49 protein-coding genes (2 of these 49 only partly in view) are annotated in these 57,671 nt (G+C 63.5%); 22 read left to right on the top strand and 27 right to left on the bottom strand.

The genetic code is table 11. The features are described 5' to 3' along the window. From JQ558_RS22300 to JQ558_RS22340, 9 genes are all read right to left on the bottom strand, one after another. Positions 1-174: the 5' portion of a GNAT family N-acetyltransferase gene (locus JQ558_RS22300; RefSeq protein ID WP_212210704.1), read on the bottom strand. 111 nt of this gene lie to the left of the window's left edge; the window shows 174 of its 285 coding nt (coding positions 1-174); the start codon lies at positions 172-174; its stop codon lies off the left edge, out of view. A 147-nt stretch (positions 175-321) separates the two neighbouring features. Continuing rightward, positions 322-939, bottom strand: coding sequence for a flavin reductase family protein (locus JQ558_RS22305; protein ID WP_212032306.1), 618 nt, complete (start codon positions 937-939; stop codon positions 322-324). A gap of 116 nt (positions 940-1,055) precedes the next feature. Next, entirely contained in the window at positions 1,056-2,333 is a 1,278-nt protein-coding gene (locus tag JQ558_RS22310; RefSeq protein ID WP_212295193.1) for an acyl-CoA dehydrogenase family protein, read from the bottom strand. A 125-nt stretch (positions 2,334-2,458) separates the two neighbouring features. Further along, a complete protein-coding gene (locus JQ558_RS22315; protein ID WP_212295099.1) occupies positions 2,459-2,992 on the bottom strand; it encodes a Spy/CpxP family protein refolding chaperone in 534 nt (177 codons plus the stop codon). Positions 2,993-3,062: 70 nt separating this feature from the next. Next, the gene (locus JQ558_RS22320; protein WP_212273648.1) at positions 3,063-3,686 is read right to left on the bottom strand and encodes a trans-aconitate 2-methyltransferase; all 624 of its coding nucleotides are present in this window, start codon (positions 3,684-3,686) and stop codon (positions 3,063-3,065) included. A gap of 30 nt (positions 3,687-3,716) precedes the next feature. After that, positions 3,717-6,881, bottom strand: a complete 3,165-nt coding sequence (locus tag JQ558_RS22325; RefSeq protein WP_212295101.1) for an efflux RND transporter permease subunit — start codon at positions 6,879-6,881, stop codon at positions 3,717-3,719. Then, positions 6,878-8,290 (bottom strand): efflux RND transporter periplasmic adaptor subunit, encoded by a 1,413-nt coding sequence (locus JQ558_RS22330; protein WP_212295103.1) that lies wholly within the window; start codon positions 8,288-8,290, stop codon positions 6,878-6,880. Before JQ558_RS22330 ends, JQ558_RS22325 begins: the two co-directional genes overlap by 4 nt. Further along, the gene (locus JQ558_RS22335; RefSeq protein ID WP_212210717.1) at positions 8,287-8,694 is read right to left on the bottom strand and encodes a FixH family protein; all 408 of its coding nucleotides are present in this window, start codon (positions 8,692-8,694) and stop codon (positions 8,287-8,289) included. The genes JQ558_RS22330 and JQ558_RS22335 overlap by 4 nt, the downstream gene beginning before the upstream one ends. 83 nt (positions 8,695-8,777) lie before the next feature. Next, entirely contained in the window at positions 8,778-9,149 is a 372-nt protein-coding gene (locus JQ558_RS22340; protein ID WP_212210719.1) for a hypothetical protein, read from the bottom strand. 239 nt (positions 9,150-9,388) lie between these two features. Here JQ558_RS22340 and htpX point away from each other — a divergent pair, with 239 nt between their 5' ends. After that, entirely contained in the window at positions 9,389-10,327 is a 939-nt protein-coding gene (htpX, locus tag JQ558_RS22345; RefSeq protein WP_212210721.1) for a zinc metalloprotease HtpX, read from the top strand. An 812-nt stretch (positions 10,328-11,139) separates the two neighbouring features. Here the strand turns inward: htpX and JQ558_RS22350 are convergent. Then, a complete protein-coding gene (locus JQ558_RS22350) occupies positions 11,140-11,919 on the bottom strand; it encodes an SDR family NAD(P)-dependent oxidoreductase (protein WP_212273643.1) in 780 nt (259 codons plus the stop codon). A 150-nt stretch (positions 11,920-12,069) separates the two neighbouring features. On the opposite strand from JQ558_RS22350, the gene JQ558_RS22355 reads away from it, so the two are divergent. Genes JQ558_RS22355 through JQ558_RS22365 form a run of 3 tightly spaced genes read left to right on the top strand, consistent with a single transcriptional unit; the run spans position 12,070 to position 14,220 of the window. After that, a complete protein-coding gene (locus JQ558_RS22355) occupies positions 12,070-12,861 on the top strand; it encodes an enoyl-CoA hydratase/isomerase (RefSeq protein WP_212000646.1) in 792 nt (263 codons plus the stop codon). Next, positions 12,858-13,844 carry a phosphotransferase family protein gene (locus JQ558_RS22360; RefSeq protein ID WP_212295105.1) on the top strand — a complete coding sequence of 329 codons (987 nt, stop codon included), beginning with the start codon at positions 12,858-12,860 and terminating at the stop codon, positions 13,842-13,844. The genes JQ558_RS22355 and JQ558_RS22360 overlap by 4 nt, the downstream gene beginning before the upstream one ends. A 1-nt stretch (position 13,845) precedes the next feature. Next, positions 13,846-14,220: a DUF6285 domain-containing protein gene (locus JQ558_RS22365; protein WP_212273641.1), complete on the top strand. Its 375-nt coding sequence runs from the start codon at positions 13,846-13,848 to the stop codon at positions 14,218-14,220. Positions 14,221-14,352: 132 nt separating this feature from the next. Here JQ558_RS22365 and JQ558_RS22370 read toward each other — a convergent pair whose 3' ends face one another. Then, positions 14,353-15,132, bottom strand: coding sequence for an enoyl-CoA hydratase-related protein (locus tag JQ558_RS22370; protein ID WP_212295107.1), 780 nt, complete (start codon positions 15,130-15,132; stop codon positions 14,353-14,355). 205 nt (positions 15,133-15,337) lie between these two features. Between JQ558_RS22370 and JQ558_RS22375 the strand changes: the two genes are divergently transcribed. Beyond that, positions 15,338-16,612, top strand: coding sequence for an acyl-CoA dehydrogenase family protein (locus tag JQ558_RS22375; RefSeq protein WP_212273640.1), 1,275 nt, complete (start codon positions 15,338-15,340; stop codon positions 16,610-16,612). A 95-nt stretch (positions 16,613-16,707) separates the two neighbouring features. Here the strand turns inward: JQ558_RS22375 and JQ558_RS22380 are convergent, their stop codons facing one another. Both JQ558_RS22380 and JQ558_RS22385 read right to left on the bottom strand, forming a co-directional pair. Further along, the gene (locus JQ558_RS22380) at positions 16,708-18,288 is read right to left on the bottom strand and encodes a fatty acid--CoA ligase (protein WP_212295109.1); all 1,581 of its coding nucleotides are present in this window, start codon (positions 18,286-18,288) and stop codon (positions 16,708-16,710) included. Between the two features lie 194 nt (positions 18,289-18,482). Further along, on the bottom strand, positions 18,483-19,358 hold the full coding sequence (locus tag JQ558_RS22385; protein ID WP_212205071.1) for an SDR family oxidoreductase: 876 nt from the start codon (positions 19,356-19,358) through the stop codon (positions 18,483-18,485). A gap of 98 nt (positions 19,359-19,456) precedes the next feature. Between JQ558_RS22385 and JQ558_RS22390 the strand changes: the two genes are divergently transcribed. The 3 genes from JQ558_RS22390 (at position 19,457) to ppc (ending at position 24,962) form a co-directional block, all read left to right on the top strand. Continuing rightward, positions 19,457-20,272, top strand: coding sequence for a crotonase/enoyl-CoA hydratase family protein (locus tag JQ558_RS22390; RefSeq protein ID WP_212205073.1), 816 nt, complete (start codon positions 19,457-19,459; stop codon positions 20,270-20,272). A gap of 143 nt (positions 20,273-20,415) precedes the next feature. Continuing rightward, positions 20,416-21,960: an acyl-CoA synthetase gene (locus JQ558_RS22395; protein ID WP_212295110.1), complete on the top strand. Its 1,545-nt coding sequence runs from the start codon at positions 20,416-20,418 to the stop codon at positions 21,958-21,960. 218 nt (positions 21,961-22,178) lie between these two features. Then, positions 22,179-24,962 (top strand): phosphoenolpyruvate carboxylase, encoded by a 2,784-nt coding sequence (ppc, locus tag JQ558_RS22400; RefSeq protein ID WP_212295112.1) that lies wholly within the window; start codon positions 22,179-22,181, stop codon positions 24,960-24,962. 102 nt (positions 24,963-25,064) lie between these two features. On the opposite strand, the gene JQ558_RS22405 is transcribed toward ppc, so the two are convergent. From JQ558_RS22405 to JQ558_RS22420, 4 genes are all read right to left on the bottom strand, one after another. Further along, positions 25,065-26,000 (bottom strand): SMP-30/gluconolactonase/LRE family protein, encoded by a 936-nt coding sequence (locus JQ558_RS22405; protein ID WP_212205079.1) that lies wholly within the window; start codon positions 25,998-26,000, stop codon positions 25,065-25,067. Between the two features lie 409 nt (positions 26,001-26,409). Then, a complete protein-coding gene (locus JQ558_RS22410) occupies positions 26,410-27,324 on the bottom strand; it encodes an SDR family oxidoreductase (RefSeq protein ID WP_212273638.1) in 915 nt (304 codons plus the stop codon). A 176-nt stretch (positions 27,325-27,500) separates the two neighbouring features. Continuing rightward, positions 27,501-28,640, bottom strand: a complete 1,140-nt coding sequence (locus JQ558_RS22415; RefSeq protein ID WP_212295114.1) for a thiolase C-terminal domain-containing protein — start codon at positions 28,638-28,640, stop codon at positions 27,501-27,503. Between the two features lie 5 nt (positions 28,641-28,645). Continuing rightward, a complete protein-coding gene (locus JQ558_RS22420) occupies positions 28,646-29,059 on the bottom strand; it encodes a Zn-ribbon domain-containing OB-fold protein (RefSeq protein ID WP_212295116.1) in 414 nt (137 codons plus the stop codon). Between the two features lie 204 nt (positions 29,060-29,263). On the opposite strand from JQ558_RS22420, the gene JQ558_RS22425 reads away from it, so the two are divergent. The 7 genes from JQ558_RS22425 to JQ558_RS22455 all read left to right on the top strand — a co-directional run bounded on the left by JQ558_RS22425 (position 29,264) and on the right by JQ558_RS22455 (position 36,074). Beyond that, the gene (locus tag JQ558_RS22425; RefSeq protein ID WP_212295118.1) at positions 29,264-30,604 is read left to right on the top strand and encodes an acyclic terpene utilization AtuA family protein; all 1,341 of its coding nucleotides are present in this window, start codon (positions 29,264-29,266) and stop codon (positions 30,602-30,604) included. Position 30,605: 1 nt separating this feature from the next. Then, a complete protein-coding gene (locus tag JQ558_RS22430; RefSeq protein ID WP_212273635.1) occupies positions 30,606-30,926 on the top strand; it encodes a hypothetical protein in 321 nt (106 codons plus the stop codon). Between the two features lie 30 nt (positions 30,927-30,956). Further along, entirely contained in the window at positions 30,957-32,315 is a 1,359-nt protein-coding gene (locus JQ558_RS22435; RefSeq protein ID WP_212295119.1) for an amidase, read from the top strand. Beyond that, the gene (locus tag JQ558_RS22440; RefSeq protein ID WP_212295195.1) at positions 32,308-32,997 is read left to right on the top strand and encodes a DUF2848 domain-containing protein; all 690 of its coding nucleotides are present in this window, start codon (positions 32,308-32,310) and stop codon (positions 32,995-32,997) included. Before JQ558_RS22435 ends, JQ558_RS22440 begins: the two co-directional genes overlap by 8 nt. 193 nt (positions 32,998-33,190) lie before the next feature. Then, a complete protein-coding gene (locus JQ558_RS22445; RefSeq protein ID WP_212295121.1) occupies positions 33,191-33,937 on the top strand; it encodes a 2OG-Fe(II) oxygenase in 747 nt (248 codons plus the stop codon). Positions 33,938-33,964: 27 nt separating this feature from the next. Next, entirely contained in the window at positions 33,965-34,618 is a 654-nt protein-coding gene (alkB, locus tag JQ558_RS22450; RefSeq protein WP_212295123.1) for a DNA oxidative demethylase AlkB, read from the top strand. A gap of 217 nt (positions 34,619-34,835) precedes the next feature. Then, the gene (locus JQ558_RS22455; protein WP_212295124.1) at positions 34,836-36,074 is read left to right on the top strand and encodes an MFS transporter; all 1,239 of its coding nucleotides are present in this window, start codon (positions 34,836-34,838) and stop codon (positions 36,072-36,074) included. On the opposite strand, the gene JQ558_RS22460 is transcribed toward JQ558_RS22455, so the two are convergent. The 6 genes from JQ558_RS22460 to hpaH form a co-directional block, all read right to left on the bottom strand. After that, positions 36,075-37,703, bottom strand: a complete 1,629-nt coding sequence (locus JQ558_RS22460) for a thiamine pyrophosphate-dependent enzyme (RefSeq protein WP_212295126.1) — start codon at positions 37,701-37,703, stop codon at positions 36,075-36,077. 26 nt (positions 37,704-37,729) lie between these two features. Then, entirely contained in the window at positions 37,730-38,599 is an 870-nt protein-coding gene (locus tag JQ558_RS22465) for a fumarylacetoacetate hydrolase family protein (protein WP_212295128.1), read from the bottom strand. 8 nt (positions 38,600-38,607) lie between these two features. After that, positions 38,608-39,591 carry a 3,4-dihydroxyphenylacetate 2,3-dioxygenase gene (gene hpaD, locus JQ558_RS22470; protein WP_212295130.1) on the bottom strand — a complete coding sequence of 328 codons (984 nt, stop codon included), beginning with the start codon at positions 39,589-39,591 and terminating at the stop codon, positions 38,608-38,610. Positions 39,592-39,707: 116 nt separating this feature from the next. Next, positions 39,708-41,252: a 5-carboxymethyl-2-hydroxymuconate semialdehyde dehydrogenase gene (gene hpaE, locus JQ558_RS22475; protein ID WP_212295131.1), complete on the bottom strand. Its 1,545-nt coding sequence runs from the start codon at positions 41,250-41,252 to the stop codon at positions 39,708-39,710. Next, positions 41,245-41,643 (bottom strand): 5-carboxymethyl-2-hydroxymuconate Delta-isomerase, encoded by a 399-nt coding sequence (locus JQ558_RS22480; RefSeq protein ID WP_212295133.1) that lies wholly within the window; start codon positions 41,641-41,643, stop codon positions 41,245-41,247. Before JQ558_RS22480 ends, hpaE begins: the two co-directional genes overlap by 8 nt. Before the next feature lie 31 nt (positions 41,644-41,674). After that, a complete protein-coding gene (gene hpaH, locus JQ558_RS22485) occupies positions 41,675-42,481 on the bottom strand; it encodes a 2-oxo-hept-4-ene-1,7-dioate hydratase (protein ID WP_212295135.1) in 807 nt (268 codons plus the stop codon). A gap of 133 nt (positions 42,482-42,614) precedes the next feature. Between hpaH and hpaR the strand changes: the two genes are divergently transcribed. From hpaR to JQ558_RS22520, 7 genes are all read left to right on the top strand, one after another. Further along, positions 42,615-43,145 carry a homoprotocatechuate degradation operon regulator HpaR gene (gene hpaR, locus JQ558_RS22490; protein WP_212295137.1) on the top strand — a complete coding sequence of 177 codons (531 nt, stop codon included), beginning with the start codon at positions 42,615-42,617 and terminating at the stop codon, positions 43,143-43,145. Positions 43,146-43,357: 212 nt separating this feature from the next. After that, positions 43,358-44,443, top strand: coding sequence for a malate/lactate/ureidoglycolate dehydrogenase (locus JQ558_RS22495; RefSeq protein WP_212295139.1), 1,086 nt, complete (start codon positions 43,358-43,360; stop codon positions 44,441-44,443). A gap of 52 nt (positions 44,444-44,495) precedes the next feature. Continuing rightward, entirely contained in the window at positions 44,496-45,275 is a 780-nt protein-coding gene (locus JQ558_RS22500; protein WP_212273623.1) for an HpcH/HpaI aldolase/citrate lyase family protein, read from the top strand. 115 nt (positions 45,276-45,390) lie between these two features. Continuing rightward, entirely contained in the window at positions 45,391-46,914 is a 1,524-nt protein-coding gene (locus JQ558_RS22505) for a UxaA family hydrolase (protein WP_212205130.1), read from the top strand. A 245-nt stretch (positions 46,915-47,159) separates the two neighbouring features. Then, complete coding sequence (locus tag JQ558_RS22510) at positions 47,160-50,426, top strand: DUF2126 domain-containing protein (protein ID WP_212295141.1); 3,267 nt, start codon at positions 47,160-47,162, stop codon at positions 50,424-50,426. 23 nt (positions 50,427-50,449) lie between these two features. Beyond that, the gene (locus JQ558_RS22515) at positions 50,450-52,972 is read left to right on the top strand and encodes a circularly permuted type 2 ATP-grasp protein (RefSeq protein ID WP_212295143.1); all 2,523 of its coding nucleotides are present in this window, start codon (positions 50,450-50,452) and stop codon (positions 52,970-52,972) included. Continuing rightward, entirely contained in the window at positions 52,969-53,847 is an 879-nt protein-coding gene (locus JQ558_RS22520; protein ID WP_212273620.1) for a transglutaminase family protein, read from the top strand. Before JQ558_RS22515 ends, JQ558_RS22520 begins: the two co-directional genes overlap by 4 nt. Before the next feature lie 138 nt (positions 53,848-53,985). Here the strand turns inward: JQ558_RS22520 and JQ558_RS22525 are convergent, their stop codons facing one another. The 4 genes from JQ558_RS22525 to JQ558_RS22540 all read right to left on the bottom strand — a co-directional run. Further along, positions 53,986-54,420: a DUF2721 domain-containing protein gene (locus tag JQ558_RS22525; RefSeq protein WP_212295145.1), complete on the bottom strand. Its 435-nt coding sequence runs from the start codon at positions 54,418-54,420 to the stop codon at positions 53,986-53,988. Between the two features lie 10 nt (positions 54,421-54,430). Continuing rightward, positions 54,431-55,420 (bottom strand): transporter, encoded by a 990-nt coding sequence (locus tag JQ558_RS22530; RefSeq protein WP_312015013.1) that lies wholly within the window; start codon positions 55,418-55,420, stop codon positions 54,431-54,433. A 215-nt stretch (positions 55,421-55,635) separates the two neighbouring features. Then, positions 55,636-57,066 (bottom strand): DUF1254 domain-containing protein, encoded by a 1,431-nt coding sequence (locus JQ558_RS22535; protein ID WP_212295197.1) that lies wholly within the window; start codon positions 57,064-57,066, stop codon positions 55,636-55,638. A 117-nt stretch (positions 57,067-57,183) separates the two neighbouring features. Next, positions 57,184-57,671: the 3' portion of a hypothetical protein gene (locus JQ558_RS22540; protein WP_409363375.1), read on the bottom strand. It continues 178 nt past the right edge of the window; the window shows 488 of its 666 coding nt (coding positions 179-666); its start codon lies beyond the right edge, outside the window — the gene reads right to left on this strand; its stop codon occupies positions 57,184-57,186.

Genomic DNA, 57,671 nt, shown 5'->3' on the forward strand with positions numbered 1-57,671 from the left:
GGTCGCCCGCGCGAGTTTTGAGCCGACGCCTTTGCCGCCGAGCTCCGGCGGCACCACGGTGTGTTCCAGCGTGATCGTATCAGGCGATTTGCGGTAGGTAACGAAGGCGATGGCGCCGTCGACGTCGAGCTCAAAGCGGCTGCTGGTTTCGTTGTCGCGGAAATGGTCGGTCATGCGAACTCCAGTATCGGTGCGTAGGGTGGGTTAGGCGAAGCCGTAACCCACCATCTTCGTTCCGCATCGGCGGTGGGTTACGCGGAGTTTATCATCGGGCGCGCATTCGCGCGACCCGGTGGCTAACCCACCCTACGAAATTACGCGCTACTTCGCCGGAAGTTCCGGCGCCGGCGGGAACACGACGCGGTCGTCGGTGCGGCAATAGCGGTCGGCGAACATGCGGCCGATCGGGTGGTAGCGCTCCATGTGCACGCGCATGGTCTGCGTATCCCACAATTCGTCGCGGATGTAGAAATTGATGCCTTCGCCCATGATCAGCGTGCGATCGCCATTGACGTCGATGGTCTTCCAGATCTTGCACTCCATCGCCCAGGGCGCATCGGCCAGCCGCGGCGCCGCGACCCGGGTCGAGGGCGCAAGTTTCAGGCCGAGATAGCCGGGCTCGCCGACATCGGGCGGAAAGTCGCCGCTGGAATCGTGCATCGCGCGCGCCAGCGGCTCGTCGGTGAGGTTGACGACGAACTCGCCGGTGCGCTGGATGTTGACCAGCGTGTCCTTGACGCGCCCGTCGGGCCGCAGATTGACCGCGAACATGCACAGCGGCGGATCCTCGCAGAACACATTGAAGAAGCTGAACGGCGCGGCGTTGACCACGCCGGTCGGGCCCACTGAAGTTACCCAGGCGATCGGCCGCGGCAGCACGAATCCGGCGAGCAGCTTGTAGCGCTCGCGCGGCTGCAGGTTTTCGGGGGCGTATTCCATGGGGCTTTCCGATCGACAGGCCGTAGGGTGGATTAGCCGAAGGCGTAATCCACCGTTTGCGTTCGACAAAAGAGGTGGGTTACGGCTTCGCCTAACCCACCCTACGAAGCAAGATCCTACGGCATGCTCAGTTCATGCCGGCCCACCACCATCCAGTGCACCTCATCCGGACCGTCGGCGAAGCGCAGGTGGCGGACGTCCTGGTACATTTCGCCGAGCGGGCTCCAGTGCGAAATACCGGTGGCGCCGTGCATCTGGATTGCCTGGTCGATGATCTTGCAGGTGCGCTCGGGCACCATGGCTTTCACCATGCTGACCCAGATCCGCGCTTCCTTGTTGCCGAGCACGTCCATCGCCTTGGCCGCCTTGAGCACCATCAGCCGCATCGCCTCGATCTCGCAGCGCGCCTGCGCGATGATCTGCATGTTGCCGCCGAGATGGGCGATCTTCTTGCCGAAGGCTTCGCGGGTCAGGCCGCGCTGGACCATCAGGTCGAGCGCCTTCTCGGCCTTGCCGATGGTGCGCATGCAGTGATGGATACGGCCCGGCCCGAGGCGGACCTGCGAGATTTCAAAGCCGCGGCCTTCGCCGAGCAGCATGTTTTCCTTCGGCACCCGGCAATTGTTGAAGCGCAGATGCATGTGGCCGCGCGGCGCGTGGTCGTGGCCGAACACGTGCATCGGGCCCAGGATTTCCACGCCGGGGGTGTCGATCGGCACCAGGATCTGCGACTGCTGCTTGCTCGGCGGTGCGTCCGGATTGGTCTTCACCATGACGATCATGATCTTGCAGCGCGGATCGCCGGCGCCGGAGATGTAGTACTTCTCGCCGTTGATCACCCATTCGTCGCCGACGAGCTTTGCCGAGGTCGAGATGTTCTTGGCATCGGAGGAGGCGACATTCGGCTCGGTCATCGCATAGGCCGAACGGATTTCACCTGATAGCAGCGGCTTCAGCCACTTTTCCTTCTGCGCCTTGGTGCCGACGCGTTCCAGCACTTCCATGTTGCCGGTGTCGGGCGCCGAGCAGTTCATGGTCTCCGACGCCATCGGGTTTTTCGCCAGCTCGACCGCGATATAGGCGTAGTCGAGGTTTTTCAGACCCTGGCCGGTCTCGTCATCGGGCAGGAAGAAGTTCCACAGGCCTTCTTCCTTGGCCTTGTCCTTGGCCTTCTGCAGGCAGGCCAGCTGTTCCGGCGTAAAACTCCAGCGGTCGGTCTTCTTCTCGCCAAGCTTTGCGAATTCGACCGACATCGGGTCGACGGTCTCGCGGATGAATTTCTTGACGTGCTCGTAGAGCGGACGGACCTCATCCGACATCCGGAGATCATTAAGCTCTTCGCCCGGATTGAGGTTGTAGGTCGTCGTTCGCGGGATGTAGGCGTGCTTCATCAGGGTCCTCCCATGCGGCGTTTTCCATTCTGCGGATAATCTTTGGAACGCGCCTGTTGGGCCGCAATCTAGACGCCAGCGCGGTCCCTGCACAAGCGGGACGAGGCTCCGCGCGCAGCGCCCTGCCGCTAATGCATGCGGTGATGCCGCGCCGGGGAATCGGATGCGTATCCCCGCAACTGGGCATATTGTTTCATCTGATCGGGAGACAGGATTTGCGCCGTTTCGAGGTGATATTTCAGATGCGCGTTGCGCAGTTCCGCCTGCGTCTGGCCGATCTTCGTCGTCGCTTCCCTCAGCGCGTCTGATGTGATCGAATGGTTGGCGAATTGCCGGTCGAGCGCGCTTTCCTGTTCGATCAGGCTGAGACCGATCGGTGTCGCTTCCGCTTTCATTGTTTCAAACAGTGTTTGAATCCGTTGCTTCTGCGCCGCCGACAGCGCCAGCTTGTCGGACAATTCCAGCACGTGCATCGGACCGGGGTAACCGTTCAGTTCGGCCGCCAGCGCCAGGCCCATGCCCCTGCCGGCCCTGAGATCATCGATCTGCTGCGCGGACAGTGCCTTGATCGAGCGGCCCTGCATCCCCGCATAGGGCGACTGCGCCATTGCGGCGGTCGAAGCGAGGGCGAGGATGGTGATGGCGTTGGCAATGGCTTTCATGAAGATCTCCTGCTGTGCGTCGTAATCTTAATAGTGCCGCCGGTGGGCGTTCATCAAAGTCCCGTCAGAATTACTCGACGCGCTGAAAGACGCTGAACTGGAAAAGCTGGTGCGATCCCCAGGGCGTGGCATGGTCGTCGCGCTGGCTTTGCAGCAGCTTGAACCCCGATCCCAGCGTCTGCCGGAGCCGCGCCGCATCGTAACGCATCACCGGCAGGCCGCTGCATTTCTCGGGTCCGTCCAGCGCGAAGGTCGCGATGATGGCGTGGCCGCCGATCTTCAAACCCTGCTTGAACCGTGCGATGTAGCTCGCGCGGTCACTCTCCTCGGTCAAAAAGTGAAACGCCGCCCGGTCATGCCAGATGTCATACGCCCGCGACGGCTGCCATGTGGTGGCGTCCGCCACAAGCCAATGCGCGCGTGAGGCGCGTTCGCCGAGACGGGCTTTGGTGGCCTCCAATGCCGCCGCGGATAGATCGAGCACGGTGACGTCACAAAATCCCTGATCGATGAGGTGATCGACCAGCCGTGACGCGCCGCCGCCGATGTCGATGATCGCCGAATGAGGCGTCGCCCCGATCTCGGCGATCAGCGCCAGCGACGGGGCAGGGCTTTCCTGAAACCAGCTGACCTCGTTCTCGCCTTTGCTGGCGTAGACGTTCTCCCAGTGCGCCTGGCGGCTTTCGCTTTCCATCGCGTCCTCCTTCGCCCTGCGGGGCCAACATCATATTCCGGCCTCGCCCGGCTTGCCATTGAGATTCATCGCCGGGCTGCGGACCCGCTCCAGCCGCGCGCCTTTGACCAGCGCATAGATCGCGGGAATCACGATCAAGGTCAGTAGCGTCGATGAAATCATGCCGCCGATCATCGGCACCGCGATGCGCTGCATGATTTCGGAGCCCGTGCCGGTGCTCCACATGATTGGCAATAGCCCCGCCATGATGGCGACGACCGTCATCATTTTCGGCCGCACCCGCTCGACGGCGCCCTCCATGATCGCATCGTAAAAGTCCTGCTTCGTCAGGGCACGGCCCTCGGCCGCCCGGCGCGCCCTGATCTCGTCGAGCGCCTGGTTGAGATAGATCAGCATCACGACGCCGGTCTCGGCGGCGACGCCGGCAAGCGCGATGAAGCCGACGACGACGGCGACCGACAGGTTGAAGCCCAGCCACCACATCAGCCAGAGCCCGCCGACCAGTGCGAACGGCAGCGACAGCATCACGATCATGGTTTCGGTCAGCGAGCGGAAGTTGAGGTAGAGCAGCAGGAAGATGATCATCAGCGTCACCGGCACCACGATCTTCAGCCGCGCGGTGGCGCGTTCGAGGTATTCGTAACTCCCGCTCCACATCACGTAAGCGCCCGGCGGAAATTCGATACTGGCTTTCACCGCGGCCTGCGCGTCGGCGACGTAGCTGCCGATGTCGCGGTCGCGGATATCGACATAGATGTAGACCGCGAGCTGTCCGTTCTCGGTGCGGATCGAGGTCGGCCCGCGCGACGGTGCGACCTTGGCGACTTCGCCGAGCGGCACCGCGCCGCCGCCCGGCATCGGCACCAGCACGTCACGGATGATGGATTGCGTGTCGCCGCGCAGATCGCGGGGATAGCGCATGTTGACGCCGAAGCGCTGGCGCCCTTCGACGGTCGTGGTGACGGTCTGGCCGCCAAGCGCGGTCGCGATCACGTCGTTGACGTCCTGCACCATGATGCTGTAGCGCGCCAGTGCCGCACGGTCGGGGACGATGTCGAGGTAATAGCCGCCGATGCCGCGTTCGGCATAGGCCGATGACGTGCCGGGCACCGCCTTGAGCACCTGTTCGATCTGTTTTGCGAGCCGGTCGATCTCGTTGAGGTCGGTGCCGATCACCTTGACGCCAACAGGCGTCCGGATGCCGGTCGACAGCATGTCGATGCGCGCCTTGATCGGCTGGGTCCAGGCGTTGGAAACGCCGGGAAACTGCAGCGCCCGGTCCATCTCGGCGGTCAGGCTCTCCACGGTGACGCCGGCCCGCCATTCCGCCTTTGGTTTGAGATTGATCACGGTCTCGAACATTTCGGAGGGGGCGGGATCGGTCGCCGTCAGGGCGCGTCCGGCCTTGCCGTACACGGAAGCGACCTCCGGAAAACTTCGGATGATCCGGTCCTGGGTCTGCAGCAATTCACCGGCCTTGGTGACGGATATGCCGGGCAGTGTCGTCGGCATGTAGAGCAAAGTGCCTTCGTTGAGGTTAGGCATGAACTCGGTGCCGAGCTGCCGCGCCGGCCAGATCGTCACGGCGAGCACCGCCGACGCCAGAAGGATGACCAGCACCTTGGCGCGCATCACGGCCTTGATGACGGGACGGTAGACCCAGATCAGGAAGCGGTTGATCGGGTTCCTGTGCTCGGGAATGATCTTGCCGCGCACGAAGATCACCATCAGTGCCGGCACCAGCGTCACCGACAACAAGGCCGCCGCCGCCATCGCAAAGGTCTTGGTGAAGGCGAGCGGGCTGAACAGCCGGCCTTCCTGCGATTCCAGCGTAAATATCGGCATGAACGACACGGTGATGATCATCAGGCTGAAGAACAGCGCGGGTCCCACCTGTGACGCCGCCTCGATCAGCACATCGATGCGCGATCGCCCAGGCTCGGCGCGCTCCAGATGCTTGTGCGCGTTTTCGATCATCACGATGGCCGCATCGACCATGGCGCCGATCGCGATCGCGATGCCGCCGAGGCTCATGATGTTGGAGCCGAGGCCGAGCAGCTTCATGGCGCCGAACGCCATCAGCACGCCGACCGGCAGCATCAGGATCGCGACCAGGGCGCTGCGCACATGCAGCAGGAACACGATGCACACCAGCCCGACGATCACGCTCTCTTCGAACAGCGTGCGCTTGAGCGTATCGATCGCGGCGTTGATCAGGTCCGAGCGGTCGTAGACCGCGACGATCTCGACCGATTTCGGCAGGCCGCTGGCGATCTCGGCAATCCGCTTCTTGACGTTCTGGATCACGTCCAGCGCATTGACGCCGAAACGCTGCAGCACGATTCCGCTGGCGACTTCGCCTTCGCCGTTGAGTTCGGTGATGCCGCGCCGCTCGTCGGGCCCGAGTTCGACGCGGGCGACGTCTTTCAGCAGCACCGGCGTGCCGCCGCTGCTCTTGAGCACGATATTGCCGAGGTCGTTGATACCCTTGATGTAGCCTTTGCCGCGAATGACGTATTCGAACTCGGACAATTCGACGGTGCGGCCGCCGACATCGGCATTGCTGGCGCGGATGGCGTCGCGCATCTTGGGCATGGTGATGCCGAGGTCGCGCATGCGCTGCGGATCGAGCACCACGTTGTATTGTCGGACGAAGCCGCCGACGCTGGCGACCTCGGCGACGCCTTCGGCCTTGGCAAGTGCGAACTTCAGATTCCAGTCCTGGATCGCGCGGGTGTCGGAAAGGTTCAGCTCTTTCGACATCACGGCGTATTGGTAGACCCAGCCGACGCCGGTGGCGTCCGGTCCCATTGTCGGCGTCACGCCCGCGGGCAGGCGCGCCGAAGCGCTGTTGAGGAATTCGAGCACGCGCGAGCGCGCCCAGTAGATATCGGTGCCGTCCTCGAAGATCACATAGACGAACGACACGCCGAAGAACGAGAACCCGCGCACCACCTTTGAGCGCGGCACCGTCAGCATCGCCGTGGTCAAGGGGTAGGTGACCTGGTCCTCGATCACCTGCGGCGCCTGGCCGGGATACTCCGTATAGACGATCACCTGGGTGTCGGAGAGGTCGGGAATGGCATCCAGCGGCAGATGCGCCAGCGCATAGAGGCCGGCGGCGGTGGCGAAACCGGTGCCGAACAGCACCAGCAGCAGATTGCGCGCCGACCACGCGATCAGGCGGGCGATCATGGCTGCGCTCCGTCGGCAAAGCCCTTCAGGGCGGCCTTCAGATTGCTTTCCGCATCGATCAGGAAGTTCGCCGAAACCACCACCGGCTCGCCTTCGCTGACGCCGTCCCGTACCTCCACATAACCATCGCCGCGATGGCCGAGCTTGACTTCGCGCGGCTCGAAACGGCCTTCGCCCTTGTCAACGAACACTGCCTGACGCCGGCCGGTGTCCATCACGGCGCTCTCCGGGATTGTCAGCACCGGCGTGGAATTGCCGATGTCGATTTCGGCCTCGACATACATGTCGTGGATCAGCACCAGGTCGGGATTGGCTAGCTCGATTCGCAAGCGCCCGGTGCGCGTCTCCTTGTTGATCTGCGGATAGATGACGCTGATTGTCCCGGTGAAGGTGCGGCCGGGAAAGCCGCGCGCCTTGACGGTCGCCGATTGCCCCACCGTCAGCATCCCCATGTCGCGTTCGGCGACGTCGATGATGGCCCAGAGCAAAGCATGGTCGGCGATCCGGAATAGAACGTCGCCCGGCTGTGCGCGCGCGCCCTCGATGGCGTTGCGTTCGAGCACGATGCCGTCGCGCGGCGACGTCCACTCGATCCCGATCGGAACCGTCCGGCTTTTCTCCATCGCGACGATGGCCGCTTCGGGCACGTCGAGATTCATCAGCCGCTGCCGTGAACCCTTGCCATAGGCCGCGTCGCCACTGATGGCCTTCGAGTTGATAGTCGAAATGTATTCGGCCGCAGCCGACGATATCGCCGGACTGTAGACTTCCATCAAGGGCTGGCCCTTGGCGACGCGGCTCCCGGTGGTGACGTTGGCGATCTTCTGCAGGTAGCTTTCGGCCCGCATCGCGATCACCGAGACGCGGCGCTCGTCGAGCTGAATGGTGCCCGGCGCGTGGATCGTGCTGCGGATGGTGCGCGGCGCCGCCGGCTCGGACCTGACGCCGGTGCGCTGGATTTTTCCCGGCGACAGTTTTACCGAACCGTCATCGCTGTCCTCGCCCTCATAGACGGCGATGTAATCCATCCCCATCGGATCCTTCTTGGGGGTAGGGGAGGTGTCCGGCAGTCCCATTGGGTTGCGGTAGTATTTGATCTTGCGATCAGCGCCGCCGGCGGACGCCGCCGGCGTTGTCTTCTCGGGAGCCTCCTCATCGAAGCTGACGTCGGCTCCGGCCGGAACGGGGCGATAGTCGCGGCCGTCGGGCGTCTTTTTCGGCGTCAGCGAATACGACGGTCTGCCGTCCGGGTCCTGAAAATAGATCGACGCGCGGCTCTCGTCGGCCGCAGCGCGCGTGATCATGGCGATGGCGCGCGCGGGCAGTCCCTGCGCGCCGGCGAGGACGAGCCCGGCACCCGCCGCCGCGATCAACACGGCGGTGGCGCTTGCGATGACGGCGCGGTTCATTTCTGCGCCGTGATGACAAGCTTGTTGTCGACGGTACCGGTCTCGCCCTGGACCTTCGCGCCGAGCGAAAGCTGCCAGCGGCCGGCCATGCCGAATGTCGCCTTGAACTTATAGGTACCTGGCTCGGCACCCGGCACCGGCGTGAGCTTAGTCGCCATTTCCTGCATGCCGTCCGGAGCCATGTCCAGGCGGGTGGCAAAGATGACGGCATCCGGTACCGGCTTTCCGGTTTTCGTGTTCATCAGCCGAACCGTGATGGTCTTGTCGGGTCCGGCCTGGACGGTCTGATCGACGAGTTCGAACTTGTAGTCCTTGATGTCCGCGAGCGCGGCCGTGCTTGCGCCGCCGATGGCGGCAGCGATCAGCGCGGCCCGCAAGGCGCGCGCGTGGGTGAACGTCTTCATTTTCTATATCCTCGATTGTCCTGGATCTGCCGCGTGAGCGGCATGGATCACGGGCGCATCAAAGCGCCGCACGACGTCAGGCGTTAAGCCGAATGGACCAGGAGTCGGGGAGGTCTTGGCGGGGGATGTTGGCCGAGGCTATCCGCTTCGGGATCGCTGCCCGGCGCCAGCAGCCGGACCGTGACGGGCCGGATTTCAATCATTCCGGCCGGCGACGGCACCTGAAAATTCGTGACCATGCAGAGCGCCATCAGGGGGCACTGGTCGCAATCCATGGGCACGGATTTGTCCGGGCAGCATGGCATGTCGGCGGCCATTTCAGACATCTCCGCCGCCACCGGCGCAGCCATGGCCATACCGCCGCCCGCATTCGCAGGCCGGGAAAGCGGCGCAAACACGAGCCCTGCGATCACGAAGATCGCCAGCAGCCGGGAAAGGTGGAACGATATTTTCACCCGTGCATTTTCTCACGTTCCGGCCACCAAGGGAACCTCGGCTGGATCACTAATTCGCCAGAATACCCGCTGGATGGCTCAAGCCATTAACCAATCGATTCCGTCCGCTATCCGCCAGATTACATCCGGGTAATCCGCGGCGCCTCGACGCACCATGGCTTCTTGAAGGGAGGCCAGTAGGCTCCATACATCCTGTCATGTCTGCCACGGCATGCCGCCGCGGCGGCAGGGAGACAACAATGAGCTATTTCAAGACTGCCATTCTCCTGGCCGGTCTTACCGGCCTCTTCATGGGCGTCGGCTATCTGATCGGCGGCGCCGGCGGCGCCATGATCGCGCTTGTGATCGCCGCCGCGACCAATCTTTTCGCCTACTGGAATTCGGACCGCATGGTGCTGTCGATGTACGGCGCCCATGAGGTCGACCGGCAAACCGCGCCCGACCTCTACAACCTCGTGGCCGAGCTTGCCGGGCGCGCCGGCCTGCCGATGCCGCGCGTCTTCGTGATGGACGAGGCGCAGCCCAATGCGTTCGCCACCGGCCGGAATCCGCAGAACGCGGCGGTTGCCGTGACCACCGGCCTGATGCAGTCGCTCAGCCGCGAGGAACTGGCCGGCGTGATCGCGCACGAGCTCGCGCACATCAAGAACCACGACACGTTGCTGATGACGATCACCGCGACCATTGCCGGCGCCATCTCGATGGTGGCGCAGTTCGGCGCGTTCTTCGGCGGCAACCGCGACAACAACCACGGCCCCGGCATCATCGGCTCGATCGCGATGATGATCCTGGCGCCGCTCGGCGCCATGCTGGTGCAGATGGCGATCAGCCGGACCCGCGAATACGCCGCCGACGATCTCGGCGCGCGCATCGTGGGTCAGCCGATGTGGCTCGCTTCCGCGCTGTCCAAGATTGCCGGCGCGGCGCACCAGGTGCCGAACATGGAGGCCGAGCGCAATCCGGCAACCGCGCACATGTTCATCATCAACCCGCTGTCGGGACACGGCGTCGACAATTTGTTCACGACGCACCCCTCGACCGAGAACCGCATCGCCGCCCTGCAGCAGCTCGCGGCGGAATTGGGCGCGGGCGGCACGGCTTCCGCTGGTGCCGGTCGCAGCACGCCCCGCCGCGGCCCGTGGGGCCGCCCCTCGGCCTCGCGCGGCCCGTGGGGGTGAGCGCGCAACGTCTCTCACCTCGTCATTCCCCGATGCGCAATTGCGCATCTGAGGACGCGCCACTTGGCGCGGGCCCGGAATCCATTTGTCCGCATGGACTGTCGCCCGATGGATTCCGGGCTCGATGCTGCGCATCGCCCTCAGATGCGCAATTGCGGATCGGGCGTGACGGTGGATGGGCTGCTGCGACAAATTAACCCGACGGGCAAATTTCCGCTTCCCTCGTCGGGCAAATCAGCGGTTTGAATCGTCGCGTCCCGCCCGACAAGAGGGGCGTGCGCACGTCACGAACGCGCGGCGGGATGCGGTGGACGCTGGTTCACGTCTGACGACGGCGTGGATTTAGCGTACGGCAAAACCGTGTGGTCCTGGTGCCCGTTGCAGGCGTCAAGTTGTCGGCTAAGCGTGAGCTGAAACGATAGCGACGGAGTCAACCCAGAACTCGTCTCCGGGGAGAGCACGGCATAAGCCGTAAAGCCATTGCGCAGGGAAGGCCGGGTGTTCTCCGCTGCCCTGTATGCTCGTGTGCAGCCTACTTAGTGCTAACCGCACACGGGACCGCGGGTGCAGCGCGCACCCGGTCTTCCCTGCGCCCTCTGTTTGAAGAGGGCAAGGAATTTCGGGCAAAGCTCGGGCGCTATGCGTCGCGAGAATAATTTTCGTCGTCCCGGCCTTGGGCCGGGACCCATACGCCGCGGCCCATCAATTGGAGCGCTGGCGTTGGAGACCTTCTGCAAACAACATCCGCCGCGGAGTATGGGTCTCGGCGTTCGCCGGGACGACGAGTGTAGAGAGCTTCGCCACGTCCACCCTCAAAACGCCGTATACCCGCCATCGATCACAAAGCAATCCGCCGTATGATACGACGAGGCCTGGCTCATGATGTACACCGCGATGCCGCCGAAATCCGCGGGCTCGCCGAAGCGGCGCACTGGAATGCGCGGCATCACGTTGGCGACGAATTTGTCGTTCGCCATGATGCCCGCCGTCATGTCGCTCTTGATCCAGCCGGGCAGGATCGCATTCGCCGTCACGCCGTGACGGGCGAGTTCGACGGCGAGCGCGCGGCACAGCGCGTTCAGCGCGGCCTTGGTGCCGGCGTAGTGCTCGTTGCGCGCGGTGCCGAACAGCGACGCCAGGCTCGAGGTCGCCACCAGCCGGCCGAACTTGTCGCCGGCTTCCGCGCGCTCGGTCATGTGGCGGGCGGCGGCCTGGAACACGTGGAAGACGCCGTCGAGATTGGTCGCGAACATTTTTCGCCACTCTTCCTCCGTACGGTCGATGAAGGCGCGCCGTCCGCCGCCGCCGATGCCGGCATTGGCAAAGCAACCGTCGACGCGGCCGAGTGTATCCAGCGTGGCCTTCATCGCGGCCTTGACGGAGGCGGGATCGCTGACGTCGCAGATCCTTGTATCGACCTTGCCGGGACCCTTGGCGAGGCTTGCTGCCGCGCTCGCATTCTTGTCGGCGTTGCGGCCCCAGATCGAAACGGTGCAGCCCGCGGCGTTCAACGCCTGCGCGATGCCGAGGCCGATGCCGCCATTACCGCCGGTGATGACGGCAACGCGGCCGGAGAGATCGAAAATGCTCATGAATGTTTCCTCAAGTCGTGCGCCCGGTGGCGGGCAGATGTTCGCGTTCAACCATGGACAAGCCGATCAGGAAAATCAAATATGGGCCCAAGCAACACATCCGCCCATCGCGCAGCCTGATAGCGCGTAAACACAACTCATGAGGAAACAATGCAGTTCAAGCACGTCACGCTCGATTTCGATGGCCCGGTCGCCGTTCTCAGGCTTGATCATCAGGAGGTCATGAACGCGGTCTCCATGGACATGCTGGGCGGGCTTGCCGATGCGCTCGACGAGATCGAGGACAAGAAGGAGCAAGTGCGCTGCGTCGTGCTGACCGGTGCCGGCCGTGCCTTCTGCACTGGCGCCAATTTGCAGGGCCGCAACAATCAGAAGCCCGGCAAGAGCAACGCCGGCGCCTCGCTGGAAACTGGCTTCCATCCCTTCCTGCGGCGCATTCGCAAGCTTCATTGCCCGCTCGTGACCGCCGTCAACGGCCCGGCCGCCGGCGCCGGCATGAGCTTTGCGCTGATGGGCGACATGATCCTGTGCGCGCGCTCGTCCTATTTCCTGCAGGCGTTCCGCCGCATCGGCCTGGTGCCGGATTGCGGATCGACCTGGCTATTGCCGCGCATGATCGGCAAGGCGCGCTCGGTCGAGTTGTCGCTGATGGGCGAGCGGTTGCCGGCGGAAAAGGCGCTGGAATGGGGTCTCGTCAACCGCGTCCATGACGATGCGGTCCTGATGGAAGAGGCGATGAAGCTGGCGCATGATCTCGCCAATGGCCCAACGATCGCGCTGTCACTGATCCGCAAGCTTTATTGGGACAGCCCGGAAAACTCCTTCGAGGAACAGCTCAACCTCGAGTTCGAGTCGCAGCGTATCGCGGGCTCGGCGGAGGATTTCAAGGAAGGCGTCACCGCGTTCCTTGAAAAGCGTCCAGCCAAGTTCAAGGGCAAATGATCGAGGCCGAACTCGGACGCTGCGTCGCCGCCTGGTATCCGGGCGCGACCGGCGTCACTGGCGCGGCAAAGCTTTCCGGCGGCGCCAGCCAGGAGACCTGGACGTTCGACATCGTGCATCCCAGCGGCAATGTCGGCGCGATCCTGCGCCGCGCGCCGCCGGGCTATGGCGCGTCACCCGGCCGCGCCGCCGGGCTCGATGCCGAGGCGACGCTGATGCAGCTGGCGCACGATGCCGGCCTGCCGTCGCCGCGCGTGATGCATGTCCTGAAGCCCGAGGACGAACTCGGCACCGGCTTCATCATGCAACGCATCGAGGGCGAAACCATCGCGCGAAAAATTCTGCGCGACGAACAATTCGCACCGGCGCGCCCGATGCTGGCGCGCCAGCTCGGCGGGGTGGTCGCGGGCATCCACGGCTTGCCGGCGGCAAAACTGCCAAAGCTGCGCGAGATGACGGCGACAAAGGAGATCGCCGATCTCGATCGCGAGTATCGCAGTTTTGGCCGGCCGCGTCCGGTGTTCGAGCTGGCGCTGCGCTGGCTGCGCGAACGCGATCCCGGTCCTTCCAAGGAAGTAACGCTGGTGCACGGCGATTTCCGCCACGGCAACCTCATCATCGGGCCCGACGGCGTCCGCGCCGTGCTGGATTGGGAACTGGCGCATTTCGGCGATCCAATGGAGGATCTCGGCTGGATCTGCGTCAATTCCTGGCGCTTTGGTGAGATCGACAAGCCGGTCGGGGGCTTTGGTTCGCGCGAAGATCTGTTCGCCGGCTATGAGGCGGCCGGGCGCAAGGCCGATCCCGACCGCGTGATGTTCTGGGAAGTGATGGGCACGCTGCGCTGGGGCATCATGTGCTGCGGCATGATGCAGCGGTTTCGCCAGGGCCCCAATCATTCGATGGAGCGCGCGATGATCGGGCGGCGTTCGTCGGAGACCGAAATCGATTTGCTGAGACTGCTGGCCCCGAGGGGGAAATAAGATGCAGGACGAACCGACACCCACCGAACTGATCAAGGCGGTCGCGGATTTTCTGCGCAACGAGATCACGCCCGCCATCAAGGGCCACAACGCTTTCAAGCTCCGCGTCGCCATCAACGGCCTCGATCTGGTGACGCGGCAATTGGCGCTGGAAGGTGATGGCGACAGCGCAGAAGCCGCGCGGCTCAAGCAACTGCTCGGCATCGACGGTGCACTGCTCGACCTCAACCGCGCGCTGTCGGATAAAATTGCAAACGGCGAGGTCGATCTGCAAACGCCGGGGCTGGCCGATCATCTCTGGCAAACCACGATGGACAAGCTCGCCGTCGATCAGCCGAACTACGCGTCGTACAAGCGGGAGTTGGGGTCGAAGTGAGAACGTTCGTTCCCCCGGACGCGGCGCAGCGCGAAGCGGTGCGCTGCAGAGCCGGGGTCCATCTGCGGCACTGTGGGCCCCGGCTCTGCGGAGCAGCGCAAGAGCGCTGCACCGCGTCCGGGACACGAGAGCTTATTTCCCCTGCCATTTCGGCGCGCGCTTCTCCGAAAACGCCTTCGGTCCCTCGATGTAATCCTGGGAAGCCGCCATCGCCTTCACCGCCGGATATTCGCGCTGCTCGGCGATCGCCTGTTCCAGCGAGACCGCCATGCCCTTCTGGATCGCCTGCTTGGAGGCGCGGATCGACATCGGCGAATTCTTGGCAATGGTCTCGGCCCAGCGCTCGGCCGCGGCCAGCGCTTCGCCGGCGGGGACGACTTCGTTGACGAAGCCGAGTTCGAGACCTTCTTTCGCCGAGACGTGGCGCGCGGTCAGGATCATGCCCATGGCGCGCTTCATGCCGATCTGGCGCGGCAGCCGGTGCACGCCGCCGGCGAGCGCGGCGAGGCCGACGCGCGGTTCGGGCAGCGCGAAGGTCGCGTTCTCGGAAGCGATGATGAGGTCGCAGGCCAGCGCGATCTCGAACCCGCCGCCCATCGCGACGCCGTTGACGGCGGCGATGATCGGCTTGTCGCAGTCGAACCGCGAGGTGAGGCCGGCAAAGCCGCCCTTGTCCCAGCCGCGCTTGCCGCCGGCCGCCTGCCATTTCAGATCGTTGCCGGCACAAAAGGCCTTGTCGCCGGCGCCGGTGACGATCGCCACCCACTGGCCGGGATCGGCGGAGAAATCGTCGAACACCTTGTTGAGTTCAAAATGCGCATCGATATGCAGCGCATTGTACACTTCGGGGCGGTTCAACGTGATGATGGTGATCGGACCCTTGCGAGTCACTTTCGAGAATTTCAGATCCATGTTCGCTCCCGCTGTTTTTCTGTGACGAGGAATAATAGCGCGGTGCCAGCCGCCGGAACCCATTCAATTACGCAAGCGAGCCGCGCGTCACAAGCGATATTCCGTTGCTTGACTTGGCCAGGGTATTCCAACCTTAATCGAACATGCGCCGCCTGGTCCGGCTAGCCACTAAACACAATAAACGACATTTTCGGGAGAGACCGCCGTGGATTTTGCATTGCCCGCCGACCTCGTCGCTTACCTCGACGAACTCGACAAGTTCATCGCGCGCGAGATCAAGCCGCTGGAAGAGGCCGACGACAACATCCGCTTCTTCGACCATCGCCGCGAATGGGCGCGCACCGATTTCGACAAGGGCGGATTGCCGCGGCATGAATGGGAAGCGCTGCTGCGGAAGGCGAAAAACCTCGCCGACGCCGCTGGACATCTGCGCTTTGCTATCCCGAAACGCTACGGCGGCAAGGACGGTTCCAACCTCTGGATGGCCGTGATCCGCGAGCACTTTGCATCCCAGGGATTGGGCTTGCACAACGATCTGCAGAACGAGCATTCGATCGTCGGCAATCTGCCGATCGTGACCATGCTCGACCGCTACGGCACCGACGAACAGAAGGCGATGATCGACGGTTCGATCACCGGAAAGTACCGCATCACCTTTGGCCTCACGGAACCCGAGCACGGCTCCGACGCCACGCATATGGAAACAAGGGCGGTGCCGGCGACCCGTGACAACGTCAAGGGTTGGATCGTCAACGGCCAGAAGATGTGGACCACGGGCATGCATGTGGCGACGCATTGTGCGCTGTTCGCCCGCACCTCAGGCGATGACGGCGACGCGCGCGGCATCACCTGCCTCCTGGTGCCGGCCAAAGCTGAAGGCGTAAAGGTCGAGGAGTATATGTGGACCTTCAACATGCCGACCGATCACCCCCGTGTCAGCTTTACCGACGTGTTCGTGCCTGACGATGCGCTGTTCGGCGAGGTCGGCCGCGGCCTGTCGCTGGCGCAATGCTTCGTGCACGAGAACCGGATCCGGCAGGCGGCGAGTTCGCTCGGCGCCGCGGTCTACTGCATCAACGAAAGCGTTAAATACGCGCGCGAGCGAAAGCCGTTCGGCAAGGCGCTGGCCGAGAACCAGGCGATCCAGTGGCCGCTGGTGGAACTGGCCACGCAAGCCGAGATGCTGAGGCTGTTGATCCGCAAGACCGCGTGGGAGATGGACAAGCTGACCCAGGCCGAGGTCGAGCACACGCTTTCCGACCGGGTCTCGATGTGCAATTTCTGGGCAAATCGCCTCTGCTGCGAAGCCGCCGACCGCGCCATGCAGGTCCATGGCGGCATGGGCTACTCGCGCCACAAACCGTTCGAACACATCTACCGCCACCACCGGCGCTACCGCATCACCGAAGGCAGCGAGGAAATCCAGAAGCGCAAGGTCGCAGGATTCCTGTTTGGGTATATGGGGGCGGGGAAGCATTGAGGGCTTCCGTCATTGCGAGGAGCGTTAGCGACGAAGCAATCCATCCATCCGTTATGCCGCGATATGGATTGCTTCGCTGCGCTCGCAATGACGGATCAATTCACCTGCCGGTCCTTCCCCGTCCAATACGGGTCGCGCAAATTCCGCCGCAAAATCTTGCCCGACGGATTGCGCGGCAGCGCTTCGAGAAAATCCACCGACTTCGGTGTCTTGAAGCCGGCGATGCGTTCGCGGGTGAAGTTGATGATGTCGGCGGAAGTAGCTTGCTTGCCGGGCTTCATCACCACGATCGCCTTGACCGCTTCGCCCCATTTGTCGTCGGGGATGCCGATGACAGCAGCTTCGGCGACGTCAGGGTGATCGCAGATCGCGCTCTCGACTTCGGCGGGATAGATGTTCTCGCCGCCGGAGATGATCATGTCCTTGATGCGGTCGTGGATGTAGAGATAGCCATCCTTATCCATATAGCCGGCATCGCCGGTGCGCAGCCAGCCGTCGCGGTCGAGCGTCCTGGCGGTGGCTTCCGGCAGGTTCCAATAGCCGACCATGTTGGAGCCGGAACGCGTGGCGATCTCGCCGACTTCACCGACCGGCAGCCGCGTGCCGTCGGCGTCGAGGATAGCAAGCTCGATGCCGGGCAGCGCCTTGCCGGCCGAGCGCATGCGGTCGAGGCCTTCGATGTGGTCCTCCGGCGGCAGCGCCACGATAGTGCCTGTCGTTTCGGTCATGCCGTACATCTGCACGAAGCCGCATTTGAAGACCTCGATGCATTCCTTCAGCAGCGCCGCCGGTATCGGCGAGGCGCCGTAGAGCATGTATTTAAGCCGCGAGAAATCGACCTGCCGCGCGCGCGGCTGCCGCACCACGAACTGCATCGCGGCCGGCACCATGAACAATTTGGTGATGCCGGACTGTTCGAAGAAATCCAGCACCTTGGTGGGATCGAACTCGCGCGCGATCACGCCCTTGGCGCCATGATAGAGCCCCATCACGCCCCAGCCGGAGCCGCCGATGTGAAAGATCGGCATTGCCACCAGCGAGACGTCGTCGGTCGACCATTTGTTCCAGTCGGGCTTCTCGGCCTCGCTGCCGGTCTGCACCAGGTTGAGGAAATTGGCATGCGACAGCATCGCGCCCTTCGGCTTGCCTGTCGTGCCCGACGTATAGAGCTGGATCGCGACGTCCTTGGGGCTGATCGGCACCTTGGGGTCATCGCCGCTCTGCGCATCGCGCCACGCCGTAAAATCCGGCCATTCCGGCGCGCCGCCTTCGGTGGTGATGATGGTGCGAAGGTCAGGCAGCTGCGGCTTGATATTGCGGGCTTGCGTGATGAACTCCGGTCCGACGAACAGCACCGGCGCCCGGCAATCCGCGACGATGAACGCGACCTCGGGCCCGGCGAGCCGCCAGTTCACCGGCGCCATCACCACATTGGCCTTCATCGCGCCCATCAACAGTTCGAAATAGATGTCGCTGTTCTTGCCGAGATAAGCGATGCGCTCGCCCGGCTTGACGCCGAGCGCTACAAGCGCATTCGCAACGCGGTTGGTCTTGATGTCGAATTCGGCGAAGCTGGTCTGACGTCCCTCGAATTCATAGACCAGCGCATTGCCGCGGCTCCTGGCGCGCTCGCGCACCATATCGGCAAGATTTGCCGGCGCTTGTGTGGCGGACATGTTTCTCCCGTCGTGTCTTGTTTTAGTTGCAAGGAGTGTGACGGTATCGCGCGCGAAAAACAAGCAGCGTCGTCCCGGCGAAGGCCGGGACCCATACGCCGCGGCCCATCGGTGAAGAGATGCGGTTAGTCGCCTTCTTAACAATTGGCGACGGTGGCTATGGGTCCCGGCCTTCGCCGGGACGACGTAGAGTTTTACCCGCCCCGCGCCGCGCGGTCTTTTTCGTTCTGCGCCTTGATCGAATCCCGCGCGCGCTCCCAGTCGGCATCGGACCACTCGCGCAGCTCGTAGAAGTTTCCGCCGGTTGCCAGCGCCTGTGCGCCGTCCATCGCAATGGTCTCACCGTTGATCCAGTCGCAGCCGCCCGAGATCAGGAACACGGCAAGGTTCTGCAACTCTTCCATCTTGCCGACGCGTCCCATCGGATTCCGTGCGATGGTGCGTGCACCGGGTTCATCGCCCGGGTTGAGACGCTTGCTCATGCCTTCGGTCGGAATTTCACCGGGTGCGATGGTGTTAAGACGGATACCATAGCGTCCCCATTCCATCGCCAGCGACATGGTCATGGCATGGATCGCCGATTTGCTCATCGCCGACGGCACCACATAGGGCGAACCGTTGCGGACCCAGGTCACGGTGATCGACACCACATTGCCGCGCTGCTTCTCGGCAATCCAGCGGCGGCCGATAGCGTGGGTGACATAGAATGTGCCGTGCATCACGATATTGGCAATCGCGTCGAAGCCGCGTGGCGTCAGGTCCTGGGTGCGCGAGACGAAATTGCCGGCGGCGTTGTTGATGAGATCGGTGAGCGGACCGCCGGTCCAGATCTGTTCGATCATCTCGTCGACCGCCAGCGCGTTGCGGATATCGACGCCGTGGCTGACCACACGTCCGCCGTGCAGGTCCATCAATTCGGTCGCGGTCTCGTCGCACACGCTCTTGCGACGGCCGCAGATATGGACCTCGGCGCCAAGCTCAAGGAATCGCGCTGCCATGGATTTGCCGAGGCCGGTACCGCCCCCGGTCACGAGAATGCGTCGCCCGGTGAGAAGCTGATCGTTGAACATCGTTTCCACCTGAAAGGAATTGCTGTTAATTGGTCGATTGACTAAATCCGGACAACGCCGTTCTGTAAAGCGATAACAACGAATGGAGGAGAATTCTCATGGAGCAGCGCGTTTCGATATCGATTTCGGACGGCATTGCCGACGTCCGGCTGGTGCGGGCCGACAAAATGAACGCGCTCGATGCCGCGATGTTCGAGGCGATTGTCGCTGCAACTGAACGACTTGCGCATGAGAAAGGGGTCCGGGCGGTAGTATTGTCCGGCGAAGGACGGTCGTTCTGCGCCGGCCTCGATATGGGCCGCTTCGCCGCGATGAAGGAGCAGGGCGGTAACGGGATCGCCGGCGGCGAGAAGCGCGACCTTTCGGCGCGCACCCATGGCCTCGCCAATTTTCCACAGCAGGCGGTGTGGGGCTGGCGGCAACTTCCGGTGCCGGTGATTGCGGCAATTCAGGGCGTCGCCTTCGGCGGCGGGTTCCAGCTCGCACTCGGCGCCGACATGCGCTTCCTCACCCCTGATGCGCGGATGTCGATCATGGAAATCAAATGGGGCCTGGTGCCTGATATGGCGGGCACGCCGATCCTCGCCAGCCTGGTACGCGACGATATCCTGCGCGATCTCACCTACACCGGGCGCATCTTCTCGGCGCAGGAAGCGATGAGCTATGGCCTTGCAACGCGGATCTGCGACGACCCCCGCGCCGCGGCCTTCGAAGTTGCGCGTGAGATCGCCGGCAAGAGCCCCGACGCGATCCGCGCCGCTAAGCGCATGCTCAACAATCTGTCCGTCGATCCCGGCCCGGCATTGCTCGCCGAATCCGTCGAGCAGATGAAGCTGATGGGTGGGCCCAACCAGCAGGAAGCCGTGCGCGCCAATCTGGAGAAACGGGCGCCGAAGTTTGCGGATGCGGGATAATTTTGCTGTCATTCCGGGATGGTGCGCTAGCACCAGACCCGGAATCTCGAGATTCTCCGATGTGCAATTGCACATCGGAGTTCGTGCTGCGCACGCCCCGGAATGACAGTTTCCTTAAACCCGGCGAGAGATCGGAAAAGACAATGACAACATCATCCCCCTTCCTCGGCATCATCAGCGGCCAGCGCCGGCGCGAGCATGCCGAGGTCGCCGAGCGCACTGATCGCATCGCCAGCGGATTGCACAAGCTCGGCGTCAAGCCGGGCGACAGCGTATGCATGCTGATGCGCAATGACATCGCCTTCATCGAGGCCGCTTATGCCGCGATGCGGCTCGGCGCTTACGGCGTTCCCGTGAACTGGCACTTCAAGCCGGAGGAAATCAACTACGTGCTGAAGGATTCCGGCACTTCGGTGCTGATCGCGCATGCCGACATGCTGCATCAATTGCGCGATGCGATTCCATCAGGCGTCACCGCGCTCAGCGTGCCGACGCCGCCGGAGATTTTGGCGAACTACAAGATCAACCCTGATCACCTCTCGACGCCTGATTTCGCGATCGACTTCGAATCCTGGCTCCAGCAACAATCGCGCTATGACGGGCCGGTGGTACCGCAGCCGCAGAACATGATCTACACTTCGGGCACGACGGGCCACCCGAAGGGCGTGCGCCGCTTTGCGCCGACGCCCGCGCAGTCTGCCAACGCCGAAGCCATGCGGGCGATGATTTACGGCCTCAAGCCGGGCGCGCGCACGATCCTGCCGGGACCACTGTATCACTCCGCGCCGAACTCGTTCGGCCTGCGCGCCGGGCGGCTTGGTGGCGCGCTGATATTGATGCCGCGCTTTGAGCCCGAGGAATTTTTGCGGCTGATCGAAACGGAGCGGGTCGACACGATATTCATGGTGCCGACCATGTTCATCCGCCTGATGAAGCTGCCGGAGGCCGTGCGCAGGAAATATGACATGTCCTCGCTGCGACACATCATCCACGCCGCCGCGCCCTGTCCGGCCGACGTCAAGCGCGCGATGATCGAATGGTGGGGGCCGGTGATCTACGAATTCTACGGCTCGACCGAGTCAGGCGCCGTCACCTTTGCCAATTCGGAGGACGCGCTGAAGAAGCCCGGCACCGTCGGCAAGATATCGCCGGGCGCTGAACTGCGCTTCATCGGCGATGACGGGCGCGTGCTGCCGCCGGGCGAGATCGGCGAAATCTATTCGCGGATTTCAGGCAATCCGGATTTCACCTATCACAACAAGCCGGAGAAGCGTTCCGAGATCGACCGCGAGGGATTCATTACCTCGGGCGATGTCGGGTATATCGATCAGGACGGCTATGTCTTCATCTGCGACCGCAAGCGCGACATGGTGATTTCGGGCGGGGTCAACATCTACCCCGCCGAGATCGAAGCCGCGCTGCACGCCGTGCCCGGCGTCCATGACTGCGCGGTGTTCGGCATTCCCGACGAGGAGTTTGGCGAAGCGTTGATGGCTGTCGTGGAGCCGCAGCCGGGCGTGACGCTCGACGTCGCCGCGGTCCGCGCCGAGCTCAAGAAGTCACTGGCTGACTACAAGGTGCCCAAGCACGTCGAAATCCAGACCAAGCTGCCGCGCGAGGATTCCGGCAAGATCTTCAAACGCCGCCTGCGCGATCCCTATTGGGAGCGGGCGGGGAGGAAGATTTAGCCCAGCCCCTCATGGTGAGGAGCGCCAACGGCGCGTCTCGAACCATGCAGGCCCCCGATGCGGCCATCCTTCGAGACGCGGCGAAGACACCGCTCCTCAGGATGAGGTTGGTGGGTGAAAGTCGTTGGGCTTGCACCGCCTCCATCTTTATCTTGCACTGCGGCAAAAAACTTGCACACTCCAGAACTTGCCGGGCAAGCCCTCTGGAGTAGCAAGCCATGTCACCCCAGACCGTGCCTTCCGATCCCGAAGTCCGTGCCAATCGCGTCGAAGACGCGGAGGACGCCCGGTTGCGGACCGATATCAGGCTGCTCGGGCGCATTCTCGGCGATACCGTGCGTGACCAGGAGGGCGCCGACGTCTTCGACCTGGTCGAGCGCATCCGGCAGACCTCGATCCGGTTCCACCGCGACGACGACAAGCCGGCGCGGCGCGAGCTCGAGCAGATCCTCGACAGCATGTCGATCAGCCAGACGGTGCGGATCGTGCGCGCCTTCAGCTATTTTTCGCATCTGGCCAACATTGCCGAGGACCAGAACAACATCCGCCAGATGCGGGCGCGGACCGAGCCCGGCGGGGCGCCGCGCGCCAACATGCTGGCCCAGACCCTGGCGCACGCGCGCACGGTCGGAATCAGCGCCGCCGATCTGCGCAAGTTTTTCGCAAGCGCCCAGGTCAGTCCGGTCCTCACGGCCCATCCCACCGAAGTCCGCCGCAAGAGCACGATCGATCGCGAAATGGAAATCGCCGCGCTGCTCGACCGCAAGGAGCGGGTGCAACTGACGCCGGATGAGATCGAGGCGAGCGACGAGCAATTGCGCCGCGCGGTACTGACGTTGTGGAAGACCAACCTGTTGCGCCGGACCAAGCTCACGGTGCTCGACGAGGTCGCCAATGGCCTGTCGTTCTACGACTACACGTTCCTGCATGAGGTGCCGCGGCTGCATTGCGCGCTGGAGGACCGGCTGAACGAGGGCGACAGCTCAAGGGGCGAACTGGCTTCGTTTCTCAAGATCGGAAGCTGGATCGGCGGCGATCGCGACGGCAATCCGTTCGTGACCGCCGACGTGGTGCGCGGGACGCTGAAATTGCAGTCCAGCCGGGTGCTGCGGTTTTATCTGGAGGAATTGCATCTGCTCGGCGCCGAACTGTCGATGGCGGCGCATCTGGCCGATGTTTCCAAGGATTTGCGTGTCCTTGCGGAGCGTTCGCCGGATAAGTCGCCGCACCGAAGCGGCGAGCCCTATCGTCTTGCGGTATCCGGCATCTACGCGCGCCTCACCGCGACCGCGACAAGGCTGGACGTGGAGACCAGACGTCCGGCGGTCGGCGAGGCCGCGCCCTATGCCGATGTCGCGGAATTCAAGGCCGATCTCGATATCCTCTATCGCTCGCTGATCTCGAACAATTCCGGCGTGATTGCGCGCGGTCGGCTGCGCCTGTTGCGCCGGGCCGTGGATTGCTTCGGTTTCCACCTGGCGAGCCTCGACATCAGGCAAAATTCGGCCGTGCACGAACGTACCGTTGCAGAGCTGATCGACGCGGCGATGCCCGGCATGTCCTATCTGGCATTGACTGAGGAGGCGCGGATCGCCTTGCTCGTCAAGGAGCTTGGCAATGCGCGTCCGCTGACGTCGGCTTTTGTGAAGTACAGCGAGGAAACGATCGGCGAACTCGCGCTGTTCCATGCGGCCGCCGAGGCGCATGCCCGCTATGGTTCCGCCGCTATCCCCCAGTGCATCATCTCCATGTGCAAGGGGGTGTCCGACATGCTGGAGGTCGCGCTGCTTCTGAAGGAAGCCGGCCTCGTTCGCCCCTCGGGCCGTTGCGCGATCAACATCGTGCCGCTGTTCGAGACCATCGAGGATCTTCAGGGCTCCAGCGGCGTCATGGACCGCATATTGTCGCTGCACGATTACCGCAAACTGGTCGACAGTCGCGGAGCGATTCAGGAAGTGATGCTCGGCTATTCCGACAGCAACAAGGACGGCGGCTTCGTCACCTCGGGCTGGGAACTCTACAAGGCTGAAATCGGCCTGATCGAGGTGTTCGAACGCCACCACGTCCGGCTGCGGCTGTTCCACGGCCGCGGCGGATCGGTCGGCCGCGGTGGCGGGCCGAGCTATGACGCGATCATCGCGCAGCCCGGCGGCGCGGTGAACGGCCAGATCCGCATCACCGAGCAGGGCGAGATCATCTCCAGCAAATATTCCAACGCCGAGGTCGGCCGCAATAATCTGGAAATTCTGACGGCGGCGACGCTGGAGGCGAGCCTGCTGCAGCCGAAGCACAGCGCGCCGCGCGCCGAATATCTGAAGGCGATGGAGGAATTGTCCGCGCTGGCCTTCAGGGCCTATCGCGGGCTGGTCTATGAGACCGAGGGCTTCGCCGACTACTTCTGGGGCTCCACCGTCATCAACGAGATTGCCACGCTCAACATTGGCAGCCGTCCGGCCTCACGCAAGAAAACCCGCGAGATCGAGGATTTGCGCGCCATCCCCTGGGTGTTCAGCTGGGCGCAATGTCGCCTGATGCTGCCGGGCTGGTACGGCTTTGCCAGCGCGGTCGAGACCTGGATCGCAGAGCATCCCGAGCAGGGCATGCCCTTCCTGCAGGAGCTCTATCGCGAATGGCCGTTCTTTCGGATGTTGCTGTCGAATATGGACATGGTGCTGGCCAAGAGCTCGATCGCGATCGCCTCCCGCTACGCCGAACTGGTGCCCGACGTGGCGCTGCGCGAGAAGATTTTCAGCCGCATCCGCGAAGAATGGCATAGCTGCATCGATCTGCTGCTGAAGATCATGCAACAGGACCGTTTGCTGCAGAGTAACCCGCTGCTCGAACGCTCGATCCGCAACCGCTTTCCCTATCTCGACCCACTGAACCACGTGCAGGTGGAATTGCTGAAGGAGCACCGCGCGCAAAACCCCGACGAGCAGGTACTTCGCGGCATTCAGATCACCATCAACGGGATTTCGGCGGGGTTGAGGAATAGCGGGTAGGGAGTTCGATCACCGTCGTTCCGGGGCGCGCGCAAGCGCGAACCCGGAACCTCGAGATTCCGGGTTCGACGCTTCGCGTCGCCCCGGAATGACTGCGGTGATTTACGGCTTCATGGCGCCTTGCGCACTGGTGTAGACGGCGTAGAGCGATGACGAGCCGCAGATGTAGAGCCGGTTACGCTGCATGCCGCCGAAGCACAAGTTTGCAACCGTCTCCGGGATGTGGATCTTGCCGAGCAGATCGCCGTCAGGCATGTAGCAGCGCACGCCGTCCTCGTTCGGATCGCCCCAACCCACGGAGCACCAAAGACGCCCGGCGGTGTCACAGCGCAGCCCGTCGGTAATGCTGGGCTTGGGCATGTCCGCAAACACCTTGCTGTTCGAGAGTTTTCCGCCCGCGAGATCCACATCGAACACGCGGATATGCGACGGGTTGTCCGGCCCGTCGGTGAAGCCGGTATCGCAGATATAGAGCTTCTTCTCGTCGGGCGAGAAGCAAAGGCCGTTCGGCTGCACGAAATCGTCGACGACCATCTTGATGTCGCCGGATTTCGGATCGACCCGGTAGACGTTCTTCTTGTCCTGCTCGGCATCGGCCTTGATGCCCTCATAGAAGCCGCCGATGCCGTAGGCCGGATCGCAGAACCAGATCGAACCATCGGCCGCGACGACCGCGTCGTTCGGCGAGTTCAGCTTCTTGCCATTGTACTTGTCGGCGATGATGGTGATCGAGCCGTCGAGTTCGGTCCGGGTGACCCGCCGGCCGCTATGTTCGCAGGTGATCAGGCGTCCTTCCCGATCGATGGTGTTGCCGTTCGAATTCATCGATGGTTGGCGGTAGACGCTGACGTGACCGTCATCCTCCGAGAAGCGCATGATGCGGTTGTTGGGAATGTCGGAGAACAGCACGTAGCGGCCGGCCGGGAAGTAAACCGGCCCCTCGGCCCAGCGGAAGCCGGTTGCGACGCGCTCGACGGCCATGGTGCCGGCAAAGGCCGGGAAACCGGTAGGCCCGAACGAGACCCCCTTCTTTTTCATCGACTCAAGGCGGGCATCCGGATAGCGGGCCCCGGGTAGCGGACCCAGGGGCAGCGGGCCGGTTGACGGGGTTGGGACGCCCGTTTGGCCTAAGGGGGCTACGCTTGCCGCGGAGGCCGCTGTCATGGTTACGGCCGTGGTGGCCAGCACGGTTGCACCGCGCAAGAGCGCGCGGCGATCCAGTCCGTTCGTCCTGGCGTCAGGGGAGTGAGGTACGTGGGGTAGCGGAGTTGTCATTTTTTCCTCCCAGTTTTTCGTTGGAAGGAAATCATGTTCCCGCAATTGGGCATAAAGCAGGCGAATTTCGCTCGGACAACCTGGGGATGAAGCGGAAGTAGCGTCCTTATGCCGGAGCCGGGCCAGCTTTGGAGGGTGGGCAAAGCGTCTTTGCCCACCCTCTTGTCGCGGCTCAGATCGGATCCCAGGTGAAAACGTCCGCGGAACGGTCGAGCTTGGAGAACGATCCCTTCAGCGCCGGCATGCCGTGCTCGGCGATGGTCTGCGGCGTCCAGCCTTCGCTGCGGTGAACCGAGCGCACCGGACGATGCTGGCCGAACAGGAAGATCTCGTTCATGCGCACGCCAAAAATCTGCCCGGTCACGTCCTTGGCATCGTCCGAGAGGAGATGCGCGCAGACCGGCGCGATCTTCTCCGGGCCCATTTGCTTGATCTTCTCGACGCGCGCCTTCTCGGCATCGGTCTCGGTCGGGATGGTGCCGATCATGCGGGTCCAGGCGAACGGCGAGACGCAGTTCGAGCGGACGTTGAAGCGGCCCATGTCGAGCGCAATCGACTTCGACAGGCCGACGATGCCGAGCTTGGCGGCGGCGTAATTGGCCTGGCCGAAATTGCCGATCAGCCCAGAGGTCGAGGTGAAGTGCACGAAGGAGCCGCTCTCCTGTTCGCGGAACAGCCGTGCCGCGGCGTGGCTGACATAGAACGAGCCCATCAGGTGCACCTTGATGACGGATTCAAAGGCTTCGACGCTCATTTTATGGAAGATCATGTCGCGCAGGATGCCGGCATTGTTGACGACACCGTCAAGCCGGCCGAAATGATCGGTCGCCGTCTTCACGATCTTGCTCGCGGGGATCGCGTCCGCCACCGACTCGAAATTGGCGACCGCGGTGCCGCCGCGCTTCTTGATCTCTTCCACCACTTCCTCTGCGGGAGCTGCGCTGTTGCCCGCGCCGTCGGCGGCAACGCCGGGATCGTTGACTACGACCTTTGCACCCTCGGCGGCGCAGAGCAGGGCGATCTCCCTGCCGATGCCGCGCCCCGCGCCGGTAACGATGATGACTTTGTCCTGCAGTGATTTGGTCATGGTGGTTCTCCGATGCTGTTTGTTCTTACCTCGCCCCGCTTGCGGGGAGAGGTCGGATTGCGAAGCAATCCGGGTGAGGGGGACTCTCCGCGAGTCCGACTTTGCCGAGGGAGCCCCTCACCCCGACCCTCTCCCCGCAAGGGCGGGGCGAGGGAGCAGGGAAGGTCGGCTCATCGTCACTTCTCGTTCGTAAAGATGATCGTGCCTGACGCCGCGAACATGCCGCCGACGCCGTGGCACACCGATATCCTGGCGTCCTTGACCTGGGCCGGCGCGATGCCGCGCATTTGCCGGACGCTCTCCTGCAGCGCGTACATGCCGTACATGCCCGAATGCATGTAGCTCAGGCCCCCGCCATTGGTGTTGAGCGGCAGCTTGCCGCCGGGGCGCGTATTGCCCTCGGCGATGAACTTGCCGGTTTCTTCGTGCGGCATGAAGCCGAGATCGCCGAGACCGAACAGCGGCAGATGCGCAAAGGCGTCGTAGATCATCAGATGATCGACGTCCTTGTGGGCGATGCCGGCCTCCTTGAAGGCGAGCGGTCCCGCGGTCGTGAAGGCGCGCGAGGAGTTGAAAGTCTCCATCTGGCTGACCATCGGCGTTTCCACGCTCTCGCCGGTGCCGAGGATATAGACCGGCTTGTTCGGGAAATCCTTGGCGCGGTCGGCTGACGTGAGGATTAGCGCGCCGCCGCCGTCGGTGACGAGGCAGCACTGCAGGATGCGGAACGGATAGGCGATCATCTTCGAGTTCAGCACGTCCTCGACGGTGATCGGCGCCTTCATGGTGGCGCGGGGATTCTTCGCGGCCCATTCGCGCTGCACCACCGCGACCATGGCGATCTGCTCATGGGTAATGCCGTAAGTCTTCATGTAGCGCAGCACGGGTATCGGAAACATGCTGGGCGGGCCGAACACGCCGAACGGCTGTTCGAACTGGCCGTTGAGGCTGTCCGGCGGCGTCGAGCGCGGCAGCTTTCCGACCATCGACTTGCCGCTCTCGGCGTGCGTGATCAGCACGGTCTTGCAGAGGCCTGCCTCGATCGCGGCCGCGGCGTGGCGGACATGCAGCATGAACGAACAGCCGCCGACGGAGGTGCCGTCGACCCAGGTCGGCTTGATACCGAGATAGTGGGCGATCTGCTGCGGAGTTTCCACCGCCGTGGCGATACCGTCGATGTCGGACAGCTTTAGCCCGGCATCGGCGATGGCGTTGAGCGCCGCATCCGCGTGCAGCTGGATCTGCGACATGTTGGGGATGACGCCGAGTTCGGTGGTCTCGGCAGCGCCGACGACGGCGACCTGGTTTCTGCGCATGATGCTTAACCCTTCGCCGGACGGAACTGGGGAAGGGTGATCTTGTCGTCGAGTTTTTCGAAGGCGACCTCGAGCTTCATGTCGAGTTCGAGCGCCTCCGGCGTCTGCGGGCAATCGAGGATGTTGCTCATCATGCGCGGTCCTTCGTCGAGCTCGACGACGGCGATCGCGTAAGGCGGCGTGAAGCCGGGTGCGGCGGGGCGATGGTTGATGACGTAGCTGTAAAGCCTGGCCTTGCCGCTCGCCTTGAACACGCTCACCTTGCGCGAGGCGCAGGACGGGCAGAACGGGCGCGGCGGGAAATAGACGTTGGCGCAGGCGTCGCAGCGCTGCAGGCGCAGTTCGCCGGCCGCAGTACCGTCCCAAAAATGCTGGGTTTCCGGGGTCGGCTTCGGTTTAGCGCGCGCTGGCTCTGCCATATCAGGCATTCCTCCTCGAGGCGGGCTTCGGCCCGCATGTTGCGATCTTGATGCGACATTTGACCATTCCGCGTCAACGGTCCAGCCGTGCCGTCGCATGGCCGCATTCCCGCAAGCCGACAGCGCTTGTATGCCAGTGATTTCCCGCGCTAGGGTGTTGCTGATTGCGCCGCACGGAATGTCCGCGGTGACGATGGAGGCGATGTGCGAACGATTCGAATAGGATCCGGTGCCGGCTATTCGGGCGATCGCATCGAGCCCGCGATTGAACTCGCCGAAAAGGGCGACATCCAGTACCTGGTGTTCGAGTGCCTCGGCGAGCGCACGGTAGCGTTGGCGCAGCAGGCGCGCATGAAAAACCTTGACGGCGGCTACGATCCGCTGCTCGAGGAGCGGATGCGCGCGGTGCTGCCGCAGTGTGCCGCCAAAGGTATCAAGATCGTCACCAATATGGGCGCCGCCAATCCGGAAGCCGCCGCGCGCCGGACCGCCGAGATCGCGAAGTCGCTTGGGTTGTCCGCGCTGAAGATCGCCGCCATCGTCGGTGACGACGTGCTCGACGCCTGCAAGGACGGCGATCTGCCGATCATGGAATTCGACGGCACCATCAAGCAGCTCGGCAACCGCTTGCTGTCGGCGAACGCCTATCTCGGCGCCGAGCCAATGGCAGAGGCGCTGAAATCAGGCGCAGATATCGTCATCACCGGGCGGGCTTCGGATCCGGCGCTGTTCCTGGCGCCGATGATCCATGCGTTCGGCTGGGCGATGGACGACTGGAACTTGCTCGGGCAGGGCACCGTTGCGGGGCATCTGCTGGAATGTGCGGGGCAGATCACCGGCGGCTATTTTGCCGATCCCGGTTACAAGGATGTTCCGGATCTCGCCCGGCTCGGTTTTCCGATCGGTGAAGTCGGCGAGGACGGCAGCGTTGTCATCACCAAGGTTGCGGGTTCCGGTGGCGCGGTGACGGCGCGGACCTGCAAGGAGCAGTTGCTCTACGAGGTGCACGATCCCCGGCAGTATTTCCAGCCGGACGTCGTGGCGGATTTTTCGGAAGTGATCGTCGAAGAGATCGGACCGGATCGTGTGCGCGTCAGCGGCGGGCGCGGCCACCGGCGAACCGACACGCTGAAAGTCTCGGTCGGCTATGTCGACAGCTATATCGGCGAGGGGCAGATTTCCTATGCGGGTCCCGGGGCGCTGGCGCGCGGCCGGCTCGCGCTGGAGATCGTGCGCGAGCGGCTGAAACTGACCGGCGTGGTATCCAGCGAGCTGCGGTTTGAACTGGTCGGCGTCGATTCCCTGCACGGCGCGGAAGTCTCTACCCGCGCGAACGAGCCCTATGAAGTGCGCGTTCGGGTCGCCGGGCGCACGGAAAATCTGCGCGAGGCGGTCAGGATCGGCAACGAGGTCGAAACGCTCTATACCAACGGCCCGGCAGCCGGTGGCGGCGCATGGAAATCGGCGCGTGATGTCGTTGCGGTGGCATCGGTGCTGTTGCCCCGCGAACTGGCAAAGCCGCAAGTTCGTTTCGTGGGGGCATAAGGTGAAGCTGCGCGAGATCGCTCATTCCCGCACCGGCGACAAGGGCAACATTTCGAACATTTCCGTCATCGCCTATGACGCGAAGCATTATCCGCTGCTGCGCGAGCAGGTCACCAGCGAACGGGTGAAGGCGCATTTCGCCGGGGTCGTCGAGGGCGAAGTGGTTCGCTACGAGCTGCCCAATCTGTCGGCCTTGAATTTCGTGATGACGCAGGCGCTCGGCGGCGGCGTCACCCGTTCGCTGGCGCTCGATGCCCACGGCAAATCGTTGAGTTCGGCCCTGCTCGATCTCGACATTGAGCCCGGATCAGATGACAAGTAGCAAAGCGAAGAGAAGCAGCGAGAGAAACTCATGCCGAACACAACAACAACACTTGCCTCACTCGCCGCCGATCTCGATAGCGGAGCGACCTCCGCCCGCAAGCTGGTCGAGGAATGTCTCGCCAAAATCTCCGACGCCTCGGGTGAGGGGTCGCGCGCCTTCATCCATGTCGACAAGGAAGGCGCCATTGGTGCGGCCGACGCGATGGACCGGCTGCGCAAGGCCCATGCGGTGCCGTCGCCGTTTGCCGGCATCCCGGTCTCGATCAAGGATCTGTTCGACATCAAGGGGCAGGTGACCCGCGCCGGCTCGCGGGCGCTCGAGGAAGACTGCACGCCGGCAGGAGCCGATGCGCCCGTGGTGGCACGGCTGCGCCGCGCCGGCTTCATCGTGATCGGCCGCACCAACATGACCGAGTTCGCCTATTCCGGCATCGGCATCAACCCGCATTACGGTACGCCGAAAAGCACCTGGAACCGCGGCGTCGGCCACGTGCCTGGCGGCTCGTCTTCGGGCGCGGCGGTCTCGGTCGCCGACGGCATGGCCCATGGCGCGCTCGGCACCGACACCGGCGGCTCATGCCGGATTCCGGCGGCGTTCAACGGCATCGTCGGCTTCAAGCCGACGCAACGCCGCGTGCCGCTCGACGGCGGCGTACCGCTGTCGTCCTCGCTCGACAGTTTTGGGCCGCTGGCGCGCACGGTGCAGTGCTGCGCGACGATGGACGCCGTGCTGGCCGATGAACCCGAATTGCCGGTCTTGCAGCCGCGGCCTGTCAGGGGCATGCGGCTCGCGGTGCCGACCACGGTCGCGCTCGATGATCTCGATGACGAAATCGCAAAGACCTTTGAGCGCGCGTTGGAGACACTGTCGCGGCAGGGCGCGCTGGTCGAACGCATCGAAGTGCCGGAATTCCTCGATGTCGGCGCGATGAACGCCAAGGGCGGCTTTGCAGCATCCGAAAGCTATGCCTGGCACCGCTATTTGATCGTGAGCAAAGGCGATGTCTACGATCCCCGCGTGCACGTCCGCATCCTGCGCGGCGAAGGCATGAGCGCCGCCGACTACATCGATCTGCTCGGCGCGCGAAAATCGTTCATTGCGCATACCGAAGCGCGCATCGCGCCCTATGACGCGCTGGTCATGCCGACCACGGCCAATACCCCGCCCAAGATCGCCGACCTCGCCGACGACAAGGCGTTCGCGACGCAGAACCTGCGTGCGCTTCGCAATTGCACGCTGATCAACATGCTCGACGGCTGCGCGATCTCGCTGCCCGCGCACCGCGAAGGCGAGGTGCCGGTCGGGCTCATGCTCGCAGGCGCCGCCGGAAGAGATCGCTGCATCTTTGAACTTGCGGCCGGAATGGAGAATGTCATCCGTGGTTGATCTTACCTTTACCGTTCAGGACAAGGGCGGCGCGCCGACGCCGCTGACGCTGGCAATCGATCAAGCCGTGATTGCCGGCTGGACCGGGCGCGATCCGGTGGCGCGCGACAAGCACATTGCCGAACTGGAAGCGATCGGAATCGCGCGGCCGGCCTCGACGCCGATCTACTACCGTGTCTCCGCGTGCCGGATCACCACCACTGACAGCATCGAAGTCAGCGGCGGCGATTCCAGCGGTGAGGTCGAGTTCGTGCTGATCGGCTGGCAGGGGCGGATCCTTGTCGGCTGCGGCTCCGACCATACCGATCGCAAGGTGGAAGCCTACAGCGTCACGGTTTCCAAGCAGATGTGCGACAAGCCGATGGCATCCACGCTGTGGGAGCTGGAGGAGATCATCGGCCACTGGGACCAGATGATCCTGCGCTCCTGGGCCATCATCGACGGCAAGAAGATGCTCTATCAGGAGGGCACGCTCGACGGCATGCTGCCGGTGAACGACCTGATCGCGCGCGGCTTCGGCGGCAAAGGCCTGCCGGATGGTTGCGCCATGTTCGGTGGCACCTTCGCGGCCAAAGGCGGCATCCGCCCGGCTGATCGCTTCGAGTTCGAACTGGAAGACCCCGTGCTGAAGCGAAAGATCGGTCACGGCTATGATGTGATTGCGCTGCCGGTGTTGGGTTGATTTGTCGTCCCGGCCTTGAGCCGGGACCCATACCGCGTGATCTGTCGATAAGGCACGACGGCAGAGGCCTTTCGCAACATTCCCGCCGGTGGCTATGGGTCCCGGCCCCCGTGCGCAATTGCGCACTAGGCCGGGACGACGCTTAACGGAAATCGGGTGGCACACCGCTACCCGTCTTGCGAAACTGCCCGCCATGAAAGCCACCGCAAAAACCACCGATCGCCGTCCGTCCCCCGACATCGCCGCCCGCGTCGATGCCATCGACTGGACGCAGGCCACGGCCGATCTCGACGGGCAGGGCTGCGCCGTGCTGAAGGGATTGCTGTCGCCGGACGAATGCCGGGCGATCGCGGCGCTGTATCCTGATGACAGCAAGTTCCGCAGCCGCATCGTGATGGGGCGTCACGGTTTTGGGCGCGGCGAATACAAGTATTTTTCCTATCCACTGCCCGACCTGATCGCGGAACTGCGCCCGGCGCTGTATGCGCGGCTGTGCGGTATTGCCAATCGCTGGAACCAGACGATGGGGATCGATATCCGCTATCCCCTGGCGCATCAGGCATTCCTGAAGCGCTGCCATGACGCGGGGCAAATTCGGCCGACGCCGCTGCTGCTGCAATATGGGCCCGGCGACTACAATTGCCTGCATCAGGATCTCTATGGCGAGCATGTGTTCCCGCTGCAGGTCGCGATCCTGCTCTCGGAACCGGGGCGCGATTTCACCGGTGGTGAATTCGTGCTGACCGAGCAGCGGCCGCGGATGCAGTCGCGGCCCGAGGTGGTGCCGCTCACACAAGGCGACGCGGTGGCATTTGCTGTGCATCACCGCCCGGTGCAGGGGACGCGCGGGTTCTATCGCGTTAATCTGCGCCATGGCGTCAGCCAGATCCGGTCCGGCCACCGTCATACCGTCGGCGTGATCTTTCACGACGCCAAGTAATTCACCGCCATGTGAGTGCGAAGCGCATTGACTGCAGATTTGTTCGACGCCATCGCCGATGTGCCGCCGTCGCGAGAAGCGATGGCCGACGGCGCCGTGCTGCTGCGCGGCTTCGCGCTGCGCTTTGAAGCCGATCTGATTCCGGCGCTGCGCGGGATCGTGGCGCAGGCGCCGTTTCGTCATATGTCGACGCCGGGCGGCCATCAGATGTCGGTGGCGATGACCAATTGCGGCAATGCCGGCTGGGTCACCGATCGCACCGGCTATCGCTATGACGGTGTCGATCCCGAGTCCGGCCAGCCGTGGCCGGCGATGCCCGCGGTGTTTCGCGGACTGGCCGCCGAAGCGGCGACCGAGGGCGGCTTCGAACACTTTTCACCCGATGCCTGCCTGATCAACCGCTACAAGCCAGGCGCCCGGATGTCGCTGCATCAGGACAGGGACGAGCAGGATTTTGTCGCGCCGATCGTCTCGGTGTCGCTTGGGATACCCGCGATCTTCCTGTTCGGGGGATCAAAACGCAGCGACAAGCCGGCCCGGTTTCGGCTGGTGCATGGCGACGTCGTGGTCTGGGGCGGGCCGTCGCGGCTGTTCTTTCACGGCGTGGCCCCGCTGGCCGACGGTGAACACGCCGCCATGGGCCGCCAGCGCATCAATCTGACTTTTCGAAAAGCGCGCTGATGGTCTCTTCCCCTCTCCCCTTGTGGGAGAGGGTGGCTTCGCGAAGCGAAGACGGGTGAGGGGTTGCTTCCTCACGGCAGGATTTCGCGATGACGATAGAGACCCCTCATCCGGCGCTTCGCGCCACCTTCTCCCACAAGGGGAGAAGGAAGAGAGGGAAGGACTTCCCATCGAAGTTTCGTCTGGTCTATGCTCTCCGTCGGGCGGGGAGCGAAATATGACCACGACTGAGGCAAAAGCCGACAGCCGCGCGGGCGCCAGCGGCACCGGCATCTACCTGGCCGTGCTGCAACTGATCTTCACGCTGGGCTGGACCACCTACGTCATCTACCTGCCGAAGCTTGCAGCCCAGGTCGGGATCGCACCCGGCATGGTGATCTTCATCCTGATGCTCGATCAGGCGATCTTCACCATCACCGACACCGCGATGGGAATTGCAGCCGACAAGATCGCACCCTTTATCGGCCGGCTCGGTGTCTTCGTCGGCATCCTGACCGCGATCTCTTGCGCGGCGTTCGTGGCGTTGCCGTTCGTGGCCGGTACGGGTCCGGGCGCGCAAGTCTGGCTCATCGTGCTGATCGTGATCTGGGTCGTGACCTCCTCGGCATTGCGGGCACCCCCGCTGACGCTGCTCGGCAAGCACCGCGCACGGTCACAGGTGCCGTTGCTGGCGGCGCTGGCGATGCTGGGTTACGGCCTGGCCGGCGCGATCTCGCCCTATCTTGGAACGGTGCTGCGCAACCATGATCCGCGGCTGCCGTTCCTGATCTCGGGCGTCGTCCTGCTGCTCACCACATTGGCGCTGTCGAAGGTCGAGCGCGACGCTGTGGCACAAGCGCCCGCCCCGAGCGAGAAGGCAGTCCCACCCAAAGCGCTCAGCACGATCCCGATGTTCTTCATCGCGTCGATGGTGATCCTGTCGCTCGGCTATCAACTGCACTTCAGCCTCAACAGTGCGTCGTTCTTCCTGCGCTTCACGACGCAAGATCAGTTGCAGTGGCTGCTGCCGGTGTTCTGGATCGGCTTCAACATCGCGATGTTTCCGGCGAGTGTCGTGGTCAAGCACCGCGGCGGGCTGATCGTGATGGGTGCCGCCGGCCTGTTGGGCGCGCTGGCAGTGCTCGCCGCAGAATTGTCGAGCAGTCTCAACATCCTGATCGTCGCGCAGTTTGTGGCGGGCGCGGCGTGGGGTTGCATGCTGATGAGCGCGGTATCGGCGGCGCTGGCGATCGGGGACACCGGCGCCGAGGGCAAGGTGATCGGGCTGATGTTTTCAGCGCTGGCGCTGGCGACCTTTGCGCGGATGGCAGCGGTCGCCGGCGGCCTGCAAAAGCTGCCGGAATACGCGCCGCTGTTGCACTGGGCGCCGGTGGCCTGCTGGGCGGTCGCGGGTGCGGGCCTGTTGGTGATCGCAGCTTCGCGGGTACAGCGCGGCGCGATGGCGCGGGGAGCTTAGTTACGGCATCGCCGGATGGATGAACTTCCACGGGCTGACCTCGGAGTCGGTCGGCACTTCCACCGAAATCACATAGGGCCCGCCATCGGCCAGCGCCTTTTCCAGCGCCGGACGAAAGTGATCGGGCGAGGTGACGCGCGCGGCACCGACGCCGAAGGATTCCGCGAGCTTGACGAAATCCGGATTGACGAGATCGGACGCCACCACGCGGCCGTCGAAACGCTCGCGCTGGTCGCGCCGCACATTGCCGTAGGCGTTGTTGTTGAAGACCAACGTCACCACGCCGATCTTGAACTGCACGGCGGTCGACAGCTCCTGCACGCCGAACATGAAGCCGCCGTCGCCCGTGATCGCGACCACTGGCCGGTCCGGATGCGCGACCTTGGCGCCGAGCGCGGTCGGGAAGCCCGAGCCGAGCGTGCCCTGATAGCCCGAGGTAATGAAGGTGCGCGGCTCATAGATCGGAAAACCGTACCAGGAGGCGAAGCCGACCTGCGAGAGTTCGTCGGTGACGATGGCGTTCGCCGGCAGCACCTCGCGCAGGATGTTCAGATAGGCCATCTGCGGCTGGACCTTCTGGATCTCCTGATGCGCGACGGCGGTGGCTTCCCGGATCGCGGAACGCCTGCCGCTGGTCCTGCTGTAGCCGGCCTTTTTCACGGCGGCGACCAGATCGGCGGTGCCGGCCCTGGCATCGGCGACCACGGCGGCGTCCGGCGTCAGCCGCCGCATTTCCGACGGATCGATATCGATACGAATGGACTTCAGGCCGACCGGCTGGAACGGCCACCGAAAGCCCGATGCCGGCAATTCCATGCGCGTCCCGATTCCGATCATCAAATCGGTCTGCGGCCACAGCTTGTAGGCCGCCGCCATCGTCAGCCCTAGTTCGTGCGCGTTGGAGACGATGCCGCGGCCGCTGCGGAACGCCACCACGGGCGCGTCGATCATTTCGGCAAGTTCGAGAATTTCCTCGCGCGCGTCGATCGCGCCGCTGCCGACAAAGATCATCGGCCGCTTGCTGCCGGAGACCAGCGCCGCGGCCGCTTTGATACGATCAGGATCAGGCTGCGGCGCCGGGAAGGGATCGAACGGCTCTGAACCGCCGACCTGCGCACGCTGCGTGAACACGTCCCACGGCATTTCCAATGAGACGGGGCCGCGCCGTCCCGACGACATTTCCTGGAACGCGCGCGATACTTTTGCCGGCGCGTCGTCGGGATATTCGATTCTATCGGCCCATTTCACAAAAGTGCGCAATGTTGCGAGCTGGTCCGGCATCTCGTGCAAATGGCCGCGGCCCTTGCCGAGAAACGCCGTCGGCACCTGGCCAGTCAGGCACAGCACCGGCTCGTTGCAGCCGAATGCCGTCAGCAGCGCCGCACTGGCGTTGAGCACGCCGGGGCCGGGGACCACGCTGAACACGCCGGGCCGTCCGCTGGCGCGCGCATAGCCAAAGGCCATATAGCCGCAGGCCTGCTCGTGTCGCGCGCCGATCACTTTCAGCTGTGCCTGATGGAAGGCGTCGAACAGCCCGTAGACCTGCGCGCCGGGCAGGCCGAACACGGTATCGACGCCGTGCGCGACGAGGCCGTTGACGATCGCTTCGCCGCCGGATGTTGAAGTCATGTCACTGTTCCACCATTGCAGGGTGATCAGGTTTCGTCGGCGACGCCGTTGCGCAAGATGCCGACGCCTTCGGCTTCGACTTCGATCACGTCGCCCGGCTTCAGGTAGCGGGGCGGATCGAACCGTGCGCCGGCGCCCGTCGGTGTTCCCGTCACGATGACGTCACCGGGGACCAGCGTGGTGAAGGTCGAGATGTAGTTGAGGAGGTAGCGGAAACCGAAGATCAGCCGCGAGGTGCGGTCGTCCTGCCGCGTCTCGCCATTGACCTTTGTGGTCAGGCGGACGTCCGCAATTTGTGCTTCACTGGTGTAGGGAACCAGCCATGGGCCAAGACTGCCGGTGGAATCAAAATTCTTGCCCTGCGTGACGTTGAACTTGGCATGCCGCACCCAGTCCCGGATGGTGCCTTCATTGCAGAGCGTGACCGCGGCGACGTGATCCAGCGCGTCGCTCTCCCTGATATGGCGGCCGGCCTTGCCGATCACCAGCACCAGTTCGCCCTCGTAATCGAGCTGCGCTGACGCGCGCGGGCGGATCAGCGGCGCGTTGTGGCCGACAAAGGAGCGCGGCGTGCGCATGAACATGCTGGGAAACTTCGGCGCGTCCTGGCCGTCCTTGTACTCGGCGTTGCGGTCCGGATAGTTCACGCCGATGCAGATGATCTTTTCCGGCGCCGGAATCGGCGGCTGCCACGTGATGGCGTCGAGCGCATGATCCGGCGAGCGCTTTGCGGCGTCCTCGGCCAATTTCATCAGCGCGCCGGCGGCGACGGCTTCGCGCAGCGTCGGATATTCCTGTCCGAAGCGGGCGGAGAGATCGACGATGCCGGCATCGGTGACGGCGCCATATCTGGTGGCGCCGTTGATGGAGTAGGTGGCGAGGCGAGGTGAGGTCATCTGGGATCCTAATCCGCAATCGTGACGTCGGCGACGAACGCCGGTTCGCGCACCGCCTGGCCCGTGAACGGCGAGCCCTGCTCGAACCAGGAGCGCGGCGCCGGTGCGCCCCACAGCGTTTGCCGGCGCGGATCTTTCAGCGACCAGCGCAGCGGCTCGTGGTCATGATCGCCGGTAAAATAATCGCTGGTGTAGAGTTCGAGGCGATGGCCGTCGGGGTCGCGGATGTAGAGGAAGAAGGCGTTCGAAATGCCGTGGCGGCCGGGACCGCGCTCGATATTTTTGAGGAAGCCGCTGGAAGCCATCACGTCGCAGAGATGCAGCACGTTCATCGCCGTCGGCACCCAATAAGCGAAATGGTGCAGGCGAGGGCCCTTGCCGTTGGTGATGGCAAAATCGTGCACATTGCCCTTGCGGTGCATCCAGGCCGCCGCGATGCGCCCGTTCGGCCCGTCCTCCTCGCCATATTCGGTCAGGCGGAAACCGAGCCGCGCGTAGAAGTCGACGGTGCCCTGCACCTCGGCTGCAAAGATGTTGAAGTGATCGAGCCGCTGCGGATGACAGCCCTTGTAGAGGTCGTAGCGCCGCAGCAGATGAGGGCGCTTCTCCATCGTCGCGTAGAGTTCGATCTGAAAGCCGAAGGGATCGGTGAAGTGCAACGTGCGGCCCTGGAACGGCTGCTCGGCGAAGGCATAGGTGATGCCGTTCTCGGAGAAGAAGCTGGCAGCCTTGTCGAGATCGCCGTCATTGCCGACCTTGAAGCCGAGCCGGTTGCAGGCCGCGGCTTGCGCCTTGCGCAGCACCAGCGAGTGGTGCTGATGCTCCTCGGCGCCGCGCAGATAGACCGCCTTGTCGTCGCGGTCCTCGACATGGAGGCCGACGGTCTTTTCGTAGAAGTCGCTAGAGGCGTTCAAATCCGTCACGTCGAGCACGGCGTGGCTGGAGCGGATGATGTTGAACGGCGGATCGAAGATGTGTGTAGGTACCGGCATGTCACTTTCCCAGTTTCGCGGTGTTGCTTCTCCTCATGGTGAGGAGGCGCTCTTGCGCCGTCTCGAACCATGAGGCCCGTAACCGATCCTTCGAGACGTGCGCTTGCGCGCGCTCCTCAGGATGAGGTCGTGCCTAAACGCTGTATCTTGTGCGTCCCGCGCGCCAGCGAGACGTGTTTGGTTTCCATGTAGAAGTCGAACGAGTAATCGCCGCCGTCGCGGCCGATGCCGGACGATTTCATGCCGCCGAACGGCGTCGGCAGATGACGGACGTTTTCGGAGTTGAGCCAGATCATGCCGGCTTCCAGCGCGTCCGCGACGCGTAGCGCCCGGCCCATGTCGCCGGTCCAGACGTAGCCGGTGAGGCCGTACTGCACGCCATTGGCGATCTCGATCGCGTCCTTTTCATCCTTGAACGGAATGACGGTCAGGAACGGACCGAACACTTCTTCCTGCGCGACACGCATTTTGGCGTGCGCACCGGTGACCAGCGTCGGTTGGACATAATGCCCGCCGCCGGGGCCGTCATGCGGCTTGCCGCCGACCGCAATGGTCGCGCCATCCTTCTGTGCGACGTCGAAATAGCTGCAGACTTTTGCAAGATGCCGCTCGTGGATCAGCGGGCCGATTTCTGTGACGGGATCGAGGGGATGGCCGACCTTCAGCGCCTTGACCCGCGCCGTCAGCTTTTCGATGAATCTTTCGGCGATGCCCTGCTGGACCAGCAGCCGGCTCGACGAGGTGCAGCGCTCGCCGTTGAGCGAGTAGATCATGAAGACCACCGCATCGAGCGCACGGTCCAGATCAGCGTCGTCGAACACGATCACGGGGTTCTTGCCGCCGAGCTCGAAATGCACGCGCTTCAAGGTCGGCGCGCCCTGCGCCATGATCGCCGAACCCGTCGAACTCTCGCCGACGAACCCGATCGCCTTGATCGCGGGATGTTCGGTCAGCGCCTTGCCGGCCTCTTCGCCGATGCCGTGTACGGTGTTGAGCACGCCGCCGGGCACGCCGGCCTGTTTTACCAGTTTTGCCAGGAGGTCAGCCGTCACCGGCGACCACTCGGCAGGCTTGTGCACGACAGTGCAGCCGGCGGCGAGCGCCGGCGCGATTTTCCAGGTCGACAGCATGAACGGCGTGTTCCACGGCGTGATGACGCCGACCGGACCGATCGGCACCCTGGTCGAGAGGTTCCAGTGCTCCTCGCTCGGCGTGCTGAGCCCGTCGCGGGCTTCAGCGCATCTGTCGGCAAAGAAGCGGAAATTCTCCGCGGCGCGGATCGCCGCCTTGGCCATGAAGCGATGGGCCTGGCCGGTATCGATGCATTCGAGCACGGCGATATCGTCGGCGCGGTCTTCGATGGCATCGGCCACCCGATGCAGCAGCTTCTTGCGCGTCGTCGCCGGCATATCGCGCCAGGATTTGAACGCCTGCGACGCCGCCGTGGCGGCGCGGTCGATATCATCAGGCTTGCCGCGCGCGACGGAGGCCAGCACCGCGCCATCGACCGGCGATTTGGTCTCGAACGTCTGTCCTGAAATCGACGGTACCACCTTGCCGTCGATCATGTGCCCGATGCCCTCGTCCTTCAGCTTGGCGAGCAGGGGAGCCGCGCGGTCGCGGTTGGCCTGGAATACGTCCTTCGGTGTCGCCTTATCCATTGACCGTCTCCACCTTCAAGGCTTCGTGGATGTTGTTGCGCTTCCAGCTGGTGTCCTTGTCGTTGATCTGCATATCGAACGACAATGCGAACTTTGTCTCGGTGAATACCGGATCGAGATGGGTCGAGAGGGCCTTGAAAATGTGCTCGCCGGCCTTCTTTCGGGTGGCGAGATCGCGGCCTTCGCCGAGCCGCAGCACCATGTCGAGGAAGCCGTAATCGAGTCTGTTGTCAGCGATGGCATAGTGCTCGCATTTGATCGCCCGGACACGGATGCCGCCGAGCGGGAAGATACCGGTTTCAACCGCGGCCTTGCGTACCAGTTCCACGACAGCACCCATATCGACGCGTCCGTCGAGGTTGGCTGAATATTCGATCGTGAAATGCGGCATGTCCTTAACTCCAGCGTTTCCCGCGAAAGCATCAAGCGAAGTAGCAGCTCACCGAGCCGTAGGGACCATAGTCGGCCTGGATCGTGTCGCCTTTGCGGGTTTCGATCGGGCGAATGAACGATCCCGCCAGCACCACTTGCCCCGCTTCCAGGGCCAGGCCATTCGGCGCGATCTTGTTGGCAAGCCAGGCCACTGAGGTGGCGGGATGATTGAGCACCCCGGCGGCCAGCCCGGTCTCTTCCAGCTGGCCGTTGCGAAAGCATAGCGCGCCGATCCAGCGCAGGTCGACGTCCATCGGGCGGATCGGCCGGCCGCCGAGCACGATGCCGGCATTGGCGGCGTTATCGGCGATGGTGTCGAAGATTTTTCGCGTTGCCTTGGTTTGCGGATCGACCCGCTCGACGCGGGTATCGAGAATTTCCAGCGCCGGCACCACGAAATCGGTGGCGTTGAGTACATCGAACATGGTGCAGTCAGGGCCGGAAAGCCGGGTCTTCATCACGAATGCCAGTTCGGCCTCGACGCGGGTGGCGATGAAGCGGTCCGATGGCACAAGACCACCGTCGGCAAAGAACATGTCGTCGAGCAGGATGCCGGAATCCGGCTCGTTGATATTGAGCGCGCTCTGCATCGCCTTCGAGGTCAGGCCGATCTTGTGGCCTTTGACAATGCGGCCCTGCGCGATCTTCATGTCGACCCACGCCTTCTGGATCGCGTAGGCATCTGCGATTGAAATGCCGGGATGTTCGAGCGAAATCTGCCGGATCTGCGTGCGGGTCTTTTCCGCATGGTCCAGCCGCTCGGCGGCGGCGCGAATCTGGTCGTTGGAAAGGGCCATATGCTCTCAGCAAAAAGAGGGTGCCGGCAGATGATTAACATGTTAAGTGATATTGATCAAACCGAATCCACGCTTGCTGCACCGCAAAACGTTATTCCCTTTGATCAGCATTACTGATGGCGGACGATTGGCGATGGCACGGAAGAAATCGGAGACAGGATCCAGCACAGAAGTGGCAGAGACCGGCCGTCGCGCGCCGATGCGCGACTTCTCGCGTTCGTTGCCGATGTCGCTGCTGCGCGCCCGCGAGGCCGTGATGCGACAGTTCCGCCCGTCCTTGCGCAATCACGGCCTCACCGAACAGCAATGGCGGATCCTGCGCGCGCTCACGACCGTGGATGCCATTGAAGTCACCGAACTGGCGCGCGTCGCGTTTCTGCTGGGACCAAGCCTGTCGCGCATCCTGCGCGACCTCGAGGCGCGGCAGTTGATCGAGCGCCGTACGGCCAAGGCCGATCTGCGCCGCGCCGTGGTGTCGATATCGGCCAAGGGATTGAAACTGATCGAGGCGGTGGCGCCGACCTCGGAAGCGATCTACGCCGAAATCACCAGCCGATATGGTGCCCGCAAGCTTGCCGAATTGCAGGAGATGCTGGGCGTGCTGGAACGCAGCCTCGTGGCCATGGAAGTGGCAGGCGAGGAAGGCGGCGAGATCGAGGAGTGAGCACAAATTTGCATGATGCTACCGGCGCCACGCATAGCGGGCGGCAAATGATTGCAATCATTGCCGGAGTGCGACTGAGGCCATAGACACGCACGCGATTTTTCGCTCAAAGTGCAGCCAAGCTGGTCGTGAAAACCGGCGCGGGAGCTAGCGGTTTCGTCGCGGGATGATGCGGCTGGACCGAAAGACGAAAAACAGGCTGAACTCCAGACATGGTCACGATCCAAGTCAGCAATTTGATCGATTTCGTTGCCGAGGTTTTTTCCCGCTCGAAATCCTCACCTGAAGAAGCAAGGCGTATCGCGACCTATCTGACCACAGCCAATCTGACCGGCCATGACAGCCATGGCGTGATCCGGGTACCGCTCTACGTCAGCTGGCAGCAAAAGGGTTCGGTGGTTCCCGATCAGATCGCCGAAGTTGTGGTCGATACGCCTTCGCTCGCTGTCATTGACGGCAAGTTCGGCTACGGACAGACGGTGACGCCGCAAGCCGTGCGGATCGGCATCGAGAAATGCAGGAAGGCGGGGCTGGCCGCGATCGCGCTGCGCAACGCCGGCCATATCGGCCGCGTCGGTGACTGGGCGGAGATGGCTGCGGCCGAAGGCCTGGTCTCGGTGCATTTCGTCAACGCGGCCGGCTCGCTGCTGGTTGCGCCCTATGGCGGCGTCGAGAAACGGCTGTCGACCGCACCTTACTGCGTCGGCATTCCGCGAAAGGGCCAGGATCCGATCGTGCTCGATTTTGCGACCTCGGTCGTCGCCGAAGGCAAGGTGCTGGTCGCAAGCCGCGGCGGCAAGAAATTGCCAAAGGGAGCTTTGGTCGATGCCGACGGCACGCTAAGCGAAGATCCGGCGGTGCTGTACGGGCCGCACAGCGCGGAAGGCCCGCGCGATCACACCAAGGGTACCGGCGCGATCCGCGCGTTCGGCGAGCACAAGGGATCAGGGCTCGCGTTCATCTGCGAATTGCTCGGCGGCGCATTGACCGGCACCGGTGCTACTTCGGCGGACCGGCAATTCGCCAACGGGATGCTCGCGATCTATGTCGATCCCAAGGTGGTCGACACCAGCAATTTCTTCGACGGCGAAATCTCGCGCTATGTCGACTTCATCCGGGCCACCAAGCCGATCTCAGGCGTTGATACCGTGCTGATCCCCGGCGACCCCGAGAAGAAAATGCGTGCCGACCGCACCAAGAATGGTGTGCCGCTGCCTGACGATACCTGGGCAGCGATCGTCAATACCGCCCGCGAGGTCGGTGTCAGCGAGGTCAGTATCCAGCGGGCCGTGAGCTAGGCTGTTCAGTGAAATCCACCGATTGCAACGATCACAAAAGGAAACGCGATCAATGACTACAAACAACGTCAAGAAAGTCTGGGCTTCGGGCAAGGCCGTAGTCAACGCCTGGCTGGCCATCCCGTCAGGGTTTTCGGCCGAAGTGATCGCGCAATGCGGCTTCGACAGCGTCACCGTGGATATGCAGCACGGTGTGCAGGATTACCTGTCGATGGTGCAGTGTTTCCAGGCGATGAACGGTCACCCGGTGACGCCGATGGTCCGCGTTCCCTGGAACGAGCCGGGCATCATCGGCAAGGTGCTCGATGGCGGCGCCTATGGCGTGATCTGCCCGATGATCAACACGCCGGAGGAAGCGAAGAACCTGGTTCAGTATGCGAAGTATCCGCCGAAGGGCACGCGTTCGAACGGCCCGATCCGCTCCGGCATGTACGGTTCCGCCGGCACCTATCAGCAGACCGCCAATGACGAAATCGTGCTGCTGCCGATGATGGAGACCAAGACCGCGGTCGAGAACATGGAAGCGATCCTCGATGTCGAGGGCATCAACGGCGTCTATATCGGCCCCTCCGATCTCGGCTTCTCCTATGGCCTGGTGCCGAAGCTCGACCGCGAGGAGCCGGAAATCCTCAAGATCTACGAGAAGATCATCAAGGAATGCGGCAAGCGCGGTCTGCACGCCGGCATCCACTGCTCGGGTGCAGAAGGCGCAGTCCGCGCGATCAACATGGGCTTCAAGCTGGTGACGCTGTCGAACGAGAGCGGCCTGATGGCGACCTACGCCAAGATGCAGGTGAACCAGACCCGCAAGGACTCAGCCGGCAAGGCGTAAGACTCGCGAATAGCGAGTAGCGAATGGCGAATAGGGTTTCGAGAGAGTAGCGAGTGGAGTAAAACCATTCGCTACTCGCCACTCGCTATTCGCCAACTTAGCCAGGAGACCTGTCATGGCCCCAGCCCCCGTGATCCGCCTGCACCCCGATGATGGCGTGCTGATTGCACGTTCCAGCCTGCCGGCGGGCATGGTCGTGGCCGACGGCGTCACCACGGTCGAGCGGATTCCCGCCGGCCACAAGGTGGCGATCAAGCCGATCGCGGCCGGCGAGCCGGTGCGGCGTTACGGCCAGATCATCGGCTTTGCGACGATTCCTATCGCGCCGGGCCAGCACGTCCACACCCAGAATTGCGGCATGGGCGATTTTTCCAAGGACTATGCGTTCGGCGTCGACGTCACCCCGACACCGAATTTCGACCTGCCCGCGACCTTCGACGGCATTCGCCGTTCCGACGGGCGGGTCGCGACCCGCAACTATATCGGCATTCTCACCTCGGTGAATTGCAGCGCGCATGTCGCCGGTATCGTCGCTGACATGTTCAAGAAAAATCCGTTCACCGGCGACAATCCGCTCGCGGATTTTCCCAATGTCGACGGCGTGGTGGCGCTGACGCATAAGACCGGCTGCGGCATGACGCAGGACGAACCGCTGGCGCTGCTACGGCGGACGCTCGGCGGTTACGCACGGCATGCGAATTTTTCGGCCGTCGTGGTGCTCGGCCTCGGCTGCGAGGTCAACCAGATCGGCGGCTTGATGCAGGAGCAGAAGCTCGCGGGCCGTCTGCGCGCGATGGACATCCAGGAAGTCGGCGGCACCCGCAAGACCGTGGAAGCTGGCGTCGCCTTTGTGCGCGAGGCGTTGATCGACGCGAATAAAGTGAAGCGCGAGCCGGTACCGGCGAGCGAACTGACCGTGGCCCTGCAATGTGGCGGCTCCGACGGCTATTCCGGTGTATCCGCCAATCCGGCGCTGGGAGCTGCGAGCGATCTGCTGGTGCGCCATGGCGGCACCGTCATTCTGTCGGAAACGCCAGAGACCTATGGCGCCGAACATCTGCTGACGCGGCGCGCGGTCAGCCGCGAGGTCGGCGAGAAACTCGTCGGCCTGATGCGCTGGTGGGATGAATACACGGCGCGGGAAGGCGCCGAGATGAACGCCAATCCGAGCCCCGGCAACAAGGCCGGCGGCCTCACGACCATTCTGGAAAAGTCACTGGGCGCGATGGCCAAGGCCGGCACCACCAATTTGGTCGACGTGCTGAACTACGCCGAGCCCGTCACCAAGAAGGGTTTTGTGTTCATGGATACGCCCGGCTACGACCCGGTCGCGGCGACCGGGCAGGTGGCTGGCGGTGCCAATCTGGTCTGCTTCACCACCGGCCGCGGCAGCGTGTTCGGCTGCAAGCCCGCGCCCTCGATCAAGCTTGCGACCAACACGCCGATGTACACCCGCATGGAAGAGGACATGGACGTCAATTGCGGCACCATCCTCGACGGCCAGGAGACCGTGCAGGAATGCGGCCAGCGCATCTTCGAACTGATGCTGAAAACCGCATCCGGCCAGCCGACCAAGAGCGAGAGCTTTGACTTCGGCGGCGCGGAGTTCGCGCCATGGGTGATTGGCGCGACGATGTAGATGACGCACATTCCGCTGTCGTCCCGGCCTTGAGCCGGGACCCATAACCACAGGCTTTGGTTTTGCGGAAGGTGTTGGCCAGTGTGCCCCATAGAGAGATCACGCGGTATGGGCCCCGGCTCAAGGCCGGGACGACACAGAGGGCGATATCCGCACTTCCCATAGGCAACCGCTGCCCGTTGTTAGTGCTTGATCCACACCGGAACCAGTGTTCTGCTTAAAAAAGCTGCTGGAGTAGCCCGTCCGTGTCGATCTTCGTCGCACTGCATCACGTTACGCACTACAAATACGACCGACCGATCGACATCGGGCCTCAAACCGTACGCCTGCGGCCGGCGCCGCACACGCGCACGCCGGTGCTGAGCTATTCGCTCAAGGTCACGCCCTCAAATCACTTCGTGAACTGGCAGCAGGATCCGCAAGGCAACTGGCTGGCGCGATTCGTTTTTCCGGAGAAGGCGAGCGAGCTGAAGATCGAGGTCGATTTCTCGACGCAGATGACCGTGGTCAATCCGTTCGACTTCTTCGTCGAACCCTACGCCACCAGTTTTCCGTTTCAATATACCGACGATCTCAAGACCGAGTTGGCGCCATATCTGGCGACCTCGGACGAGGGGCCGCTGTTTGCCGCCTATCTGAAGGACATCCCGCGTGAGGCCGACAGCACGGTCAATTTCCTGGTCGACCTCAACGCGCAGCTGCAGAAGAAAATCGGTTACGTCATCCGGATGGAGCCGGGCATCCAGACGCCGGAGGAGACGCTGGCCGCCGGCTCCGGCTCCTGCCGCGACTCCGCCTGGCTCCTGATCCAGCTCTTCAGGCATCTCGGGCTCGCCGCGCGTTTCGTCTCCGGCTATCTCATTCAACTCCGCCCCGACATCGATCCGGTCGAAGGCCCGCGCGAGGTCGAAAGCGATTTCACCGACCTGCATGCCTGGGCCGAGGTCTATCTGCCGGGGGCAGGGTGGATCGGCTTCGACGTCACCTCGGGCATGCTGACCGGCGAGGGGCACATCCCCGTCGCCGCCACGCCGCATTACCGCTCGGCGGCGCCGATCTCGGGCACCGCAGGATTCGCCATCACCGAATTCGGCTTCGAGATGAGCGTCAAGCGCATCCGCGAGGCGCCGCGGATCACGCGGCCGTTCTCGGATGAATCCTGGTCGCGTCTCGACAGGTTAGGCGAAGCCGTCGACGCCGATCTGAAAATGGACGACGTGCGGCTGACGATGGGCGGCGAGCCGACGTTTGTCTCCGTCGACGATCTGGAATCGCCGGAGTGGAATATCGCCGCGGTCGGTCCGACCAAGCGCACGCTCGCTGACGATCTCATTCGCAAATTACGCGTGCGTTTTGCGCCCGGCGGCCTGCTGCATTACGGGCAGGGCAAATGGTATCCGGGCGAGAGCCTGCCGCGCTGGGCGTTCGGGCTCTATTGGCGCAAGGATGGCGTGCCGATCTGGAAGAACGCCGAACTGATCGCGAACATCGAAAATCCGCGCAAGGCCGAAATCGCCGACGCCGAGCATTTTGCCGAAGGCGTCGCACAAAAGCTCGGACTCACAACCGACTACGTGCTGCCCGCGTTCGAGGACACCGCGCATTGGCTGCAGAAGGAAGCGGCGCTGCCGGCCAATGTCGATCCGACCGACTCCAAATTGGCTGATCCGGAAGAACGCGCGCGGATGGCGCGGGTGTTCGATTCCGGCCTCAACAAGCCAAAGGGTTATGTGCTGCCGATCCAGCGCTGGCGAGCGGAGGAAAAGCATGCCGGCCGCTGGCGCAGCGAACGCTGGAAAGTCCGGCGCGGCCATCTGTCCCTGTTTCCGGGCGATTCACCACTTGGCCTGCGGCTGCCGATATCGTCGCTGGAATACGTCCCGCCGGAAGAATTCCCCTACATCATCGAACAAGATCCGATGGAGCCGCGCGACGAACTGTCGGTCTCCGACGATGCGGCGGCGGACAAGGCGGGCAAGGAAACCAAAAAGCCCGACCCCGTGCGCACGGCGATGTCGATCGAAATCCGCGACGGCATCCTGTGCGCCTTCATGCCGCCGGTCGAGCAGGTCGATGATTATCTGGAACTGGTGACGGCAATCGAGGCGACCGCCGAAGAGCTGAAATTGCAGGTCCATGTCGAGGGCTATTCGCCGCCATACGATCCGCGCGTCGAAGTCATCAAGGTGACGCCCGATCCCGGCGTGATCGAAATCAACATCCAGCCGGCGCAGAGCTGGCGCGAGGCGGTCGACATCACCTTCGGCCTTTACGAGGACGCCGCGAAAACGCGCCTCGGCGCCAACCGTTTCCTGGTCGACGGCCGCCACACCGGCACCGGCGGCGGCAACCACGTCGTGGTCGGCGGCTCTACGCCGCAGGACTCGCCGTTCCTGCGCCGGCCCGATCTCTTGAAGAGTCTCGTGCTGTACTGGCAGCGCCATCCGTCGCTGTCCTACCTATTCTCGGGCATGTTCATCGGCCCGACCAGCCAGGCGCCGCGCATCGACGAAGCGCGGCATGACGGCCTCTATGAACTTGAAATCGCGCTGGCCCATGTGCCGCCGCCGGGCATCGAGGCGCCGCTATGGCTGGTCGATCGCCTGTTCCGGCACATCCTGGTCGACATAACAGGCAATACCCATCGCGCCGAAATCTGCATCGACAAGCTCTATTCGCCTGATGGCCCGACCGGCCGTCTCGGGCTCGTCGAGTTCCGCGCGCTGGAAATGCCGCCCGATCCGCGGATGTCGCTGGCGCAGCAACTCCTGATCCGGGCGCTGATCGCAAAAATGTGGCGCGAGCCGCAGCAAGGCCAATTCGTGCGCTGGGGCACCGCGCTGCATGATCGCTTCATGCTGCCGCATTTCCTCTGGGAAGATTTCTTGGGGGTGCTCGAAGAACTCAAGCTGTCCGGCTACGATTTTTCGCCGGAATGGTATTCGGCCCAGCTCGAGTTTCGTTTCCCGGTGTTCGGCCGGGTCCATCACGGCGGCGTATCGCTGGAGCTGCGTCAGGCGCTGGAGCCGTGGCACGTGCTCGGCGAGGAGGGCTCGGCCGGCGGCACCGTGCGTTATGTCGATTCGTCGGTGGAGCGGTTGCAGGTCAAGGCGTCGGGCTTTGTCGAAGGCCGCCACGTCGTCACCTGCAATGGCCGGCGGATGCCGATGACAGCCACCGGCCGCGCCAGTGAGGCGGTCGCCGGCGTCCGTTTCAAGGCCTGGCAGCCGGCATCCGGGCTGCATCCGACCATTCCGGTCCACGCCCCGCTGACATTTGATTTAATTGATACCTGGAACGGCCGCTCGCTCGGCGGCTGCGTCTATCATGTCGCCCATCCCGGCGGCCGCAGCTATGACACCAAGCCGGTCAATTCCTATGAGGCCGAGGCGCGGCGGCTGGCCCGGTTTCAGGATCACGGCCACACCCCGGGCAAGGTCGATCTGCCGCCCGAGGAACGCACAATAGAATTTCCTTTGACGCTCGACTTGAGGACGCCGCTCCGGCACTAAAGGCGCTGAGATCGGAGAGTCGGATGGCGGGGCAAGCCGGCAGTCAGGATAACAAGGCCCGTCCGGGCCAGCGCCGGATGGCGCAATGGACCCGTGACTACGCCCGGCTGCCCGGAATTCCCGATGAATATATCGGTCAGGACGGTGCGCCCCGGCCGGCCTGGGCCCGATTTTTCGACGCCTTTGCCGCGCTTTCGCCCGCCGACATCGAGCGCCGATTCGCCTCCGCCGACCGCCATTTGCGGGAAGCCGGCGTCACCTATCGCGCGCCCGGCGAGACCGCCGACCGGCTCTGGCCGCTGAGCCATCTGCCGCTGATCATCGACGAGACCGACTGGCGGCAACTGACCACGGGCATCGCCCAGCGCGCGCAGTTGCTCGAAATGATCCTGCGCGACCTCTATGGCGAGGGCCGGCTGGTCGCGGATGGCTCCGTGCCCGCGGCGGCGATTGCCGGCAGCAACGAATATCTGCGCGCGGTCTGCGGCGTCAAACCGCCGGGCGGACGCTACCTGCATCTCTACGCCGCCGATGTCGGCCGCGGCCCCGATGGCCGCTGGTGGGTGCTCAGCGACCGTACGCAGGCGCCGTCGGGCGCCGGCTACGCGCTGGAAAACCGCCTGGTGCTGTCGCGCGCCTTCTCCAATCTCTACAAGTCGATGAATGTCGAACGCGTCGCGCCGTTCTTTGAGGCGTTCCGCGACGCGCTGCGCGCGAGCGCTGACCGCGACGAGCCGCGCATCGGATTGCTGACGCCGGGCGCCTTCAACGAAACCTATTTCGAACATGCGACGATCGCGCGCTATCTCGGCTTCCTGCTGGTCGAGGGCGATGATCTCGCCGTCAGCGGCGACCGCATCCATATCCGCACCGTCGCCGGCCTGAAGCGGCTCGATGTGCTGCTGCGCCGGGTCGATTCCAACTTCCTCGATCCGCTGGAGCTCGATGCGTCCTCGCATCTTGGCGTGCCCGGCCTGATCGACGTGCTGCGCAAGAGCGGCGTCGTGGTCGCCAACATGCCCGGCTCCGGCGTGCTGGAGGCGCGGGCGCTGCTCGGCTTCCTGCCCAATCTGTGCCGTCGCCTGCTCAGCGAGGATTTGCTGATGCCGCACATCGCGACCTGGTGGTGCGGCCAGAAATCGGCGCGCGAGGAAGTGCTGTCGCGGCTCGACGATTTTGCGATCGAGGGCGCCTATGGCCGTGCCGTGCCGGGATTTCCGGGCAGCGGACCCGTGCTTGCGGGCGAGTTGTCTCCGCCCGAGCGCGAGCGGCTCAGGTCTGCGATTTCCGACCGCGGCATCGACTTTGTCGGCCAGGAGCTGGTGCGGCTGTCGACGACGCCCACCTGGGAGAACGGCCGGATCACGCCGCGTCCGTTCGTACTCCGGGTGTTTGCCGCCGCCACCCCGAACGGCTGGACCATTCTGCCGGGCGGCTTCTGCCGGATCGCCGATCAGCCCGACGCCCGCGCGGTGTCGATGGGCGACGGGGCGCGCGCGGCCGACGTCTGGGTGGTGTCCGACAAACCAATAGCGGCTTCGACGCTGTTGCCGGCGGCCGACACGGTGCGGATCAGGCGCATTGCCGGCGTGGTGCCGAGCCGTGCCGCAGACAATCTGTTCTGGCTCGGCCGCTATCTCGAACGTGCCGAGGCGACGCTGCGGCTGATCCGCGCGCTCGGCACGCCGACGCGCGATTCCGGCAAGGGCGCACCGAGCGGGGCATCGACCGCGCTGCATTCGGTCGAGCGCATCCAGCGGCTTCTGGTGACCTGGGGGGCGACTTCGCAGGCGAGCCGCGCCAATTCCGCCAAGGTCGCTGCCGAGGCGCTGCAAAGTGCGGAAAAATTCGGCTCGGCACTGTCGTTGCTGCGATCGGCGCAGCGCACCGCAACCTCGCTGCGGGAGCGGCTTTCGCCCGACGCCTGGCAGGTCATAACCGAGATGGTGGAACGCCTCTCTGTGGAAGCCGACGACGATGACGGCATCGTCAGCGCCGCTGAATTGTCCTTGCAGGAGCTCGCGAGCTTTGCCGGGCTCGCACAGGAGAACATGAACCGCGCCGCCGGCTGGCGCTTCCTCGAGATGGGCCGCCGCGCCGAGCGCGCCATCAACACCGCGCGGTTTGCCCGACAGTTCGCCTATGACGAGGCCGGCGACGAGGACCTCGACGTTTTGCTGACGCTGGTGGATTGCCAGATCACCTACCGTTCGCGCTATCTGGTCGGGCCGGCCCTGGCGCCGGTGCGCGATCTGGCGGTGCTCGACCCCTACAATCCGCGCTCGGTCGCATTCCAGGTGGCGGCGCTCAACGAGCACATTGCGAGCCTTCCGAGCCTCAAGGAGCATGGCTTGATCGAGCGGCCGCAGCGTCTGGCGGTGGCGCTGCAGGCGATGCTGACGACCGCGGAGGCCGCAGCGCTGGATGTCAAAGCCCTGTTCGCGCTGGAGCAGGACCTGCTCAATCTCGCCGACGCCATCGGCCTGCATTACTTCCCGCACGGACCGAATGCGAGCCGGCCGGAGAAGCTGACGGGCCTCGCGTGATCTACGACATCCGTCACGTCACGACCTATAGCTATGAGAGCCCGGTGAGTTTTGCGCGCTGCTCGCTGCGGCTGGAGCCGCGCAGCGGCGACGGGCAGCAGCTGGTCTCGCATTCCGTCGAGATCCGCCCCAAGCCGGCGGAGCGCACGATACGGCGGGATTTTTTCGGAACCCATACCGAGAGCGTGCTGATCGAAACCGCGCATCGCAGCTTGCGGATCGATTCCAGGTCGCGGGTGCAGGTCGCGCGCCAGGCGCTCGCCCGCACCGCGCCGAGCCCGTCATGGGAGAGCGTGCGCGACGTCGCCTTCGAGGCATCGAGCCTCGGTCCGGCCTCGCCGGTCGGCTACGTCTTTGCAAGTTCGCTGGTGCCGGTGCTCGGGCCGGTCACCGCATACGCCGCGGCAAGCTTCCCGCAAGGGCAGGGCATTCTCGTTAGCGCCGTCGACCTGATGCACCGCATCCGCCACCAGTTCAAATACGATCCGAAAGCCACCGTGATCTCGACGCCGCTGCGCGAAGTGTTCGAGAAACGCCACGGCGTCTGCCAGGACTTTGCCCATGTGATGATCGCGGGCCTGCGCGGCCTCGGGCTGCCGGCCGCCTATGTCAGCGGCTATTTGCGCACCTACCCGCCGGCGGGCAAACCGCGCCTGCAGGGCGCCGACGCCACCCACGCCTGGGTGTCGGTGTGGTGCGGCAGTGAGATCGGCTGGATCGGGTTCGATCCGACCAACGACCTCCTGGTCGAGAACGACCACATCATCCTGGCGGTCGGGCGCGACTTCTCCGACGTCTCGCCGGTCGATGGCATCATCGTGGGATCGCGCAAGCAAAAGCTCGCGGTGGCCGTGGACGTGGTGCCGGTGGAGTAATCAGTACCGTTCCAGGGGAGCGCCGGTGGGCCCGACTCAAAATGTTTAAAACAACCCCATGCACAGTACCGGTGTCTTTATACCCTAAACTAAGCTGCTGTTTTCTAATGTTTTTGACCGAATTATGTATAAGTCAAATCAGCCGTAATGGTCAAACTCGTTCAGCGCAATCCGAACCTCTCGCGCGAAATCCGTCAGAGACACGATGAAGGCTGAAACAGAAATGACGAAGAGGATGGCGACGCCTCGTTCGTGCCGGATCTCAAAGAATGCACTTACGAAGCCCACGATGATGACGATGCCTATCGAAATGCTTCCCATGATGGCCCAGAAGATCGCACGATTGATCATGGCGGCACGCCGAACAAGGCGGGGCAAGTCTGCCTTGAGCCGGCTTCTCGCTTGGTCCTGATCAGAAATCTGGTTCAGGTAGATCGACCTATCGATGATCCTGTTCAGGCGAGATATCAGCAGGGCGATGAAGGCCGCCAGTGCGCCAAGAAGAAACGCGGGTGCGGCCGCCTGGGAAATGACGTGAGAGAGCTGACTGATTGATGGCGTGTCCGGCAACATTGGCTGGCCGCTATTTCGCTAGCCGCCTGGTTGGCGTCACCGTGCTGGTTGGCGCCATCGGCGAGATTGAGAAGGTCAACCATGTATTCCAGCCGGCCGGGCGATTCTCGGCAGCGAACTCACCGTAACCTTTCAGGTTCAGATATCCCTGCATGTCTCCCACAGGGAACAGGAAGCCGACCTGCGGACCGATGCCTAGCACACGGGACCGAAAGCCTCCCAGGGCGGGATGCTGGCCGAAGTCATCGGTAATCTGCTGATAAGCATAGCCAACGAGGCCAACGAAGGCCTGCTTCGACAGAAACTGCGAGGCTCCCCAATCCACGTGGAAGTCGATGCCGTTCTGGTATTGCGTATCCGGATTCTTGAAATTGTAGGTGAGGCCCGCGACGGCGGAAAACTCGTGACCGGCCTGCGGATTGAAGTATGTGTAGCCGCCGCCACCGTCGATGGCAGCATGACCGATGCCGAGATTGGCGAGCCGGGTCGAACTGTAAGCGCCAACGGGAATATCTCCTGTGACATAGGTCATGAAATTGTGGACGCCTGCGTTCCACTTGAGCGTCGCCTGCGGGTAGAGATCGCCGACCGATGTGACGGAGTCGCCGAAACTGCCCGCACGCGTTACCCCGAACGGGCCAACGGCCGCCGTCAGCATTCCGGCAAGATCGGCGCTCGATCGCCCGAACAGTCCCGTTACACCGATGGCGAGTTGCCCGCCCAGCACCGGCGTTGCGAAGGTGTAAGTGGGATTGAGCAGGACGAGATCCCCCCGCCCATTCAGACGCAAGTTCAGATCGACGTTTACTGTTGCGGGAATTCTGCCGACGTGAACTTCTCTCGCGGCGGCCGCAGTACCAAATGCACTTACGCTGGTGTGATAGTAGACTGCCGCCATCGACCAGCCGGGAACCTGAGGTGTCGCAGCAAGGCTGCTGAAGCGGCCAGGAAGCCAGTAGGACACGCCGCCCTCATCGGCGCGGACGGTGGTAGCGGGCACCAACAGCGCCGCAATCGCCGAGGCAATGGCCGCATTCTTGAACGCGGGACGGAGAGATGACCTTACCTCGCTTCGTCCAACGCGGTGTCTTCCTCTTCCAAGGTCAAGCCCCCACATGATAGCCCCCCGCATGTTTTGAGAGTACCGCGCCTTAAGCCCTACTCCGAACGGTCGGCCTCATGCCGGCGCCGTCGCGCCGGCATGAGACCGTGGTCTCAAGCGCCAACCTTCCTGGCTGCAGGAACCGTCCATGTTCCGTTGATGATCGACGGGTCTGTCTCCTGCGGCCAGTACATGCGTAGCATGAGGATAAAATCTCCCTCTGGCGCAGGCAGCCAGTTGGATTCCTTGTCTTTGCCGGGAGAGTCCTTCTGAATGTACAGGTCGGTTGAGCCGTCCGGATTTTCCTTCAAATCTTCACGAGCACTGACCGAGTACCTGTTGAGCGGGTTCTTTACGAAGAAATAGCCGCTGTCATACATCGTAAGCGACCAAAATCCCTCCGCTGGAGGCAAATGGCCTTTGGGAAACCGCATCACGTACTTGTTCGCGCCATTGTACTTGTGACCATCGGCGTCTTTTTGCGAGGTGGGATACACCGCGTCCTGCGGACGGTTGGCACCAAGTCCGATCGCTGTCACCAGGGCACGCATCAGATAATCGGTGCCATAGATGCCGGTCTTCGTCGTGAAAGCGAAGCCGTTCTCGTCCTTGATGGCCTTGTTGATCTTGAACTGAACCATGATCCGGTCAAACGACACCTCCGGCACGCGCTTCAGGAAGTCCGCCTTCAGCTTGCTCTCGTCAAAATCCTGCCCGGGTACGATGCCGATGCGAGCAAATTTCGCAAGCTGAGGCGCGTCGGCGGCGTATGGTGGATTGGTCTTCATTAGCTCGCAAAGCAGCTTGAAGTACGAAATCGCGTCCATGCGATTGACCTGTTCGCGGACGGCCGTTTTCATGTCGATCGACGGATCGACCTTGCCCACAGGCGGCGTGTACGGCTTGCCGTAAGCGCTGAGCGGCACGAGCTTGCACTCGTCCTGCAGCTTGTGTACGGCCGCGTAATCTTCCGGCGTGCCGGTGCAGTAGATCCGGCCGAGCAGCCACACGATATTGGTCTGCGACTTATACTGCTTCACGCCATCCGGCAGCGTGCCTTTCCAACCGGGCCCGGTAATCGCGTAGGTCTGCGCGCCGGTGCCAGTGGTACGCTTGCCGGGCACCTGGAAAACCGTCGTCCAACCGTCCAGCATCGGCATCAGGAAATAGCGTCCCTTCATGTCGGGGATGCTGCGCACCCATGGTTCTTTCCCGACATCGAAAAACGAGGTCGTGTAGAGCGTGTCCGCGTTCGGCGCCGTGACGTCCCGGAACGAGGCGTCGGGATATTGTCGTAGCTTGATGATATGCCCCATCGGGCCGCGCGTGCCCACGGGCTCGGCGACATTGGTGATGATCCGCCGGGTCATCTCCATCGTCACCAGCGGATAGCCGAAGATGTAGGCGTCGCTGGCCAGCCAAAACTCTTCCAGGCCTTGTCCCACTCCGAGAAAGGAATCCTGCGCAAGAGTCGGTCGTGTTGCGGCGACTCCTGCGAGCAACCCCATTCCGCCAAGTGCGAGGGATCGACGGGTGATGTTCATCGTTATCTCCTTCCTGATACAAACGAATGACGTAGGTTCGTGGCTCACGCCTTTTGCAACGGCGTCGTTTAGACGAGTGTAAAAATTGGCGGCTACGATGCCGCTAATCGGCAAGGCTCAATAGCAAGGCGGATAGGGGTAGTATCCGCATCGGGGAGCGTAATAGGGATACGCCGCTGCGCCGGCCACAGCGGCCGCTCCCGCGAAAGCAGCGCCACGGTAGAACGCTCCCCGCCAGGCCGTGCGGCGGGCGACGCCGGCGAAAGACAACGGCGTGAATGGCCGGCCAATGATGTCGATAAAGACGGATGCCGGGCCGTCCGCTCCAGCGAGATCGCCTTCGAGTATGTCGACATCGAAAGTCAGCTTGTCACCCTCAAGCTTGGGCGATTTCAGTACGACGACGGCATCGACCACGGATGATCCGTCCTTCTTGAATCCGGACACGGTGGCGTTTGGGGGATCCTTCGCAAAGTTGTCGCTGCCGTTGCCCCAATCCTCGACAATTCGCGACGTGAGATCATGCCCGGCGGCGCGAACAGGCCGATCGGCAAAGACGATCGCATTCGGTGAAATTCCCGTCAGCACCAGTTTACCTTCCTTCA

It is taken from the genome of Bradyrhizobium sp. AUGA SZCCT0160, assembly GCF_018130105.1.
Classification (GTDB): domain Bacteria; phylum Pseudomonadota; class Alphaproteobacteria; order Rhizobiales; family Xanthobacteraceae; genus Bradyrhizobium.

Bases quoted from the DNA above. Each gene is read 5' to 3' on its own strand.
- JQ558_RS22305 (WP_212032306.1), bottom strand. From the start codon at position 939: ATGGAATACGCCCCCGAAAACCTGCAGCCGCGCGAGCGCTACAAGCTG.
- JQ558_RS22315 (WP_212295099.1), bottom strand. From the start codon at position 2,992: ATGAAAGCCATTGCCAACGCCATCACCATCCTCGCCCTCGCTTCGACC.
- JQ558_RS22320 (WP_212273648.1), bottom strand. From the start codon at position 3,686: ATGGAAAGCGAAAGCCGCCAGGCGCACTGGGAGAACGTCTACGCCAGC.
- JQ558_RS22325 (WP_212295101.1), bottom strand. From the start codon at position 6,881: ATGATCGCCCGCCTGATCGCGTGGTCGGCGCGCAATCTGCTGCTGGTG.
- JQ558_RS22330 (WP_212295103.1), bottom strand. From the start codon at position 8,290: ATGAACCGCGCCGTCATCGCAAGCGCCACCGCCGTGTTGATCGCGGCG.
- JQ558_RS22335 (WP_212210717.1), bottom strand. From the start codon at position 8,694: ATGAAGACGTTCACCCACGCGCGCGCCTTGCGGGCCGCGCTGATCGCT.
- htpX (WP_212210721.1), top strand. From the start codon at position 9,389: ATGAGCTATTTCAAGACTGCCATTCTCCTGGCCGGTCTTACCGGCCTC.
- JQ558_RS22350 (WP_212273643.1), bottom strand. From the start codon at position 11,919: ATGAGCATTTTCGATCTCTCCGGCCGCGTTGCCGTCATCACCGGCGGT.
- JQ558_RS22355 (WP_212000646.1), top strand. From the start codon at position 12,070: ATGCAGTTCAAGCACGTCACGCTCGATTTCGATGGCCCGGTCGCCGTT.
- JQ558_RS22360 (WP_212295105.1), top strand. From the start codon at position 12,858: ATGATCGAGGCCGAACTCGGACGCTGCGTCGCCGCCTGGTATCCGGGC.
- JQ558_RS22365 (WP_212273641.1), top strand. From the start codon at position 13,846: ATGCAGGACGAACCGACACCCACCGAACTGATCAAGGCGGTCGCGGAT.
- JQ558_RS22370 (WP_212295107.1), bottom strand. From the start codon at position 15,132: ATGGATCTGAAATTCTCGAAAGTGACTCGCAAGGGTCCGATCACCATC.
- JQ558_RS22380 (WP_212295109.1), bottom strand. From the start codon at position 18,288: ATGTCCGCCACACAAGCGCCGGCAAATCTTGCCGATATGGTGCGCGAG.
- JQ558_RS22385 (WP_212205071.1), bottom strand. From the start codon at position 19,358: ATGTTCAACGATCAGCTTCTCACCGGGCGACGCATTCTCGTGACCGGG.
- JQ558_RS22390 (WP_212205073.1), top strand. From the start codon at position 19,457: ATGGAGCAGCGCGTTTCGATATCGATTTCGGACGGCATTGCCGACGTC.
- JQ558_RS22395 (WP_212295110.1), top strand. From the start codon at position 20,416: ATGACAACATCATCCCCCTTCCTCGGCATCATCAGCGGCCAGCGCCGG.
- ppc (WP_212295112.1), top strand. From the start codon at position 22,179: ATGTCACCCCAGACCGTGCCTTCCGATCCCGAAGTCCGTGCCAATCGC.
- JQ558_RS22405 (WP_212205079.1), bottom strand. From the start codon at position 26,000: ATGAAAAAGAAGGGGGTCTCGTTCGGGCCTACCGGTTTCCCGGCCTTT.
- JQ558_RS22410 (WP_212273638.1), bottom strand. From the start codon at position 27,324: ATGACCAAATCACTGCAGGACAAAGTCATCATCGTTACCGGCGCGGGG.
- JQ558_RS22415 (WP_212295114.1), bottom strand. From the start codon at position 28,640: ATGCGCAGAAACCAGGTCGCCGTCGTCGGCGCTGCCGAGACCACCGAA.
- JQ558_RS22420 (WP_212295116.1), bottom strand. From the start codon at position 29,059: ATGGCAGAGCCAGCGCGCGCTAAACCGAAGCCGACCCCGGAAACCCAG.
- JQ558_RS22435 (WP_212295119.1), top strand. From the start codon at position 30,957: ATGCCGAACACAACAACAACACTTGCCTCACTCGCCGCCGATCTCGAT.
- JQ558_RS22445 (WP_212295121.1), top strand. From the start codon at position 33,191: ATGAAAGCCACCGCAAAAACCACCGATCGCCGTCCGTCCCCCGACATC.
- JQ558_RS22455 (WP_212295124.1), top strand. From the start codon at position 34,836: ATGACCACGACTGAGGCAAAAGCCGACAGCCGCGCGGGCGCCAGCGGC.
- JQ558_RS22460 (WP_212295126.1), bottom strand. From the start codon at position 37,703: ATGACTTCAACATCCGGCGGCGAAGCGATCGTCAACGGCCTCGTCGCG.
- JQ558_RS22465 (WP_212295128.1), bottom strand. From the start codon at position 38,599: ATGACCTCACCTCGCCTCGCCACCTACTCCATCAACGGCGCCACCAGA.
- hpaD (WP_212295130.1), bottom strand. From the start codon at position 39,591: ATGCCGGTACCTACACACATCTTCGATCCGCCGTTCAACATCATCCGC.
- hpaE (WP_212295131.1), bottom strand. From the start codon at position 41,252: ATGGATAAGGCGACACCGAAGGACGTATTCCAGGCCAACCGCGACCGC.
- JQ558_RS22480 (WP_212295133.1), bottom strand. From the start codon at position 41,643: ATGCCGCATTTCACGATCGAATATTCAGCCAACCTCGACGGACGCGTC.
- hpaH (WP_212295135.1), bottom strand. From the start codon at position 42,481: ATGGCCCTTTCCAACGACCAGATTCGCGCCGCCGCCGAGCGGCTGGAC.
- hpaR (WP_212295137.1), top strand. From the start codon at position 42,615: ATGGCACGGAAGAAATCGGAGACAGGATCCAGCACAGAAGTGGCAGAG.
- JQ558_RS22495 (WP_212295139.1), top strand. From the start codon at position 43,358: ATGGTCACGATCCAAGTCAGCAATTTGATCGATTTCGTTGCCGAGGTT.
- JQ558_RS22500 (WP_212273623.1), top strand. From the start codon at position 44,496: ATGACTACAAACAACGTCAAGAAAGTCTGGGCTTCGGGCAAGGCCGTA.
- JQ558_RS22505 (WP_212205130.1), top strand. From the start codon at position 45,391: ATGGCCCCAGCCCCCGTGATCCGCCTGCACCCCGATGATGGCGTGCTG.
- JQ558_RS22515 (WP_212295143.1), top strand. From the start codon at position 50,450: ATGGCGGGGCAAGCCGGCAGTCAGGATAACAAGGCCCGTCCGGGCCAG.
- JQ558_RS22525 (WP_212295145.1), bottom strand. From the start codon at position 54,420: ATGTTGCCGGACACGCCATCAATCAGTCAGCTCTCTCACGTCATTTCC.
- JQ558_RS22535 (WP_212295197.1), bottom strand. From the start codon at position 57,066: ATGAACATCACCCGTCGATCCCTCGCACTTGGCGGAATGGGGTTGCTC.